Source organism: Pontibacter silvestris, from assembly GCF_020907275.1.
GTDB lineage: Bacteria > Bacteroidota > Bacteroidia > Cytophagales > Hymenobacteraceae > Pontibacter > Pontibacter silvestris.
The window spans coordinates 1-57671 of record NZ_JAJJWI010000020.1 but is presented as its reverse complement, the minus strand read 5'-3'; the positions used below and the strand labels follow the sequence as shown (position 1 = coordinate 57671).

Here is a 57671-nt window from a genome sequence, read left to right as displayed (position 1 = left end):
ACCATAATGCTTATACGCTATATCTGGAGAGGCTAACTTATTGTAAAAGTCATTATCCGTTGTTTGTTTCTGATTGTGTTAAGAATGATTATGCTGATTATGTGGGCCTTAAAAGCCAACACTTTGTTTTAGAGAACTTTGCAGATGATTTGTTCTTTGAAAACAGCATAAAGCCTGAACAGACTCAAAACTCATATTTAAAATTTATATCTGTTGGTAATCTGAAAGAGCAAAAGAATTATAGTTATTTAGTTGAAGCGTTTGCTTACTTGCCTGATTCTATAAAAAGTAAACTGCATTTAGATATATATGGTGAAGGCCCCTGTAGGAGTATGCTTGAGAGGCTTCTTCATGACAAACAAATAAAAAATATCTCTCTTAAAGGGCAAGATGTAAACTTTCATAAAAGGCTGAATGACTATGATGTTTTTATTATGTCCTCTAAATTTGAAGGCTTTAGCTTGGCTGTTGTAGAAGCAATGGCGTCGGGACTTCCCTGTCTTTTGTCTGATGTAGCTGCTTTCCGTAGTCAGGCTAAAAGCAGTGCTCTGTATTTTGACCTAACATCACCTAAAGACTGCGCTTGCAAGATTGAAGAGTTGTTTAGAAATCCTGAAAAAAGAAATGCATTAGCTAAAGCCGGATTAGAGAGGGCAATATTATTTACTAAGCAGATCTATATAGATCAATTGCACCAGATATATCAAACACTCATTAGTGAATGACAATACTTTTTATATGTTTATGGCCTATTAAAGATGTACTTACAGTTTCAACAGTACTGCCAAGTATAAAGGTGCTAAGTACGTTGCCTTATATAAAGAAGGTGATACTAGTTACTCAGGAAAGTAACAAGTATAACAGTAGTAAAAAAACTGAGCCACAGTTGCTGAAGCCTTTAAATAATGTAAGTTGGGTGCCACTAACAAAAATAGAAGGAAGTATAGGAACAACCACACTGTTTCAGATTTTAAACGTCTGGCAGTTGCCTTTTACTCTAAAGCGCATTATAATAAGTAACGAGGTTACTTGTGTCTTAGCCCATGGAGCACCGGCAGGAGCTTTGGCATACAAAGTATGGAAGAAAACGAAGGTGCCTTTTTATGTCAGTTCTTTTGAGCCTCATGCTGATTATATGGCTGAAACCAACACCTGGAGAAAGAGCGGCCTGAAGTATATTTTTCAAAAGTATTGGGAGCAGCAGCAGAAGAAATATGCCGCAGGTCTTATGCCTGTGACACAAAGCTATAAACAGCAATTGTTAACTGAGGGGGTACTTTCAGATAAAATATTTACTGTGCCAGTAGGAGTGGAGGCAGGAGTTTTTGTCTTCAGTAATGCGCAACGAGAGCAATTGCGGGCACAACTAAAAATCAATTCTAACGATATCGTTGGTGTTTATGTAGGCAAGTATGGTGGTTTGTATTTAGAGGATGAGGCGTTTGAAATTTATCGCAAATGCTTTAAAATGTACCCCAACTTCAGACTAATCATACTCTCTCCGCAAGGTAAAGAACATGTTCAGAAAAAGTTGGTGCGGCATAAGATAGATTTGGCAAGAGTTTTTGTTGCTTCAGTCTCTCATCATGAAGTGCCAGCCTACCTTTCTGCTGCTGACTTTGCTTTTGCTACCATCAAATCTTACCCATCTGCACGATATTGCTCCCCCGTAAAAATAGGCGAATATTGGGCCAATGGTCTACCAGTCCTGCTTACAGAAGGAGTAGGCGATGACAATGATATTATCAAAAAGGAAGGCGGCGGAGCTTTATTTAATTTGAGAGAAGAAGGCAGTGTAGAGCGGGCATTGGAGAAGATACAGCAAATTTTAAAAGACCCAGCGCATCGACAGGAAATACCAAAGTTGGCACAGAAGTACCGGTCACCAGACAGCATACGGGAGGCTTATGAGTACTTCTTTGGGAAAGAGGAGGTATAGCCAGTGAGTGTATTGTTTGTAGTTCCATATCCGGTAGGTAAAGCGGCCTCACAACGGTTTAGAGTAGAGCAACTGCTGCCTTTGCTGCAGGAGCAAAGCATAAAGTATAAAGTAGCACCTTTTTGGAGCGAAGAAGCATGGGGCATACTTTATGAACAGGGGCATTGGGCACAGAAGCTAAATAGGTTGCTTATTGGTTGCTTTAAAAGGCTGCTGCTACTCCTGCAACTGCCACGCTACAGCTATATTTTTATACACAGAGAAGCCACTCCTGTAGGCCCTCCCTGGTTCGAATGGATGGCTGCTAAGGTGTTTCGAAAAAAAATCATTTTTGATTTTGATGATGCTATATGGTTACCTAGTACAACAACCAATAACAACAAGGCTGCAAAGTACAAGTGGCACAGCAAAACAGAGAGTATCTGCCGCTGGAGCTATAAAGTTAGCTGCGGGAATAAGTTTCTTCAGTCGTTTGCAAACAGACATAATAAAGCAACTGTATTCTTACCCACTGTAATAGATACCCAGCATCAGCATAATCAACTGAAGCAGCAATATACTGAAGAGGTAAACATCGGCTGGACAGGCTCTCATTCTACCTTGCCTTACTTAAAACTTATTGAGCCGGTGTTGCAGCGCCTGGAGCAGAGATATGATTTCAATTTTATTGTGATTGCTGATAAGGCTCCTGACCTGCAGCTTAAGTCGCTGCGTTATGTGCCCTGGCAACAAAAGACAGAAATAAATGACCTCCTGCAGTTTAACATTGGTATAATGCCTTTGCCAGATACAACATGGGCTAAAGGAAAATGTGCCTTTAAAGCACTGCAGTATATGGCTTTGGGAATTCCGGCAGTAGTATCGGCTGTCGGAGCAAACTTGCAAGCTGTACCTGATGGTGTAGCAGGATACGTGTGCCACACAGAGCAGGAGTGGTACAATCGGCTGGAACAGTTACTTCTGGATGCTGGTTTACGTGCTGAAATAGGAAAAGCGGGTCGGCAGCATGTGCAACAATGTTACTCCTTACAGGTATACAGACAAATCTTTACAGAGCTGTTTTCTTATTAGCCTTAAGGTACTTTTTAGCTTCTTTAAAATTATCAGACTTTTTTTCGCTGTTTTTTTGCACAACAGTGTAATACTGCTTCGCCGCAGGTATGTCTTTTTGCTGATGTGCTATACGAGCCAGGTTAAGGTAAGAGTTTACGTAATAACCTGATTCCTGCTCATCTGTCATCTTTGCATACATAATGGCATCATTGTAATGTTTCTTAGCCTTTTCTAAGTCGCGGTACTTGTGTTGGTTAATATAGGCTAAGATATAAGAAGCATAACGGCCTGAAACAGATTCATAACCTGGCATGTTTTGCTCAATCTTATGTAAAATGTCTTCCGACACGCGCTCTGCCATAGTAAAGTGCCCCTGTACAAATAGCAGCCTGGCATAAGAGCGGTGGAAATAAGCATTATCTGGGTACTTTATAGCCAGTGACTGTGCTATTTTCAGGGCTTCCCCTGTGTTTTTCTCCTCATTGGCATAAATCTTCATTAAAAACAATTTAGATTCGGTGCCTGTGTAAAAGCCCTGGTTAGCAACGTATCTCAGTTGCTTTATACCTAAACGCTTATCGCCATTAGGGAAAAACAGAAGCACAGGGCGAAGCATGGTATAGTTTTCATGAATCCACACGGAGTAGTAATTAAAAAGAGCTTCTCCGAACAGGAACTCAGGGCTAAGGCCATTGCCAGCCTTTGCTTTTTCCATAAAGTCCAATGCTCTTTTGCTGGCTACAGTGGCTTTGCGCCAGTTACTGCGCTCAGAGTGCAGGCGTCCTTCAAAACCGTAAGCTGCGGCTAAAAAGAAAGCAGCCTCAAAGTCCTTTTCATCTTGGTCATACATCTTCTCTGCTTTCTGAATCGTAGTGTCCATATAGGCAAGAAAGATATCGTCATAAGCACGGGTTTGAATGTTGGTAGGCATAATTTTCCACCACTGGCTCAGGCCCATCAGAAAGTAAGGCAAAGGGTGGTGCGGGTAGCGTCTACGCAACGACTTAAACTGTTTCTCTGCTATCTCATATTTAAAGTTGTACATATTGTCTACAGCCCCTTCCAGTTCGTACTTAATGTCAGGGTTCAGCAATAGCATGCCACTAACAACACCCGATGAAGGCAAAACCTCGACTGATTCCAGCGTTACCTCTCGCATAGCTGTGGTATCAGTAGGTGGGTTTTGTTGTGCAATAGCTAAGCCTGGTACAACTAGAGTGAAGATTATAAAAAATAAATTCTTCATGAAAATATAAGAAAATTAAGGACTGTAACGTCTGATACCTTCTCTTTTAGAGAACGAAATAAAAGTACAACAATTATATTAAATTTGAACTTCCCAAACGGAAATTAAAAAATGAGACTTTTAGAGCAGCTTTGTCATATTCAGGCACCATCAGGTAACGAGAAAAGCCTTTCCAACTTCCTGCTAAACTACATAGAAGAGCATAAAGTTCAGTGGAAGAGCCAACCTTTAGTTTTGTATGGTGATAAATTTCAGGATTGTATTTTACTCATATTTGGTAGGCCTAGAGCAGCTATTTTTGCTCATATGGATTCCATAGGATTTACAGTACGTTATGGTAAGCAACTGGTCAGGATTGGCGGACCAGATCTGGAAACAGGATATAAACTGGTAGGTGAAGACTCACAGGGGAAAATAGAATGTACCTTACATTATGATGAAGAGGAACATGAACTGACGTACGATTATGAGCGTGAGATAGAGCGTGGTACAGAGCTGGTTTTTAAATGCGACTTCAGGGAAACAGAAGATACAGTACAGTCTTGCTACATGGATAACCGCCTTGGTGTGTGGAGTGCCTTAAAAGTAGCCGAGACTATGGAGAGTGGCATTATTGCTTTCAGTTGCTGGGAAGAACATGGTGGAGGCTCCGTAGCTTATCTGGCAAAGTATATTTATGAGCAGTATGGAGTAAAACAGGGGCTAATCTCAGACATAACCTGGATAACTGAAGGAGTGCGTGCAGGGGAGGGTGTCGTGATATCTTTGCGTGACAGCCTTATTCCCAGGAGGTCTTATGTGGAGCGCATTATTAGTATAGCTAAAGAGGCAGGTATACCTTATCAGTTAGAAGTAGAGGGCTCTGGTGGTAGCGATGCAAAAGAACTGCAGCATAGTGCCTATCCTTGGGATTGGTGCTTTGTTGGTGCTCCCGAAGATAATGTACATACACCAAATGAGATGGTGCATAAAAAAGATATTGACAGTATGGTGTCATTATATAAAGTATTGGTGGATAAGTTATAAGCTAGTTCAATTTAGGATTATCAAGAACATAAGTAATAGGCATGAAGAGCAGCTTACCTTGTTAGTAATGAAAATACAGCGTAGGCTTTTGTTCTTGTTGTCCAGTAGCTTAGCAAAAAGATGTAAAGAGGCAAAAGTTGTGTTGCCGATGGTACCATGTTTTTTGAAGGCAGAATATAAGGTGATAGCCTATTTTGCTATCATCGCCTCTCTTTTTCTGGTTTACCTAGGGTCTACTGGTGAGAAATCTCATCCACTTATAGTTGTTGCTTTCCTGATAGGAGCAGTTTTGAGGAAGGTGTAGGGATGAACGGAGTGATGAGTACAAAGGCTCAAAACCACACAAGCCTTAGTTACCGGAGATACGGTGGGCGACCCGTTCAAAGATACCTCAGGGCCATCTATGAACATCCTGATTAAGTTAATGTCCATTGTTTCTCTGGTTACGGTGCCTCATATAGCCTTGGATCAGGAACCTGCCATACCAGAGCTTCCGACTCCTATCGACAGAGAAATAAACCTGGATAAACAGCAAAATTCTCCTGCAGTAGCTATAGCAGACATGTCAGCGAAAAGTAATTGAACACATCTATGTCCTATTACTTTGCAAAGTAACAGTTAACAGTAAAATAAGGCTGACAACTGCATTGGGCTTATTTTTAATTTATATGTACCTTTGTGAGGTATCAAAAAGATAACCAATGCATCCGCGTACGATTACACTGCACGATTGCGACTTTAGTACCTATATGCACGAAGAAGAAATTCTGAGTTATATACAGTTGCTGGCAGACCAAATAAACAAAGATTACGCTAACAAAAAACCGCTTTTCCTGGCTGTGCTCAACGGCTCGTTTATGTTTGTTAGTGACCTTGCAAAGCGTATTAACCTGGATTGTGAAGTATCCTTTATCCGGCTTTCGTCTTATAAGGATATGCAGAGCACCGGAAAAGTAAAAGAAATACTAGGCCTTACTGAAGATGTTCACAGCCGGCATGTGGTTGTGTTGGAGGATATTGTTGACACAGGGCATACTATTAATGGTCTGTTGCAACAGCTGAAAGAGAAACAACCAGCCTCCTTAGAAGTGGCTACGCTGCTCCTGAAGCCAGACTGTCTTCAGCATAAACTCGATATAAAATATGTTGCCAAAAGCATTCCTAATGACTTTGTAGTAGGTTATGGGTTAGACTACAATGGCCTGGGGCGTAACCTGCGCGATATTTACAAAATTGTATCGTAACCCGAAAAAATAGGGAACGTTAGCAGGACTAAAGATGAATTTCTTTATCTTTAAATGCTTTTGCGACTGTTTTTTTATATAATTAACATCTATTTTATACTTACTTTTGCTTATTACCAAATAAGAAGATATGCTTAACATTGTTTTGTTTGGCCCTCCTGGTGCCGGAAAAGGTACACAAAGTCAAAAACTGATAGAGAAATATAATCTTGTTCACCTGTCTACAGGTGATTTGCTTCGCTCTGAAATTGCCGCAGGCACCAAGCTTGGGCTGGAAGCAAAGCAGTTAATGGATAAAGGTATACTTGTGCCAGACGAAGTAGTGATTGGTATGATTGATACTAAAGTAAAGCAACATCGTTCTGCCGGTGGGTTTATTTTTGATGGTTTTCCACGCACTGTACCACAGGCACAGGGCCTTGATAAGCTGCTGCAGGATAACGAAACTGAAATATCCTGTATGATTGCGCTGAAAGTAGATGACGAAGAACTGACAAAACGCCTGTTACTTCGTGGTAAAACCTCAGGCCGCCCTGATGACCAGAATGAGTATCTTATTCGCAAACGTGTACAGGAGTACAATACAAAAACAGCACCTGTAGCTGATTATTATGCGGGTCAGGGTAAGTTCTATGCTGTAGATGGTATTGGCGATGTGGAGTATATCTTCAAGCAGCTGTGCCAGCAGATTGATGCACTGAAAGAGAAAAATTAAGATAAGTAACAAGCTCATTTACGCTTACCAGGTTTGGCATCATCCAACTTTATAGATTACGTTAAAATTTGCTCCCGCTCCGGACATGGCGGCGGCGGATCAGCTCACCTGCACCGGGATAAGAAAACCGCAAAAGGTGGCCCTGATGGCGGTGACGGTGGGCGTGGCGGGCACATAATACTTCGCGGCAATTCGCAGCTCTGGACTTTGTTGCACTTGCAGTACCGCAAGCATATTATTGCCGAAAATGGCCAGAATGGTGGTCCTAATCATTCTTTTGGTGCACAGGGAAGCGATGAGGTACTGGAAGTGCCACTGGGAACTATAGCCAGAAACGCTGAGACAGGCGAAATAATGTGCGAAGTAACCGAAGACGGGCAGGAAGTAGTACTTACTCCCGGAGGACGTGGTGGCTTAGGTAACGCACATTTTAAATCACCAACAAACCAGACTCCCCGTTATGCGCAGCCTGGAGAGCCAGGCATAGAGGAGTGGGTAATTCTGGAGCTGAAATTATTGGCTGATGTGGGGCTGGTAGGTTTTCCGAACGCCGGGAAGTCTACATTGTTGTCTGTTGTTTCAGCAGCTAAGCCTAAAATCGCAAACTATCCGTTTACGACCTTGGAGCCTAACCTGGGAGTGGTAGCTTACCGCGACTATAGGTCGTTTGTAATGGCTGACATACCGGGTATTATAGAAGGTGCCTCAGAGGGGAAAGGCATTGGGCTTCGGTTCCTGCGCCACATCGAACGAAACTCTATGCTGTTGTTCATGGTGTCGTGTGAGAGTGCTGATATTGCAGAAGAGTACCACATCTTGCTGAACGAACTGCAGACTTTTAACCCGGAGCTACTGGACAAGAAGCGTATTTTGGCAGTAACTAAAACAGACATGATAGATGATGAACTGGAGGCAGAAATGCGGCAGACATTACCAACTGAGCTGCCAACCGTGTTTATTTCCAGCGTGTCTCAGAAAAACATCAGTAAATTGAAAGACATGATTTGGGAAGCATTGAACAGTTAATGCCAACCTTATGTTATATATACAATCGGTAGAAACTGAAAAGTTATCTACCGTTTTTTTTGCCAGCCCGAAGAGGAATTTTAAATAACTGTGTAGCAGAAAGCAGAGCAGTAGGGTGTCGAACTCAAAGCATTCAGACATTCTGTAATTTAGTCATCTAAAATATTTAGTGTCATTCTGGCATTAGATAGGGTTTGGCAAGTTAATTGACAAGACAAAAGAGACCCATTAACCTAACTTTTTTAAGGCATTATGTCAGATAAAGATATTAAGAAAGAACAGGAGCAAGAAGAGCTACAAGATAATACTGTCAATGCGGAAGCTAACGGGCAGGAGGAGCAGGCCCTGAATAAGGAAGAAGAAACTGAAACTGCCGAAGGTACGCAGCAAGAAGATAAAACAGCTGCTGAATTGGCAGATATGAAAGATAAATATGTCCGCTTGATGGCGGAGTTCGAGAACTTCAGACGCAGAACTGCTAAAGAAAGAATCGAACTTTCTAAAACTGCCACACAGGATTTAATGGGCAGTTTACTGCCTGTGCTGGATGATATGGAGCGTGCACGCCAGTCTATTGAAACGGCAAAAGATACAAACGCTGTGCTAGAGGGGCTGGAACTGGTATTCCATAAGCTACAGCATGTAACACAGCAAAAAGGCCTGAAAGTGGTAGAAATAAATGTAGGAGACAACTTTGATAGTGACTACCATGAAGCTGTTACGCAAGTGCCTGCACCGTCTGAAGAACTGAAAGGCAAGATCATCGATGTTATTGAGAAAGGGTACACTTTAAATGAAAAGGTTATCCGTTTCGCAAAAGTTATAATAGGAGCTTAAGAATGGCTAAGAGAGATTATTATGAGGTTTTGGGGGTAAGTAAAGGTGCTGGTCAGGACGAGATAAAGAAAGCTTACCGCAAAATCGCAATAAAATACCATCCGGATAAGAACCCCGACGACCCTTCTGCTGAAGATAAGTTCAAAGAAGCTGCAGAGGCTTATGAGGTGCTTAGCGATGAGCAGAAGCGTGCACGCTACGACCAGTTTGGCCATCAGGGCATGGGTGGCGGCTTCGGCGGTGGCGGCGGCATGAACATGGATGACATTTTCTCCCAGTTCGGCGACATCTTTGGCGGCGGCGGAGGCAGCCCTTTCGAGAGCTTCTTCGGAGGTGCTCGTTCAGGAGGTGGCCGTCGTACACGTAAAGGCAGTAACCTGCGCATTAAGCTTAAGCTTAATCTGGAAGAAATAGCCAATGGCGTTGAAAAGAAAATCAAAGTAAAACGCTATGTAGCCTGCAGTACCTGTGGTGGTAATGGTGCTAAAAATGGTACAGATATGCAAACCTGTAACACGTGCCAGGGATCTGGTCAGGTGCGCAAGGTGGTTAATACCATGCTGGGCCAAATGGTTTCTACAGCTACATGCCCTACCTGTAACGGAGAGGGTAGAATTGTAACGCACAACTGCGAGGTTTGTAATGGTAGCGGTAGAGAGCTTAAAGAAGAAGTGATCTCTATTAATGTGCCTGCCGGTGTAATGGATAGCATGCAGCTGTCTATGAGTGGTAAGGGTAACGTACCGGAGCGTGGTGGAGTGCCAGGCGACCTGCTTATACAAATAGAGGAAGAGCCACACCCAAGCCTGAAGCGTGATGGCAATAATGTCATATTCGATCAGTATATCAGTTTTGTTGATGCAGCCCTTGGTTCTGATATCGAGGTGCCAACTATTAGCGGCAAAGTAAAAATCAACATTAAGCCAGGTACGCAAAGCGGTGAGATTTTCAGGTTGCGTGGTAAAGGCATCAAAGACATAAATGGTTATGGCAAAGGTGACCAACTGATCCACATTAACGTGTGGACGCCTAAGTCATTAAGCAGTGAAGAACGTGCTGCACTGGAAGGGCTGCGCGAGTCTTCTAACTTTGCCCCGCATCCAGGTAAGAACGACAAAGGTTTCTTTGAGAAAGTAAAAGATTATTTTCAGTAAGGATTACCCACTATAGTTTAAAATTTAGCTCTAAGCCATTCTTTCCACGTGGAAAAGGATGGCTTTTTTTCTGTGCCGGCTTTGCTGGTAAGCAATCTCCGGCCTTTCATCTGGTTTTAAGCTGGCTTGGTCGATTTTGTACATCGTATAATTAATATATACTTGTCCCAAAGTTTATATAAAGTTATTTTTGATAGAATCTAAAGTAATCTGCCTTGAGCATTCTGAAAATTGACAGCGTAACAAAAAGTTATGCGAACCATACCGCCCTTAACAATGTAAGCTTCGAGATACCAACAGGTTGCATCTTTGGATTATTAGGTCCGAATGGCGCTGGTAAAACTTCTCTTATCCGCATTATAACCCAAATTACAGGAGCTGACAGTGGAGCAATCTATTTTAAAGGAGAGCGTCTGAAACCGGAGCATATCAGAGACATGGGCTACCTGCCGGAAGAACGTGGGCTTTATAAGAAGATGAGAGTAGGGGAACAGTTACTGTACCTCGCACAACTAAAGGGGCTAAATAAAGCAGAAGCTACTACTCGCATTAAAAAATGGGTTGATCGGTTTGAAATTCGGGACTGGTTGGGGAAAAACATAGAGGACTTGTCTAAAGGAATGCAGCAGAAGGTTCAGTTTATTGCTTCTGTATTGCACGAACCGTCTCTTATTATTCTGGATGAGCCTTTCTCTGGTTTTGACCCTATCAATGCAAACCTGATAAAAGATGAGATATTAAGCCTTCGCGATAGAGGAGCTTCTATTATCTTCTCTACGCACCGCATGGAGTCCGTGGAGGAACTGTGCGATAATATCGCCCTGATTAACAAATCGCAGAAGGTGTTGGACGGGTCGGTGAAAGAGGTACGTGACACTTACAGAACTGATACTTTTCAGGTTATCGGGAACGGTCAGTTGCTAATATTATCCCCGGATTTCCAGGTACTGGAGCAACATGAGAACCATGGAGTGTTCCGGGCTAATATAAAATTACTTAATGGTGCTAAACCAAATGATTTGCTGCGCTACCTGATCGAACGTGTAGAGTTGCATTCTTTTATAGAGTTGGTACCAAGTATAAATGATATCTTCATCAGAAAAGTAAAAGAAACACACCATGCATAAAATCTGGTTAATCGTACAGCGCGAATACACGACGCGTGTGCGGAAGAAGAGCTTCATTGTAATGACGCTTATTACACCGTTGCTTTTTGCTGCTTTTATGATTGTGCCAGCTTGGCTCGCCACTGTATCAGACGGTGCAGAAACAGTAATGGTGCTGGACGAAAGCGGGCTTTTTGCTGATAAGCTGCAGGACAGGGAAAATCTTAAGTTCGTGCCACTACAGGGAACACTTGACCAGGTAAAAACCGTGTACAAAGAAACTGATAATACGGCCTTACTTCACATACCTGATCTTGATATTAGCGACCCGGAGGGTATTACGATCTATTCCAAGAAGAATACCAGCCTCCAGACTCAGATCAGGCTGGAGAACATCCTGGAAAAAGAAATAGAAAACCAGCGCTTGATTGCTTCGGGTATAGAGCGGGCTACATTAGAAAAGATGAAGCCTGACCTTAACATAGCTGCCGTCAATTTAAGCGCCGAAGGAGAGAAGGATAATAATGCTATTGTAACCTCTGTAGCAGGCATAGCAGGAGCTGTGGTTATTTATTTCTTCATTTTTTTGTATGGTGTGCAGATTATGCGAGGTGTAATCGAGGAGAAAACAAACCGTATTGTAGAGGTAGTTATCTCCTCTGTAAAGCCGTTTCAGCTGATGATGGGCAAGATTGTAGGTATAGCTGCCGTAGGCTTAACACAGTTTTTACTTTGGGTAGTGCTTTCTTTTGTTGTGGTTACAGGCGTGCAGGCTGCGTTTGGTATTAAACCGGCACCAACTCCTATTGAGCAATTGGCTGCTGGCCGTGTCGCCGCTACCGGTGAGGAGGAAGAACAGGTAGAAAAGCAAGCCGCTGATAGTGATGCAGCGAGAATGATGAGCGATGCCATGAATGCAGTAGCAAACCTGAACATACCACTTATACTGGGGTGCTTCCTGTTTTACTTTTTAGGCGGGTACTTACTTTATGGCTCTTTATTCGGAGCCATAGGCGCTGCTGTGGATAACGAGACGGATACCCAGCAGTTCATGTTCCCTATCACCATACCGCTGGTGATCTCATTTATCATGTCCTATACCATTATCCTGAAAAATCCTGATGGACCGGTGGCTTTTTGGATGTCTGTTATTCCGTTTACCTCGCCTATTGTAATGATGGTGCGTGTGCCATTTGGTGTCCCAGCCTGGGAGCTGCTGCTATCTATGGCACTGTTGATCGCCGGATTCGTATTTACTACCTGGTTAGCAGGCCGTATTTATCGTGTAGGCATTCTGATGTACGGAAAGAAAGTAAATTACAAGGAACTTTCTAAGTGGCTCTTTTATAGAGTGTAAGTGCTATAAATATAAAAGTTTAGTTGTTGAATAACCGGTACCACACGTACCGGTTATTTTTTTAGATACTTTTTGTATTGATATTGCCTTATCAGGAATCTTTCTGTTGACAACATGGCTGTACTTCCTTTTCTAAGAGTTGTTAAGAGAGTATCTTCGGGAACAGTTTAATCTTTTTAACAGTCTTTTTACAAAGAATGAGAATTATATTGATAAACATATTGCTGTTATTAATAGTAACTGCTACCACCGTTATGGCCCAGAATAAAGATAAACCAGCGTACCGCCTTTTTAACTCTAAAGGAATAGCTGTAAGTTATGGTAAAATGCTGGAGGAACTGAAGAGAGCAGAGGTCGTGCTTTTTGGGGAGCAGCACAACGACCCTATTGCGCATTGGTTGCAGTTGGAGTTAACTAAGGGCTTACATCAGGCGAAGCAACAAAGCTTTGCCATTGGTGCGGAAATGTTTGAGGCTGACGTGCAGCTGGTACTGGATGAGTTTATCGTAGGGCAGGTGCCGGAGAAGAACTTTGAGCAGGAATCGCGTCCATGGCCTAATTATGCAACCGATTATAGACCTATTATCCGTTACGCCAAAGAGCAGGGTATTCCGGTTATTGCCACTAATGTGCCACGACGTTATGCGGCCATGGTGTCTGGCGGTGGCTTAGTGACTTTAGAAGATGTATCGGAAGAGGCAAAGAAATACATTGCTCCGCTACCAGTAACTGTAGATATGGAGCTGCCAGCTTACAAGAACATGATGGCTATGTTTGGCGGCGGCACGCATGGCAATACCAAAAGTCAGAACATTGTGCAGGCGCAGGCGCTGAAAGATGCTACCATGGCGTATTTCATACTTGGGCAGGTACAGCAAGGCAAGCAGGTACTGCATTTTAACGGAGCCTATCATTCTGATAACTTTGAAGGTATTGGCTGGTATCTGAAACAGGAACAACCGCAACTAAAAATGTTAACCATTACAACTGTGCTGCAGGAAGACTTAGGCAAGTTATCGGACGAGAACATAAATAAAGCTGACTTTATACTGGTGGTGCCAGCTAGCATGACAAGAACATTTTAAAGCAGGTGTGCCTTGTTCAAAAGTACTTGATGAAGTTGATGCCCGTTATGCGAGATTCTTATAAGAACAACAAAGCCCAGTTCGAAGAGCCGGGCTTTGTCTATTCTAAAGAGAAAGAGGGGGGGGTTATGCAGAGAAAGAGCTGCCACAACCACAGGTGCTGGTAGCTTGCGGGTTGTTAAATGTAAAACCACGGGCATTTAAACCATCCTGGAAATCTACTTGCATGCCCATTACGTACATGCCGTGCTTTTTATCCATGATTAGGTTTATGCCATCTACGTTATAAACTTCATCAGCATCTTTTGCTTTATCGAAGCCGAGCAGGTAGGACATGCCAGAGCAGCCACCACCTTGCACACCTACACGCAAGCCGTAATCTTCTGGTACATTCTTCTCTTGCATTATATTTTTAACTTCAGCTAGTGCTCTTTCAGTCAGAGTGATAGGTGCAGTTTTAGTATCTGTTGCTGTTGCCATAGTTTATATGTTTGATAATGGTACCACAAAATTACGTAATTATAATTAATTAATTATGCTTGTGGCAATCCCTATAGTCTTAAACAGTCAACGGGGATAAAAGATTCAACATTTAAATTGATTTTTTACGATATTTAATTTTCTGACATATTACACCTGTAGAATATGATGAATAGCTTGGCCCTTTTATTTACTTTGTTACCAACCCTTCTGATAATAATTGAAGCCGGAGTATTTCTGTACATACTGGCGAAGCACTTTCAGAACATGCACCAGACCCGTTTGTTGAACGTACGCATGAAGAAAGATGCTGTTGTGTTACCTGTACGCTTACATGCTTATGAGCGTGTCGTATTGCTATTGGAGCGCATTACACCAAGTAACCTGTTGTTACGTGTAAGTGGAGTTGGTCAGACAGCAGCAGATTACCACCGGGTATTGTTGACAGAAATCAGGAATGAGTTTAACCACAATATGTCGCAGCAAGTGTACATGTCTGATCAGATATGGCAGCAGGTAAAGCAAACAAGAGAGGAAGTGGTAAACCTGATTAATAAAACTTATCAGGAGATGCCTGAAAATGCACGTGGCAATGACCTGGCTAAACGTATCCTGGAAACAATTCTTGTTGAAGAGAGAGACCCAACAGCACGAGCCATATTGGCTGTAAAAGAAGAGATGCGGGAAATATTCTAAAAAGGAACAGGCAAAGCATCAACAGGAAAGCCGATAGTGAACCTAACGGCTTTCCTGTTGATGAAAGAAAGAATTCCAGAAGCCTATCCTATCAGCTCCTGTAACTTATACACTAAAGCCTGTACCTGTGTAACAGCATGAGCCGGAAAGTTGGCTATCCTGATCTGGCTTTCTTTGTAGCTACCATAGCCGCTGCCTACTGCCATGTCAAACGGGGCAAGGCGTTTGTTAACTTCAGAAGCAGGTAACTTAGTATTAGCGATAATTGTAGTAGGAGAACGATGCTCCGGCTTTTTTACCGCAATGTCAAAGTTTTCGCTGCTGCCTATGTAGTCGTATATCAGCTTTGCTTTTGCTTCTGTTTCTTGACGAATGGCATCAACACTTTTTTTGTTCATCTCATCCAGTACCTGGCTCAGTAGGTATATGTTCAACACGTTAGGCGTTTCAGGTGTTTGATTCGCTTTTGCTTTGCTTAGCAGTGATGGAACACTATGGTAAGAGCCTACAGATATTCCTTTGGCAACCAAAGCCTCTGCTTTTGCTATGCAGCGGTCGTTCAGCAGCCATACGCCTAATCCGGCAGGTAAGCCGAAACATTTCTGTACCGAAAAATAAGCGGAATCTATTTTGCTGTAGTCAAGCGCAGGGTTGGGCATAGATGAAACCACATCAACAAAAATCAGCGCTTCTTCACCTGCTTTGGCTCTAATCTTGTTAATGTCAGCTACAGGCATACAGGCACCTGAACTTGTTTCGTTCTGAACGAGTGCTACCAACTCGGCACTGGCAGGTATTTCTATTTTGTCAACGTTAAAGCCTTCTCCAAACGCTACTTCATACTTGGTCGCTTTCCTGCCAAGCTCACTCGATATTTCATAGAATCGCTTGGAGAAAGATCCATTTACCAAATGAAAGCTTTCATGCTCTACCGTATTCTGAATAGCACGTTCCCATATCTCATTTGCGGAAGAAAGAAACAAAACCTCGTAATTATCCGGCAGTTGCAGCAATTGGCGTAAGCCTGAAACGGCATGTGCATAAATGTCTTTAAACTGCTGGCTGCGGTGCGAAATGCTTCCGATTTTGTTTGCCATAGCCGCCTGCATGTGCTCTGGCACAGAAGGGTAAAGTTCAGAAGGCCCCGGCGTGAAATAGACTTTATTGGTCATGAGAAGGATGTTTTAATACCAGAACGGCAACATGATTTCTCTGCTGCTATTTTGGTTTTATCATTAATAAAGCATTCTGAATTTAATAGTGGCAGGCAGGCTCTTTAGCTCACCGATCACATTTTTATCATAAGCTTTGTTGATATCTGTAATCACATAACCAACCTGCTCATTTGTCTTCAGGTACTGCCCCTCAATGTTCACATGGTTACTGGCTAACACGTTGTTTATGTTAGCCAGCACGCCCGGAACGTTCTTGTGAATGTGTATCAGGCGGTGTGCATTTTTAAGCTCCGGTAACTGAATGTTCGGGAAGTTTACACTCTGATAGGTATTGCCGCTGTTAATGTAGTCCATGATGCGGTTCGGAACAAAATTGGCAATGTTTACCTGTGCTTCACTGGTGCTACCGCCAATGTGTGGCGTCAGGATAACGTTTGGCAAGCCTCGCAATTCACTTATAAACTCCTCTTCATTATTGGCAGGCTCCTGCGGGAACACATCTATGGCCGCTCCTCTGACTTTGCCAGACTTAACAGCCTCTACCAAGCTAGGAATATTAACCACATGGCCACGGCTCAGGTTAAGGAAGATAGCGCCTTTTTTCATGGCAGCGAACTCTTCAGCACCAAACATGTTCTTGTTGTTAGGGCGACCATCCACATGAAGAGTTACAAAGTCTGCTATTTCGAGGAGTTCTTTCAGCGTATTACATTTTCTGGCATTACCTAGCTGTAACTTCTCTACAACATCGTAGTAGTACACTTCCATGCCCATAGATTCAGCCAAAACAGAAAGCTGAGCTCCTATGTTTCCGTAACCTATAATGCCTAATTTTTTATCGCGAACCTCATAGCTGCCTTTTGCTGATTTGTCCCACTCGCCACGGTGCATTTTCTCACTCTTGTCAAAGATGCCACGGCTGAGCATAATAATCTGCCCGATAGCTAGCTCCACTACACTTCGGGTATTGCTGTATGGTGCATTAAAGACAGGTATTCCAGCATCAAGGCAGGCTGTAAGGTCTATCTGGTTGGTGCCAATACAGAATGCCCCCACACTAATAAGCCTGTTAGCATGCTCCAGCACCTTTTTAGTGATATGCGTTTTGGAACGAATACCAATGATAGAAACATCTTTTATTGCCTCACAAAGTTCTTCTTCACTTAAAGCACCAGCTATCGTTTCTATCTGATAGCCTTCTTTCTTGAAGAGTTCTACCGCTTTAGGGTGGATGCTTTCAAGCAACAGTACCCGGATACGGTTTTTAGGGTATGAAATAGCCATTGGCAATTGGTTTTGGTATAGGAATTCGTCAAAACTAGGAGCAATGTATTCAGTTTTAGCAATTACATTGTCTCGTGCTATGTTCTCTGTAAAAGCATAGAACTTATTTGCTAAACCCGCTTCTTTTATCTCATAATCTGTGTAACCATCGCCTACTACATACACATCACCTTTTAAAGCCATTGTTTCCAATAGCTTTATTTTGCCTTTGTCCAGGCACAGTACATTCTCTTTGTCAAAGCCAGTAATATTACCATTTTCATCGTAAAGGAAGGTGTTGGCATAAACGTTCTCCTCTTTAATACCATACTCTGTAACTATTGGCTTTATAAACTCCTTGAAACCGCTGGATACAATAAAAGTATGATTAGCAAACTCTGCAAAGAAGTTCCTGTTACGCTTAATAGAGTCAGAAACTTTATCTTTTAATCTTTCGATGAGTGGTTGCAGGTGCTTTTTATTAGCCTGAAGCAAAGCCAGGCGTTTGGTTAAACCCTCTGTAAATGAGCTTTTCCCCTCCATGGCACTATTGGTCAGGTTTTTTATTTCCTGCAGAATCTGTTCTTTGTTAGGGTCGTCGTGCAAAGAAATTTCTCCTAACTCATCTAAAGCTTCAACCTTGGTAAAGGTACTATCAAAATCAATAATGAAATATTTGTCTTTACTCATGATGTAAGTGAGGTGTCCGATTACTTTTAGAGATTAGATAAGTAGCCTCTAAAGCTTAGAAAGTATGCCGTAAACGTGCATACTTTCTAACTCTGTTAAGCTATGGTAAAGATAGTATAAAAAAATCCGGCTGTTAAAATGATAGCCGGATTTTTCTTAAGTGCTTTCTGATGATTTGCTATTACATGATAGCCAGCTGTTCATCAATTACTTTCTGATAAACTACTTCGTATTTTGGAACAATCTTCTCCACATCAAAGTCATGTGCACGGGCAAGTGCGTTCGCCTTAAAAGTAGGTAGGTTAGCATCATCTAAAATATAGAGCGCATTGCGTACCATGTCGTCTACGTCGCCAACAGGACTTACAAAGCCTGTAACGCCATGCGTATTCAGCTCTGGTATGCCACCTGCATTAGAAGAAATAACCGGTACCTCACAAGCCATAGCCTCTAACGCCGCCAAACCAAAACTTTCCTTTTCTGATGGCATCAGGAACAAATCTGCTATAGAAAGCACTTCCTCCACAGCTTCTAACTTTCCTAAGAAACGCACATCGCTGCAAATCTGAAGTTCCCGGCAAAGCATTTCCATTTTAGGGCGATCTGGCCCATCGCCAACCAAAAGCAGCTTGGAGGGCATTTTCTCCCGCACCTTGGCAAATATCTTTATAACATCTGCTATGCGTTTTACGGCACGGAAGTTAGAGGTATGCACCAATAGTTTTTCGTCATTTGGGCTAATTGCCATGCGGAAGTGCTCTTTCTTCTGGCGCTTAAACTTTTCCAGGTTAATAAAGTTCGGGATCACCTCAATGTCACGCTCAATCTGGAAGTAATCATAGGTTTCTGCACGCAAACTGTCAGAAACAGCTGTTACGCCATCCGATTGATTGATACTAAAAGTAACTACCGGCTCAAAAGAGACATCTTTACCCACTAGCGTTATATCAGTACCATGCAAGGTGGTAATAACAGGAATATTGATGCCTTTTGTGCGAAGAATCTGTTTGGCCATAAAAGCAGCCGAAGCATGCGGAATGGCATAATGCACGTGCAGTACATCCAGCTTCTCAAATCGGACAATATCTACCATTTTACTGGCCAGAGCCAATTCGTAAGGCGGATACTGGAAAAGAGGGTAAGATGGAATATATACTTCGTGATAAAACAGGTTCTCGTTAAAGAAATCGAGTCGGGCAGGTTGGCTGTAGGTGATGAAATGTACCTGATGACCTTTCAGGGCCAAAGCTTTACCAAGTTCAGTAGCTACTACGCCACTGCCTCCGAATGTAGGATAACAGACAATACCAATTTTCATAATGTATGTATGCTGTGAAAATAACAAGTGCAGCATTTAGGTGCTGCACTCGCTAAATTACAGGTTATTTTTAAGTTTTTGGCACAATGGCCTTGTATATCACGTCGTGTATACGTGTACGAATATTATATTTAACCAGCTTACTATTTCCTGCATCCGGGTAAACCCTGTTAGACAAGAAGATGTAAATCAGCTTGCTTTCCGGATCTACCCAGGCGCCGGTGCCCGTAAAACCCGTATGGCCAAAGGTGCTCATAGAGGCCAGGCTGGATGTAGGACCGTTTCCATCGGGCTCAGGCTTATCCCAGCCAAGGCCACGGCGGCTATTTTTAAATTGCTTTTTAGAAAACTCTGTTACCACGTTACTGTTAAAGTACTGCTCACCGCCATATTTGCCATTCTGCAGGTTCATCTGCAGCAGTATAGCTAAGTCATTGGCATTGGAAAACAGACCGGCATGCCCGGCGACACCGCCCATCATAGCAGCTCCCTGGTCATGCACAGTACCCCAGATCAGGTTCTTACGGAAATAATTATCATCCTCGGTAGGGGCAATTACTTCGCGAGGGTGGTTCAGCAAAGGGATGTAGCCCATTGTGCTTAAGCCGAGTGGAGCATAAAAATTCTGTTCCATAAACTCATCCAGCGGCTGGTTCAGGAGTGTTTCTGCCACACGCTGTAAAACGTAAAAGTCGAGGTCACTATACGTGTAGCCGTAACCATTGGCACCCTTAGGTAACAAAGGAGACTTTACCGTCCAAGCCCATAAAGAGTCTGCCATCGATTTGATAGAGTATATACCTGGAGCCACCTCGTTGGTGAAGTTATCGTTGCGGGTGCTGGCGTAGAAGGTATCTTTCAGCTTTACCTTATCCAGTGTCTTCTGCCAGTGTACAATGCCTGCCCGCAAACCTGCTTGGTGCGATAACACGTCCCGCATAACAATGCCTTCCTTATTGGTGCCTTTCAGCTCAGGTAAGTAAGTAGAGACTTTCGCATCCAGGTTTATTTTGCCCTGGTCTTTCAGGAACATAATAGCCTGCAGGGTAGCGGCGACTTTTGTAATAGAGGCAATGTCGTAAATGGTGTTATTGGTTACCGGCTTTACATTGTCATAAGTATAATAACCATAAGATTTATTGAAAACAACAGTACCATCTTTTACTACTAATACCTGGCAGCCTGGTGTGGCAGCATAGGCAATAGCTTCCAGGGCAATGTTATCGACTTGCTGAAGCACTTTAGAATCCATGCCCACACTTTCAGGTACACCATATTTCAGACGCCCAAGCGTTTGTGTTGCTATTCCTGTGCCAGACGTGAGCTTAGCAGAGGCTGTAACGGGTAGCTTGCCTTTTGCTGCCCTGGCCCCGAACAGTACTTGTGGCACAAGTAACTGTGAAACATCATTGTCTTCATAGCCGCACACTAACCAGTTGCTGTTGTCGAAGAATTTTAAGCTATAGGCATTGCCCATTACAGCAACTACCACTTTCTTCTTTGTCCGCTCCTGCAAATACTGTATAAAAGCTCTGGTGCCCACTCCTATGCCAAAGTCTTTAGCTGGCGTTATGTTCATATTATGGATACTGATAACCACAACATCATAATCCTTGAGCTTTGGAATGATTTTCGTAAAGGAAGAATCAGGAGCAAAGCGGTTTTTGATGGTAAAGCTCTTAATAGGTGCATAGTTGCCAAGTGTTTCCTGAAACACGTTGTGTGGTTTTGCACCAATGGCTACAGAAGCTATACGCATTGTGTCGAGGTGCATAAAAGGCAACAGGTTATCTTTGTTTTTTGCTACGGTTACGGAGTGTTCATACAGTTGCTCCTGCACCACAGTGCTAAGTGGTCTGTCTACTTCTTCCTGTAGGTTGGCCAGGTCAATAGGTTTATATTTATTTAATCCAGCCCAGTACTTGGCATGCAGAATTTTTCTGACGTGTTCATCAATTTCTTCCTGCGTTAGTTTACCGGCAGCAACAGCATCTTTTATTTTAGTTATGGCTACAGGAACATCCTCTGAGAACAGAAGCACATCGTTACCGGCCTCCAAAGCTCTTACGTCAACTTCACCAGGAGCAAAGTAGTTGCTGACACCCTTCATGTTTAGAGCATCTGTAAATACTAAGCCTTTGTACTTCATTTTATCCTTTAGAAGACCAGTAACAAGCGGCTTGGATAGTGTTGTTGCTATGTTACGGGTAGAGTCTATGGCTGGCATATACAAATGTGCTACCATCACGCCCATTACTCCTGCATCAAAAGCTTTGTTGAACGGGTAAAGTTCTACCTCAGTCAGGCGTTCAATGTTGTGCTGTACTACAGGCAGAGAAAGGTGAGAGTCTGTATCCGTATCGCCGTGGCCCGGAAAGTGTTTTGCGACAGCTATAACACCATGGTCCTGAAGGCCTTTGATGTAGGCAATGCCCCGGCGTGTAACTTCTTCCTTAGACTCACCAAAAGAGCGGCTACCAATGACAGGGTTAGCAGGGTTTACGTTAACATCCATTACAGGGGAAAAGCTGACGTGTACGCCCATCCGCTTCATCTTAAGAGCAATTTCACGCCCCATCAGGTAAATGTAACGGTCGTTGTCAAGTGCGCCGAGTGTCATCTGGCGTGCAAAGTGCATGCTGCTGTCCAGGCGCATGTCCAGGCCCCACTCTGCATCCATGGCAATGAGCATTGGCAGTTGGGCTCTTGCCTGGAAGCGGTTGGTAAGCACAGCCTGTCGCATAGGGCCACCCTGCATAAACATAATGCCCCCAATGCCATAGCGGCTTACCAATGTGTCTATTTCACGGTAATGTCTTTCATCTTTGTTGGAGTAGGCTGCTACCATAAATAGTTGGCCCAGGCGCTGGTCCGGAGTAAGAGCACTGAAGACGCTATCTACCCAAACTCTTTCTTTTGCATCTACGACAACCTCATCTGATGATTTCAGTGACATCAGAGGTGCCATGGCAAAAAAAACAAGTATGAGTAATCCTAAACTAAAACGCTTCAACATCCTACACGGGTATTATAATAATTGGAACAAGACGAAATTAAGGCTAATTTTGCAGTAGGCGGTTCGGGTAAACAGAAGAAATCTGCCTTGCTGCCTTTCAGCTGATTAAGCGAAGAAGTTGAATAAGCCTGTGTGCCTGCCTTGCTATACGTGGAACAGGAGGAAGCATTTAAGTTGCTAACACCACACATCATTTTTCGTACAAGCAACATTTGCAAATTTTTAGGATAAAAGGCAAACCGAATCTTTACAGGTTTTTCCATCTTCATTCGTAATCGGTCTGTAAATTAATAATAAATTTAATTCTGAATAAGTTCTGTTTTTACTATTTAGTAAACGCAAAAATCCCGCCGGGTTTAGTGTTTTTTCTGTCAAAAAAGGTAAAAACTTTAAATTAAGGAGTATTTAAATCGGATGCCCGACATCATACATTTATTGCCTGACTATCTTGCCAATCAGATAGCTGCCGGAGAGGTGGTACAGCGCCCTGCCTCGGTGGTGAAAGAGTTGCTGGAAAATGCCATTGATGCCCAGGCTACCAGCATTCAACTGATTGTGAAAGAAGCAGGTAAGCAGTTGGTACAGGTGGTAGATAATGGCGTGGGTATGTCGGATACAGATGCGCGCATGTGCTTTGAGCGCCACGCCACTTCTAAAATCAGTACGACCGAAGACCTCTTCCGCATCAAAACAATGGGTTTTAGGGGAGAGGCTATGGCTTCTATTGCTGCCGTAGCACAGGTAGAGCTTAAGACAAAGCCTCAGCATACTGAAATAGGAACGCATCTTATTGTGGAAGGCTCAGCTATTACCTTGCATGAGCCTGTAGTAGTTCCAGAGGGTACTTCTATAGCTGTTAAAAATCTTTTCTTTAACGTGCCTGCCCGTCGTAATTTCCTGAAGACGAATGCAGTGGAGATGCGGCATATACTGGATGAATTTCAACGGGTAGCGCTTGCTTACCCCGAGGTAGCATTTTCGCTATATCACAATGATGTGGAAGTGTTTAACCTACCGGTTGCAAAGCTGAGCCAGCGCGTTGTTAGTATTTTTGGATCAAATTATAAGGGGCAACTTGCCCTTTGCGAAGAAGAAACACCTTTCCTGAATGTGCATGGGTACATCGGAAAGCCTGAGTTTGCCAAGAAGACCCGTGGTGAGCAGTTCTTTTTTGTAAATAACCGTTTCGTAAAAAGCGGTTACCTGAACCATGCCGTGATGACAGCCTTTGAGGGGCTGCTTCCGAAAGACAACTATCCGTTTTATGTGCTCTTTATTGATATAGAGCCGGATCGGATTGATATAAACGTACATCCGACTAAAACCGAAATTAAGTTTGAGGATGAGAAGACGGTGTATGCTATTGTACATGCCGCTGCAAAGAAAGCTTTAGGTGCCCATAGCATTGCGCCATCTCTGGACTTTGAAAGCGACGTGAATTTTGCGCCCTTGCAGCCTATCAGAATACAGGATAATAACTTCTTTAACGAGTTTGATACCGACCGCGACAAAGAAAGTAAAGGAAATAGCTCCTTCCCCGGGTTTACCCCTCCTGCTTCTTCTGGAAATACGGGAAGCAGGCGTGCTACCTCAAAAGGCTGGGAACAGCTGTATGAACCTCTTAAGCAGGAACCACCGGTGCAGGAAGAGCGAATAACCTCGGCCTCGTCTACCATGAGTTTTCTGGATGATGCTTTTTCCGACAACTCTGTTACTTCCAGCAAAACTTTACAGGTGCATCAGAAGTACCTGCTGGTGCAGGTAAAGTCCGGGATTATGATTGTGGACCAGCAGGCAGCACAGGAGCGGATACTCTATGAAAAGTACATGAGCTCCCTACAGAAGAAAAGCGTTACTTCACAGGCATTGCTTTTTCCGCAGACTGTGGAGTTGTCTACGGCCGATGCCACACTTATAAAAGAACTGGCAGCAGAGTTTAAAGATATGGGTTTTCTGTTTGAGGATTTTGGTGGCAATACCATTATTCTGAATGGCATACCAGCTGACATACACGCTGCTAACGAAAAAGAGCTGCTAGAGGAACTGATTGAGCAGTATAAAAACAATGCAGCTAATCTGAAACTGGATAAGAGAGAGAACCTGGCCCGTGCTATGGCAAAGCGACTGGCATCCAGATTACAGTCGCGTATGTCTGACCTTGAGATGAATTCTCTCGTAGATAAGCTGTTTGCCTGCCAGGTACCGAACTATACACCAGGTGGACAAAAAACACTAGTGATAATGGAGCTTGGCCAGCTGCATGAGCTTTTCCTTAAAGGCTGATTTTAAAATACAAGTATTTAACTGTTAGACAAAGCTTTTTATCTCCATACAACTACTGGCATCTTGCTACAACAGCTAAGGGGGAAGATGCTGCTAAATTATGATAAAATGAAAAGTCTGATACTTAAGCTAAAAAATATACACTATGTTCAATATCACCCCTATGGTTAGGAACATCCTGATCATCAATGTGGTCGTATTTATACTTCAGGATAAGCTATTTAATTCGGCAGACTTTGCACTGTATTATTTTGGTTCCGAGTATTTCAGGCCTGTGCAGCTATTTACACACATGTTTATGCACGGTAGCTGGGGACATTTGTTTAGCAACATGTTCAGCTTGTTTATATTTGGCCCAATGCTGGAGCGTTATTGGGGGGCACAGCGGTTTTTGACATTTTACCTTATTACAGGGTTAGGAGCGAGCCTGTTGTACCTGGGGGTGCGTGCGTACGAGCTGAATCAGCTGAAAGAGGACACCGTCCAGTATATTGAAAGCCCTTCGCCTGTGGCCTTCAATAACTATATGGATGAACATGTGGGCACTGGAGCTGGCAGAGAAATAGCTATAGCTTTTCAGCGTGAACCCGACAACCCCGAATATATTGAAGGCACTAAAGAAGTGGTGTCAAATATGTTTACCCGTATCTATAATAGCCCCTTAGTTGGAGCCTCTGGTGCAATATTTGCTATTCTGATGGCTTTTGGGTTGCTGTTTCCGAATCTGGAGCTGTTTTTGCTATTTTTGCCAATACCAATTAAAGCTAAATATTTTGTATTGTTGTACGGAGCCTACGAGTTGTATGCTGGCTTTAACCGTGTGCCGGGCGACAATGTGGCACATTTTGCCCACCTCGGCGGAATGCTGTTTGCGTATATATTAGTGAGAATGTGGCAACGAAGTGACTACCAAGACTATTAATCGTCCATGAGCATTATAGAAGACATAAAAGATACTTTTCGACAGCCGAATAACACCCTAAAGCAGCTCATTCTTATAAACGTTGTCGTTTTTGTGGTGCTTATTGTAGCCCGGCTTGTTCTTACCCTTACTGTAGGTCCGCATCTGTATAACCTGCTGATGTCCTACATTGCGTTACCTTCGTATCCGGCATCTCTGTTAGTAAGGCCGTGGACACTGATAACGTATTTCTTCACACATGAAGGCTTCCTCCATATTCTCTTCAATATGCTTAACCTGTACTGGTTTGGGCAGTTAATAAGGGAATACTTAGGAGATAAGCGTTTATTGAGCCTGTACATACTCGGAGGTTTGGCTGGTGGAGTACTGTTTGTTCTATTTTTTAACTTCATTCCTTACTTTGCCGACAGAGCTTTAGGAGCATCTATGATCGGGGCTTCGGCCTGTGTGCTGGCTATAGTAGTGGCAGCAGCTACATTGTTGCCAAACTTTACCTTTAGCCTAATCCTGATCGGGCCTGTAAAAATTAAATATATCGCTCTGTTCCTTGTCATACTTTCTATGTCTGGGGCTGTAGGAGATAATGCCGGTGGTAACATTGCTCACCTAGGAGGTGCACTGATAGGCTGGGTGTTTATAAAACAGCTACAACGTGGAAGCGATATGGGCCGTCCGATACATGCTACTTTCGGCTTCTTTGGTAACCTGTTAAAAAGAAAGCCTAAGCTAAAAGTGACACACCGTGGTGGTGGAGGCTTCAGCCGTCGTAGTACAAATGGCACCTCCAGTGCAGCAGCAGCTAGTTATCCTGGTAAACCAAGCCAGCATGAGATAGATCGTATTCTGGATAAGATATCAAGCTCAGGTTATGAGAGTTTGTCTAAAGAAGAGAAGCAGAAGCTATTTCAGGCAAGCCAGAAAGATTAGCTCTAAGTATTACTTTAAAAACAGCAAAGGCGCTACTTAGAAGTAGCGCCTTTGCTGTTTTTAAAGTAAAGAAGCTTTGCAGGTTATGCAGTGGCATTTATTTTATCCAGTACCTCCATCACATCTTTAACATGACCGCGGGAAACTTCCAGAAGCTGCTTTTCTTCTTCGTTCAGTTGTAGCTCTAACACTTTCTCAATGCCATTTTTGCCAAGAATAACAGGAACGCCAAGGTAAACACCATCAATACCATATTCGCCCTCCAGTTTAACACAAACCGGGAACACACGGCGCTGATCTTTCACTATAGCCTCTACCATTTGCGCAGCTGCTGAACCCGGAGCATACCATGCAGAAGTGCCCATTAGTTTCACAAGCTCCCCCCCGCCGTTCTTTGTACGCTCAATAATGGCATTTAATTTATCTTCAGCAATAAGCTCAGTTACAGGAATACCACCAACTGTGGTATAGCGCGGAAGCGGCACCATGGTGTCACCGTGTCCGCCCATTAGTACCGCCTGTATATCTTTAGGAGAAACATTTAGTTCTTCTGCTAAGAAAGCTCTGTAGCGGGCAGTGTCTAAAATGCCTGCCATACCCATTACACGTGCACGAGGTAATTTAGAGGTGATATGTGCAGCATATGTCATCACATCCAGTGGATTGGAAACCACAATAATGATGGCATCAGGAGAATGTTTTACAACATTTTCAGTAACTGACTTTACAATACCTGCATTGGTAGAAATAAGATCATCGCGGGACATGCCAGGCTTTCTCGGAAGGCCTGATGTAATTACTACCACATCAGAACCGGCAGTTCGGCTATAATCGTTCGTTACACCAACAGTGCGTGAATCGTAAAGGTTGATAGGCGATTTCTGCCAGATATCAAGTGCTTTGCCTTCAGCAAAACCCTCTTTAATATCCACTAGTACTATTTCGTTCGCGATTTCGCGGTAAGCAAGCACATCGGCACACGTTGCGCCAACATTACCTGCTCCAACTACAGTTACTTTCATTGTCGGATATAATTATATATATGGTTCTAAACTCTGTTAACTACGGTAAAAACGGCATAAGCTGTTCCTTATTACCGCAAGCACTTATTTCCTGTTTGGCAGGCATAATTATTATGGCTGTGTCTGTTCGGCACTTTTAAGCGAAAGCACATCATTGGTCCAGGCTCTTACCTGGTCGCACAACTGCTGGTTCTCGGCTAATGATTGACCAAAAGATGGAATCATCTTCTTTATTTTGGTCTGCCATTCTTCTGTTTTTATTTTATCCTTAAAGCAGCGCTCCAAGAGGCTTAGCATGATAGAAACAGCGGTAGAGGCTCCTGGCGAGGCACCGAGTAAGGCTGCAATAGAGCCATCGGCTGAGCTGACAACTTCTGTTCCAAACTCAAGCACTCCGCCACGTACAGGGTCATTCTTTATCACCTGCACACGCTGGCCTGCTACCTCCAGTTCCCAGTCTTCCATTCTGGCATTGGGATAATAATCTTTAAGCGCCTCCAGACGGTCTTTAGGAGACTGGCGCACCTGGTCGATAAGGTAACGGGTAAGAGGGATATTCTTGATGCCTGCTGCCATCATCGGGCGAAGGTTAGTCAGCTTTATAGAGCGCGGCAGGTCCAGGAAAGAACCTTGTTTCAGGAACTTGGTTGAAAAGCCTGCATAGGGCCCAAACAGAAGTTCTCTCTTGCCATTGATCATTCTAGTATCAAGGTGCGGTACAGACATGGGAGGCGATCCTACTGCTGCCTTACCATATACTTTCGCCTGGTGCTGCTTAATAACCTCCTCATTGGTGCATTTTAGCCACTGCCCACTTACCGGAAAGCCTCCAAAGCCCTTCCCTTCCGGTATGCCGGATTTAATCAGTAAAGGCAATGAACCTCCGCCAGCACCAATAAAAACGAACTTCGCCTTTACTTTTTTCTTCTGGCCGCTTTTAAGGTCTTTTATTTTTACATGCCAATAGCCAGCAGCATCCTGGCGAAGCTTATATACCTCATGCCCGAAATGCAGATTTACATCGCTCATGGCCTGTAGGTGATGAAAAGAGTCACGGGTCAGGGCTCCAAAGTTTACATCTGTGCCAATTTCCATGCGTGTAGCAGCTAGCTTTTCTGATTTATCGCGCCCCTGCATAATAAGTGGCATCCATTTCGTCAGCTGCTGTGGATCTTCAGAATACTGCATCCCTTTAAAGAGATTGTATTTTGTGAGCGCTGCATGTCGTTTTTTCAGATATGTTACATTGTCGGCTCCCCATACAAAGCTCATGTGCGGGATGCTATTGATAAAGTGAGGCGATCTAAGTAAGTTGTGCTGTACAAGGAAAGCCCAGAACTGCCTCGAAATTTCAAAAGACTCCGCAATCTTAACAGCTTTGGATACATCAATAGAGCCATCAGGTAGCTCTGGAGTGTAGTTCAGCTCGCAGAATGCGGAGTGTCCTGTTCCTGCGTTATTCCATGCATCGGAACTTTCAGCTGCTGCCTCATCAAGCCTTTCAAAAATTTCTATTGTTAACTCAGGCTGCAGCTCTTTAAGCAACACCCCAAGCGTAGCACTCATTATACCAGCACCAATCAAAACTACATCAGGATCTGTTTTTAAAGAATTATCGCTTGTAATCATCTATTTTCTAAAGAATTTTCCCTGCAATTTATAATATTTACTATACTTACAAAGGTACGTTGAAAATCTAAAAATATCTTGTAACACGACCTGTTATTCTTTATGCATACTATTTTAAGTAAGCACTGCTGTTAAAAGCTGCATGTATGTTACAGGTGTTCTTGCTAACGAGGTGAAACTGCAAAATATGCCTGTTATAATCAAAATTATTTTAACCAGTAAGATTTAATTTTGTTTAACGCTTAATTTGCGTTATCTCTACTACCCGTTGCGTTTTATCTGTTACCTTAAACCTGTTATCAAGGCGCTGACCAACTATCCAGGCAATAGACTGGTCAGAAACTAATACCATAGTTTGCTGCTTAAGGTTAGTGGGTATCTTCTTGTCAATCAGGAAATCACTTAATTTTTTCTTGCCGTTCATGCCTAACGGCACAAACCAGTCACCTTCCTGCCATGCCCGGAGCTTTAAAGGGAATTTTAACTGATCAGCGTCAAGGGCAGCTACACTAGGCTTGGTGTTTAATTTATACTTATCAGCATCAATCCAGCGGAGGGTAAAATGCAGGTTGTCAGCCTCTGCCTCCGCCTGTCCTTCGTTTATTAAGATGCTGCCAAAGCTATTCAGGTTTTTAGAAGTAACTACCAGTTGCTCCCTGTCCTTTACAAGGGTGTGGGTAGGTGAGTCGAACTGCTTTCCGGAAAGGCCACCAAGCGCCTCTGTCAGCTCCAGCACTACTGCATAACTGAAATTGTAAGGGCGCAGCAGCTCATATAGTACTACAGGCAGTCCAGTGGCTTTATGTAAAGGCTGTAGGTCTACATAAATAGTACTGTCTTTTTCCCGCACAGCCTGCTGCCCTAGCTGAGAGATGTAAGCCGCCACTATGGACTCGGCTTGGCTTACCCGCTCTGCCGTCTGCTGTATTGTTTCTTCCAGGTTTGGGTTTATCTCTTTCAAAACTGGAATTACATTGTGTCTTATTTTGTTACGCTGATATTTGGTGGTTTCGTTAGAGCTGTCTTCGCGCCACGCCAGGCGGTTGCTTGTTACAAAGTCGTAGATGTCGTCTTTGCTAACAGACAGCATAGGACGGATGATATGGCCGTTCTTCGGCGGAATACCATGTAAGCCGGCAATGCCTGTACCTTTGGTCAGGTTGAGCAATATGGTTTCGGAGGTGTCGTTGCTATGGTGGGCTGTAGCTATGTAATCGTAGCCTTCCTGCCGGCGCACTTGTTCAAACCAATGGTAACGCAACGTGCGGGCTGCCATCTGTATCGATAGTTTCTCCTGTTCAGCAAATGTGCGGGTATTGAAATTTTCGGTAAAGAAGGGCACATCGTATTGTTTGGCTAGCTTTTTGACAAATAACTGATCGGCCTCGGCATCTTCGGCGCGCAAGCCGAAGTTGCAGTGAGCAATGGCAAAGTTGTACTTGAGCTGGTGCAACACTTCGCATAGAACCACAGAGTCTATGCCGCCGCTCACAGCCGCTAAAATTTTGGTGTCTGGCAAGCAAAGCTGGTGCAGTTGAATAAAACTTGAAACTTTCTGAAGCATAAAATAGCAGCTGGTATTTTTTTTCTAATTTTGACTACGATTTATCTATATAAATGAAGATTACAAAGCTACTGTATTCTCTTGTCTTTACCCTGCTTTCGCTTTCGGTTTTCGGGCAGCAGCAGCCAAAGCAGGGGCAGGCGCAATCAGGCAGAGTAGAACTGCTTGGTGCCGATGAACTGATTGGAGGTACCACTTTTAACGGCCAGAAAGCTGATAAGCTGATCGGGAATGTGTCTTTTAAGCAGAAAGATGGTTTTCTGTATGCCGATTCGGTTTACCAGTACCGTGACAGCGAACTGCTGGAAGCCTTTGGTAAAGTACGCATAGTACAAGCTGACACGGTAACAATGACCGGCGACCATGCGCTTTATGATGGTGCCACACGCACAGCTACCATGACTGGTAATGTAGTAATGAAAGACCCACGAATGACACTTACTACGCCGTCTTTAGATTATGATCTCAATACCAAAACGGCTTATTACACTGAGGGAGGTACTATTGTAGACCCTGAGAATCGCCTGCAGAGCCGTAAGGGAGTTTATGAAACACAAACCAAAATGTTTACTTTCGAGCAAGACGTAAAAGTTACTACGAAAGACTATAATATTACAGCGCAGAACATGAAGTACAATACTCTTACGAAAGTAGTGTACTTCCAGGGGCCAACTGTTATCAAAGGGCAGCAAGGCGATCTTTATGCAGAAGAGGGGACTTACAACTCGCTGGAGAAGATATCCCGATTTGGGCGCAATGCCTATATTCTTACACCCGAGTATCGTTTGGGAGGAGATAAACTGTACTATGACGAACAGAAAGGCTATGGCTATGCTGAAGTAAATGTATCGTTACGTTCTCTTAAAGATGATGTAACCATATATGGGCAAACGGGCCGTTACTGGCGCGACAGTGGTATATCCAAAGTATATGGTAAACCGATGATGGAAACAATCATGGACAACGATACCCTGTACATGGCGGCAGATACACTTGTTTCACGTGAGTCAAAAGCGCCTGGCATGCCTAGTATGCTGTTCGCTTATAATAATGTAAAGATTTTTAAGTCTGACTTGCAAGGCAAATGCGACTCGCTGAGTTATAACCGTACAGACTCAGTTATGCACATGAACATAAAGCCGGTACTTTGGAATGAACAGACACAGATGGTTTCTGATACTGTGCGCATGCACATGCGCAATAAGACTATTGAAAAAATGTACATGTTCGGCAGCGCTTTTATTGCTTCTGAAGATTCTCTGAAGAATTATAACCAGGTAAAAGGCCGGGATATGACAGCTTTTTTTAAGGAAGGGAAAATAAGCAGGGTAAATGTAAACGGAAATGGAGAGAGCCTGTACTTTGCATTAGAGGGAGATTCTGTGCTAACAGGAGCCAACAAAGCCATCTGCAGCGATATGGTATTACGGTTTGCAGATAATAAACTGCACAGAATCTCGTTCCTGATGAACCCGGATGCTACCTTTGTGCCGCCGCATGAGCTAAAAGTAGAAGATAAACAATTAGAGGACTTTAAGTGGCTGCCAGAGTTAAGGCCAGAGAAACAGGATATTGTATCGCTTAAGTCACTTCCTAAAGTACAGCCGATAGCTCCACGAGTAGTTAAAAAGCAGAGTACAGCTGTAAAACCTAAGGTGGAAGCCAAAGCGAAACCATCAGCAAAAAATAAAAATAGTTCACGATAAGGTGTTTTATGCCAGATGTAAATCTGTTTTGTAAATCACGCAGTTATTATATAATTTTGCCTGTTAATGAATAGAGGCTTTCTCCATACCGTTGCTTTTGTTGCCTTGTTACTGCTGGGTGCCAGCTGTAGCAACTTTCAAAAGATTTTAAAGAGCACTGATGTTGATCAAAAATATCAGGCAGCTGTCCAGTACTACGAAAAAGGTGATTATTACCGAGCTAGCCAGTTACTGGAGCAGGTGTTACCTTTATTGAGTGGTAGGCAGGAAGCTGAACAAGCTAAATTTTACTTTGCCAATACTTATTATCAGCAAGGCGATTACTTGTTAAGTGCTTTCCACTTTAAAAGCTTTTATGAGTTGTATCCCAGAAGCCCGCTGTCTGAAGAGGCAATGTTCTTATATGCCAAGTCGAATTACAACAGTTCGCCAAGCTATGAACAGGACCAAACCAGCACATTAACTGCTATTGAGGCTCTTCAGGAGTTTACGATACGCTACCCGAACAGCAAGTTTGTGGATGAAGCTAACCAGATGATTGAGGATCTTAACGTTAAGCTTGATAGAAAGGCATTCGTAAACGCAGAGCTGTACTACAAAATACGCTATTATAATGCGGCTGTAACTACACTCACGAACTTCTTACAAGAGCATCCGGCATCACCATACAGCGACCAAGCCTCTTATTTAAGGCTTGATGCACAGTTTCAGTATGCGAAGCAAAGCGTGCTGAATAAGCAGGAGGAGCGGTACTATCAGGTGATAGATTACTATCAGAGCTTTGTAGACCTGTACCCGGATAGTAAAAACAAGCGTAATGCAGAGCAGATTTATGATCAGGCTTTAGCTGCGCTCGATGAAATAAAGAAAAATAAAAACGAAAACTCATAAGTTAATATATATGGCAACTGTTCCATCATCTATTGTTACCCGCAACATGGCCGATTTTGCTAAGCAAACTGGCAATGTGTACATGTCTGTGGCTGTAATCTCTAAAAGAGCAAATCAGGTTTCTGTTAAGCTGAAAGAAGAGTTAAACTCTAAACTTGCAGAGTTTGCGACTACTGTAGATAACCTGGAGGAAGTGTTTGAGAACCGCGAGCAAATCGAAATCTCTAAATACTATGAGCGTCTGCCTAAGCCAACTAACCTTGCTATCGAAGAGTTCTTAGAAGGAAAGGTATACGTGCGTACTCCAGACGAAGAGTCAGACGAATTAAGCCTGTAAGTAAGGCCTATGCTCCGGCATAAAAGAATAATACTGGGAGTTTGCGGAAGTATCGCTGCGTATAAGTCAGCGCTTCTTGTTCGCCAGCTCATTAAAGCAGAAGCAGAAGTACAGGTCATTATGACGGCTTCTGCTTCTGAATTTATAACCCCTCTTACCTTGGCTACTCTTTCTAAGCGGCCAGTACTTAGCCAGTTTGTGAAAGATGATACTGGTGTGTGGCATAATCATGTGGAACTGGGCCTTTGGGGCGATGCCATGGTATTGGCTCCTGCCAGTGCCAATACAGTTGCCAAACTAGCCAACGGCCTTTGCGATAATTTGCTTAGTGCTACTTATCTTTCTGCCCGCTGCCCTGTTTTTGTTGCCCCCGCCATGGACCTGGATATGTATCAGCATCCGGCTGTGCAGAATAACTTCAGAAAGTTACAGGCGTACGGCAACCATATAATTGAGGCAGGACATGGCGAGTTAGCCAGTGGTCTTGTGGGCCAGGGCCGTATGGCTGAGCCAGAGGAGATTGTACAAGTGCTATTGAATTTCTTTTCGGGTGTTGGAAAAATCGTTTAAGGGTAAAAAAGTGCTGCTTACAGCAGGCCCAACTTATGAAGCTATAGATCCTGTTCGTTTCATAGGGAACCACTCTACAGGTAAAATGGGTTTTGCAATAGCAGAGCGCTTTGCGCAGTGTGGAGCTACTGTACAATTAGTATCCGGCCCTACTTGTTTAGACATAGACAACCCGGCTGTTATCGTTACAGCAGTTACTTCTGCCGACCAAATGTATGAGGCTGTAAAAGAACGAGCTCCTGCAGCCGATATTATAGTATATGCCGCTGCTGTAGCTGATTATAAGCCTAAAGTAGTTGCCGATAAAAAAATAAAGAAAGAAGGAAACGACCTTACCATTGAACTTGTTAAGAACGTTGATATAGCAGCTGAACTGGGGAAAGTAAAGCTGCCGGGGCAGTTCTCGGTAGGGTTTGCACTTGAAACGCATAACGAGAGCACAAATGCCCGGGAAAAGCTCAGTAAGAAAAACCTGAATATGATTGTGCTGAACTCGCTGAATGATAAAGGCGCAGGTTTTAAGCATGACACAAATAAAGTAACCATAATTGAGCCTGACGCTGTTACTGCTTTTGAACTGAAGCAAAAAAATGAGGTGGCACAGGATATTGTAAATTTAATCTGGGAGCGATTACATGCTTAAGAAAGTACTGGTTTTGCTGTTGTGTTGTGTAGCAGCCTGGAGTGCAAAAGCGCAGGAGCTGCAGTGTGATGTAGTGGTTAACAGCGAGCAGGTGCAATATACAGACAGGCAGTTGTTCAAGGATATGCAAACACGCATTTTCGAGTTTATGAACAACCGCCGCTGGACAAACCAGCCTTACCGCACAAGCGAACGTATTAAGTGCCGCCTGCTTATTAACCTGACAGAAATGCCGGAAATAGGTGTTTTCAAGGCTAATGTGCAGGTTTTATCTGTGCGCCCGGCTTATGGTACCGCGTACGAGTCTACGCTTTTCTCTTTCATAGACAAAGACTGGACCTTCCAGTTCAGTAATGCACAACAGTTAGAATATGCCGATAACGGTTATACCTCTAACCTGACCTCCATGCTTGCTTTTTATGCCTATATGATGATAGGGATGGATAACGACAGCTTCGGAAAGTTAGGTGGAGCCGCTGCTTTTGACCAGGCACGCAGTATACTGAATGTGGCTTCTTCGCAGGGAAGCTACCCAGGCTGGAAACCATTTGAAGATAACCGTAACCGTTATTGGATGATTGACAACCTGCAGGACCCGCAGTTCCAGTCTTTTCGCGAGGGTATTTACATAATGCACCGCCAGGGAATAGACATCATGGCTGAAGACCCGGAAAAAGCACGTAAATCTGTGTTAGATGTATTGGCCAATGTTCAGCGTTTGCAACAACAGAAGCCTGGTGCTGCCATTTTGCGTTCATTTTTCGATGCGAAAGCTGATGAGCTAACCAATATGTTTAAAACAGCTGCTCCAGCCGAAAAGCAGCAGGCATACTCTATTCTATCGCAGGTAGACCCAACCAATAACTCTAAATACGAAGTGCTGCTACAGCGTTAATCCTTTTCCAAATCTCACAGAAAGAGTGTAACTTCACGGTGGCAGATAGTGCTGCCAGACCATCTGATACACTACATGGGAAAGCGCCAAACCCGAATTCTAAGAAAAGATATTGTACAACATGCCCAGGAGCTATTACAACGCCCTGTGGTGCAGGTAGTGCTGCGTAACAGAGTAGTCTTACATGGCTCACTTAAACAAGTGACAGCAGAGCAGTTAGTAATGCAAGACCAGCGGGAAGGCAGGCATGTGATGCCTTTGCCGCAGATAGAGGAAATTATTTACGACAGAGAAACAGCTTACTGAAAGCACAAGAGCAGTTACTGAGCCTGTGCATTAACGTAAAGTTTCTGATTTTTAACCAAGCTTTTACAAAGAACAAAATAGCGAACTAAGCATAGGCAAAAAGTCTTTATCTTATGTCTATTGTCTTGTGTCTTATTTCTTATGCTGATAGATCTTAAAATTAAAAACTACGCCTTAATAGAGAAGCTGGAGATGAACCCATCGCCGGTGCTGAATATTATTACAGGTGAAACTGGTGCCGGTAAATCTATTATGCTGGGTGCCATAGGCTTACTGCTTGGTAACCGGGCGGATAGTAAGTTGCTGTTTAATCAGGAACAGAAATGTGTAATTGAGGGCGTATTTGATATTTCTTCTTACAACCTAAAGGAAATTTTCGTAGCGGAAGACCTTGACTTTGATAATCAGTGTATTCTGCGCCGGGAAATAAGCCCAAGCGGTAAGTCGCGTGCTTTTGTTAATGATACGCCTGTTACGCTTGATGTAATCCGGAAGATAGGGGAGAACCTGATGGATGTCCATTCGCAGCACGACACGCTACAGCTTGGCGATACAAGTTATCAGCTAAACATACTCGACGTGTATGCCGGTAATACTTCACTTGATATTTATGCGGGTAATTTATCTTACTTAAAGGTTTACCATGATACTTACCGCAAGTATAAAAAGCTTGAGTCTGACCACAAAAAGCTGGTAGACCAACTTGCCCAGGCACAGAAAGAGCACGATTACCATGCTTTCCTGCTGAATGAGCTGGAAGAGGCAAACCTGCAGGAAGGAGAGCAGGAAACCCTGGAGTCTGAGCTGAAACAACTGGAGAATGCTGAAGATATTAAGTTAAAGCTGACACAGGCAGTACAATACCTGACAGAATCAGAGTTTAATATTACCTCGGCTTTAAAAGATACAATATACCTGATCGGTCAGCTATCGTCCTTTTCACCCGTATACGATGAGTTACGTACCCGTACGGAAAGCTGTATGATAGAGCTGAACGATATTGCCGGTGAACTGGAAGATGCCGAACGCAATATGGAAGCAGATCCAATACGTGCTACTGAAGTGCAGGAGCGCCTGGATATGATTTATACTCTGCAGCGCAAGCACCAGGTATCAACTTTAGCCGAGTTGCAGGATATTCAGCGCGACCTGGAGAATAGGGTTGGCAGTGTGGTGAATCTGGATGCCGCTATAGCGAAAACTCAGAAAGCAATGGAGAAGGCAGAGAAAGACGTGCTGGAGAAAGCGAAGGTGCTTTCTGAGCGTCGTAAAGCCTCGTTTGGTAAATTTGAACAGGAGCTTTATAGTTTGCTGGCAGAGTTAGGTATGCCAAATGCCCGCATCGTTATTCAGCATAACGCTATATTACCTTCTGCCACTGGTACCGACGAAATCAGTATTCTATTTAGTGCAAACAAAGGAGCACAGCCACAGTCTCTTAGTAAGGCAGCTTCTGGTGGTGAGTTTTCCCGCTTAATGTTGAGCGTGAAATATATGCTGGCAGACAAAACAGCGCTGCCTACCATTGTGTTTGATGAAATTGATACAGGTATTTCAGGAGAAGTAGCCGTAAAAGTTGGAAAGATGATGCAACAAATGGCGCAGAAGCATCAGATAATAGCTATCTCACACTTGCCTCAGATTGCGGCACAGGGCGACTCTCATTACTTTGTGTTTAAGGAAGACAGAGAAGACCGTACTATCAGCCGGGTAAGAAAACTGGATGAGCAGGAGCGTGTGGATGAGATTGCACACATGATTGCAGGAGCAAATCCGAGTGCAAATGCGTATCAAAGTGCTAAAGAGTTGCTTTCACTATAAATAGTTATGCTTATATTGCTGCCTTAATTTTGGCAATGCTGAAAGTAGCCGGATTTAGAGAGAAACAATAAAACTATAAAGACATGTCCTATAACTTACTTAAAGGAAAGAAAGGAATCATTTTTGGCGCATTGGACGAAAAGTCTATAGCCTGGAAAGTGGCTTTACGTGCCAAAGAAGAGGGTGCTGAATTTGTGCTGTCCAATGCCCCTATTGCCATGCGTATGGGAGAAATAAATAAGCTGGCCGAAACCTGTAATGCAGAGATCATACCTGCCGATGCTACTTCTGTAGAGGATCTGGAAAACCTGTTTACAAAGGCTCAGGAAATATTAGGTGGTAAAATTGATTTTATACTGCACTCAATCGGCTCAAGCCCGAACGTCCGTAAAGGCAAATCCTATGGCGACCTGAACTACGACTGGTTCCTGAAAACGCTGGATATCTCTGCATTATCTTTCCATAAAGTAATGCATGTGGCCGAAAAGCAGGACGCTATGAGTGAGTGGGGTTCTATTGTGGCACTTTCTTACATTGCGGCACAACGTGTATTCCCTGACTATACCGATATGTCACAGGCCAAAGCTGTACTGGAGTCTATTGCCCGTAACTATGGCTATCGATTAGGTAAAGCTAAAAAGGTACGTGTAAACACTATCTCTCAGTCTCCTACTAAGACAACAGCCGGTACAGGTGTAGGTGGTTTCGATGCCTTCTATGACTATGCTGATAAAATGTCTCCGCTTGGCAATGCCTCCGCCGATGCATGTGCTGACTATTGTGTTACCTTGTTCTCTGATCTTACTAAAATGGTAACTATGCAGAACCTGATGCACGATGGAGGTTTCTCAACCATGGGTATTTCAGAAGATATAGTAGACGCCATGAGCAAATAAGCTTATTGCTTTTTGATCAAAACAAAAGTGGCTGCCTCTAAACAGAGGCAGCCACTTTTGTTTATCGGTAATAGATTCAAACTCTTACCGTTCCAGCTTTGCTCCCGGGTCAACGTCAGGACGCTCAGCTGTTTCAGAAACGGCCCAGCCAGTAGCATACATCCATTGCGTCATACGGGCCAGTTTAGAAATATCAATCCCTTTTGGCTCATCGCGGGGAGTATGGTAATCAGGGTGTAGTAATGTGGTAAAGAAGATTGCTGGAATACCGGCCCGGGCATAAGGAAGATGATCGCTTCTGAAGTACCAGCCTTCCGGGTGAGATGCTTCATCCCAGGAGGTATCTACGGTAAACTTAGTAAGTTGCTCATTTGCCTGCATTGCCATGTTAACTAAATTAGTTGAATTACGGTGAGGAGGGATAGCCCCCAGTAAGGCAGCAGAATCAGGAGCATTTCGCCCTATCATGTCACCATTTAATACAGCCACTATCGATTCTTTTTCTACTGTAGGATGCTCTGCGTACCAGCGTGAACCAAACAATCCTCGCTCTTCAGCTCCATGCCACACAAACAAGGCGGAACGTTTACCCAGGCTCTGGGTCCAGGCGCGGCCTATAGCTAGCAAAGCTACACTTACAGAAGCATTATCGTCAGCACCATTCCAGATAGAGTCTCCGTCTATCGGTACGCCAACACCATCGTGGTCGTGATGGCCACTGAATAGTACATACTCGTCACGAAGCTCCGGGTCAGTACCTGGTGCTACAGCTACTACATTTATAGATGGATAAACATAGCTATTTACGTTTATAGCAGCTGTTATTTTGGCTTGTGCCTGCTGCAGATTGGAGGCAAACTTTTGTTTAACTAGGATGAGAGGTGTACTACTGCCGTACTGATTGTTGGCAGCATCTTCTAATTGGTAAGTTCCTTCCTCAAAACCGTGTCCGGCAAAAGCAAGGTTTGCTTCTGCCATAGAATCTGACACTAATACAATGGCACTGGCTCCCTGCGATCTTAATGTGGTGGCTTGCTGCCGTAAAGCAGACAAAATGTAGCGGTAACCCCACAAACTCATACCCTTAGCAGGAAGTGTGGCCGGAGGCTGTAACGACATGGCTACAACTTTTCCTGTGAAGTCTTGCCCGGTGGTATCGGCTAAAGACTTCAGCCACACGACAGGGGCATTGTTTATGTTGCCTGCCACTGGTGATGTGACCCAGGCATCTTCCCAAAGAGTTAGTGGCTGACCATTAACCTGTAGCTTACTTTCTTCAGCTACTTGCTTTCTTCGGAGAGGAAAGAACTGAAAATAAGTACCATCGTCACCAGCAGGCTTCAAGCCTGCCTGGCGGGCCTGCTCTGCTACCCAGGCAGCAGCCCGCAGTTCGTCTACGGTTCCAGCTCTTTTTCCTCGCATATCATCCCCTGCCAAAGTGAAAATGTCCTCCCGAAGCTCATCTTCCCGAATAGATGAAAGAGCAGGTGGTTTGTTTGGGCTTTCAGATGAGGAAGCAGCAGGTGGTTGTGTACATGCCGAAGCAACCACTGCCACAAATAAAGATGAAAAGAATAAGTTTTTCATTAAGTTAGGTTAGTAGGTATGATGAAGTGTATAAATAACTGATTTTTTTGCCAAACACCAAATCAACTTCTGGAACTACAAAAGGAGAGATAGTGACAAAGCGTAAGGCTTATATAAAATAGGGAATCTCATACCCTGAAAATGAGAGCATGAGATTTTCTAAGGTGATAATGTAAATATCTCTGTTATCCAAGGAGGTCAGGCTTACCAGAGTAGGAACTTACCCTTCTTCCCGGTGTACAGCGTTGATATCGAATGCCGGAATGCAGATGGACCAGTATTCTGTTTCTTCGTCATAAGGGTTTGCGTAGCGAATGCGGGTGCCTGCTTTAACTAATATAGATTCTCCTGCACTTACTTCTACCGCTTCACCATCTATCTCAATCAGCTTTTTACCGCGTAGCACAATGGTTATTTCGTCAAAGTCCGGTGTCTGATGGGGTTCGTTCCAATGGGGTGGGGCAACCATGTGGGCAACACTGAAAGCTGAAGTTTCTGTAGACGCTTTCCCAAAATGTTCTTCAATCAGCTTGCCATCGGTAGTCGGTACTACAAAGGGCTTCGTTTGTTTAAAATATTTCTTATCGCTCATGTGTAGCTGTTTTTACATGTTTAATTGCTGGAACTGCACTCACCTTTGGTGTAAGACGTAACACCTGCCTTTTCGGCTTCACAGGCATTACTGTAGGTTTTGCCATCGCAGCCACATACAGGGGCATACTGCATTGTACAGATGGTATCGGGGTTTACTTTATCAGGGTCAATGCAAACGGTACTTTCTGAGGTTTTGCAGGAAGATGAAATGCCAAACAACAAGGTAGAGAAAATAACCAACGTCTTTTTCATAAGTCTATAGTATAAAGGGTTTGGGCTTTTATACATGCTAAATAGCAGATAAACTAAGTAAGTAGTGTAGCCGTATGTAGTTTGAAGCGTAAAAATAGAAATATTAACGTGCAGTGTATACTTTTATTATTTACTATATAAACGCCCACTGCATTTAAAAACTTAATACAACTGTTGACTATGAATAAAGATAATGGGAAAATTTTACTGGCTACTTTAGCTGGTATAGGAGCAGGTGTTGCTGCCGGTATGTTATTGGCCCCAGACAGTGGCAAAGGTACACTAGATACAGTGAAGCGTACGCTCACAAAAACAGGTGACGACCTTAATAATATAGTAAAACGCTGGACAGAGAGCCTGAAGTCTGGAGAAGGCAACAGCGAGGAAGACGACCAACTGGTAATGCATGGCTCATGGGAGGATGTAAAAGGACAGCTAAGACAGAACTATGATGAACTGACTGAAGAGGACCTGGAATATCAGGAAGGAGGAGAGCAGGAACTGCTGGGGCGCCTGCAACGCAGACTCGGCAAAACCAAGGATGAAATTATGCATCTTATTTCCGGTAAATAAACAGAGCTGTATATCCGCTAAGCCAACTTGTACTATATAGTCTTAATGCAAGCCAGTAAGCTAATTTTTAAGCTTTAAACGCTGTATAATAGAATTCTTTAGTATAGGTATAACTTAATGCTATAGTTCACGTTAGAAAATTACTATATTACATAATAGTAGTATATTAACTGAAGAATTTAATCTTAACCATTTATAACTAAATACTATGAAAGACAATAGCGGAAAGATATTGCTAGCTCTTTTGGCTGGTGCCAGTGCCGGCGTTGTTGCAGGACTTTTAATGGCGCCTGATACAGGTGAAGTTACTCGTACAAGCGTTAAAAGCTGGGCAAATAAGGTTAGCAAAGACCTGGAGAAAAACTTACAGGTTGGTCTGGATGAAATCAAAACCAGAAGCAACGAAGCCATGAGCAAAATGAGCAGTGCAGCGAAAGAAGCAACAGATGCTGTTAAAGAAAAAACAGGAAAATCATCGGATACTTCGGCTTCAGGCGATAACGCTTAAGTTTATGAACTTTAATATTTAAGTGAGACTTAGGTAAACTATCTTCTTTATGACTCACTGATGTTGCGTAATAAGAAGGCTTGTTATGTAAGATATTTTATTCAAATTGATTAGGGCGCTTGTTTCATATATTGGAACAGGCGCTTTTACTTTACATAAGCTTAACCTTCAGCGGATACTTTCGTTTATATTGTTAGTACCCAATAAAAGGGCCCTACAATAATAAATAAAATAAAACTATGAAAACACGTTTGGAATGCAGATCGCTTGGCGAAGATAAAGGAAACTACACAACTTCATCTGTTAAACAAATCAGACAGAAAGATACAAGTGCTGCCAAAGCAGAAAGAAACGATAGCAGTAATGGATCTGGAGCTGGTAAACTAGCTGCCGGTTTAATAGCAGGTGCTGGTGTAGGTATATTAGCTGGTATATTACTGGCTCCTGAAAAAGGCAAAGACGTACGTAAAAGAGTTACTGAGTCAGCCTCTAAAATTACTGATCAGCTAACGAAGGGATATAATGCCGGCATGGAAAAAGCAAATTCCTTAATGGGCAAAAAGGACGGCAATAAAAGTGAAGAAACAAGAGGTAAAGTTCAGAAGAGCCCTTACACAGATACAAACAAGCATGACGATGCAAGAGTTGATGCCATGATTGAAGATGCAGGCAAACAACCTGGCGTTGCAGGTGGTCCAGTTAGTACAACTGGTACTGTAGGCGGAAGCCGTGCTGGAAATACTGGTACATCAACACCTCCACCAACAGGAGGAAATAAGCCTGCCACTGGTGGCCCTGGCGTATCAGGCAAGCAACCTGGTATGATAGAATAGTAATTAACTTTTGTTCTATAAACAAGAAGCGCCTGTTATACTATAGCAGGCGCTTCTTGTTTATAGAATCAGAATTGAATGAATCTTATTCTTCTTTCTTTTCAGGTTTCATTTGAGGGAAGAACAACACATCTTGTATAGAATGCGAGTTCGTCATGATCATGCTCAGGCGGTCTATACCTATACCCAAACCAGCTGTTGGTGGCATACCATATTCCAGGGCACGCAGAAAGTCTTCATCCAGCACCATGGCCTCTGTGTCTCCACGCTTGCCTAACTCCAACTGCTCCTCAAAACGTGCACGCTGATCTATTGGGTCATTCAGCTCAGAGAATGCATTACAGATTTCTTTACCATTACAGATCGCTTCAAAACGCTCTACCAGTCCGGGCTTGCTGCGGTGCTTTTTGGCCAGCGGGCTCATTTCTACAGGATAATCTGTAATAAAAGTAGGCTGAATAAGATATGGCTCACAGGTTTCACCGAAGATCTCATCGATAATTTTTCCTTTACCTAACTTAGGATCAATATTAATACCTAGCTTGGTCGCTGTCTGGCGTAGTTCCGGCTCATCCATTTCAGAGATATCAATCTTAGTGAAATGCTCAATGGCCTCGAACATAGTGAAACGCTTCCAGGGGCGCTGGAAGTTTATAACGTTCTCACCAACCTGTACCTCTGTAGTGCCATGTAAGTCTAAAGCAACTTTCTCTACCATTGCTTCTACTAGGTCCATCATCCAGTTATAATCTTTGTAGGCTACATATAGTTCTACCTGCGTAAACTCAGGGTTATGGAAGCGGCTCATGCCTTCGTTACGGAAGTCTTTCGCAAACTCGAATACACCGTCGAAACCACCTACTATCAAACGCTTCAGGTACAGCTCATTGGCAATACGCAGGTACAGCGTCATGTCTAAGGTGTTGTGGTGTGTTTTAAAAGGACGTGCAGCAGCGCCGCCATATAATGGCTGTAGAATCGGTGTCTCTACCTCCAGATAACCTTTGTTGCTCAAGAAGCTGCGCATGGAGTTAACCAGTTGCGTACGCTTCTTGAATGTTTCGCGCACATTAGGGTTTACCACCAGGTCTACGTAGCGCTGGCGGTAACGCAGTTCAGGATCGTTGAAAGCATCGTATACATGCTCTACGCCGTTTTCATCTACCTCACGCTTTACGATAGGCAATGGCTTCAGCGACTTTGTTAACAACTTCAGTTCTGTTACGTGCACCGAAATTTCGCCTACTTGTGTTACGAAAGCATATCCTTTTATACCAATAAAGTCACCGATGTCCAGCATTTTCTTGAACACGGTGTTGTACATGGTTTTATCTTCGTCAGGAGCTATGTCGTCGCGCGACACGTAGATCTGGATACGTCCTGTGCTGTCCATTAACTCAGCAAAAGAGGCTTTACCCATTACACGGCGGCTCATCAGGCGGCCAGCAAGGCTTACTTCCTGATAGTTGTTCTTTTCCTTATCGAAATTTTCCTTTATCTCCTTGGCAGTGGCAGTAACTTCAAATAGCTCTGATGGATATGGGTTGATGCCCATTTTTTCGAGCTCTTCGCGCTCGTGGCGTCTGCGTAGTTCCTGTTCGCTCAGTTGCATGCGTTCTGTACTATAAGTGATAGTTTAAATCAAACTACAAAATTGCTAAATAGTTAGCAGCTTTGAAAGCTATTTTTAAGACGCTAGCAATAAGGAGGCTCTCTTCTGACTTTGGGGCGAGAGTTGTGCTGAATGATCAACCTTGTATTATTCACTTATTAAAACAAAAAGCCCTTGCAGGTAAATTATGCAAGGGCTAAATCAAAGGAAAAAAAGAATACTTATGCTGCTGCTCCCATGCTGTAGTTGTTGTCCTGCAGTAAAGGCCTGGTCTGCTCTTCTAACCTTGTTTTTACAAAAGAACCTTGTAAATGCGGCGGTAAAGCGTTAACAAATCCCTCATACTGTTGTAAACCCATCGCCTGTGCTACATAACTTTCGTGTGTGTTGTTCAGGTAGCTTACAATTTCCAGCAGTGATTCATGGAACAGCTTAAAATCAATTTCAGCTTGCACAAAGCGTTCTATCTCTCTGTGTGATGAGGAGATACGCAATCGTGCCATCAAATCAAATATAGTAGTATAGCCTAAGCGCCAGGTTATCTGTTGCCAGTGCTGGGGTCCGAATTTTTGCAACACTTCATTATTGCGACTGCTTCGGATAGCCGTGACAGGGTTTGCCTGTACCTGTTGCCTAATTACTTTAGCCTTTTGGCGGCGTGTTGTGCGTAAAAACTGGCCTATCTGTGCCTGTGCTTCCAGTTCTTTGCCAGCTATCTGCAAACTTGGTTTGTAATGTGCTAAAGGCAGGCGGCGGATGTTAAAATCGTCGTAATGGCCGGCAGCATAAAAACCTACGGCTTGTGGGTAAGCATTCTTTACCACCAAGCGACCTGCTTCACGCAGTATGAGTGCTTCGTTATTAGAATTTACTCCTCTGGTATATAAAAAAGCTTGTAGACTAGCAAATACAGTATAAAATGCTTGCGGAAATGTCCAGTGCAGAGCATTGCGCATATAAGCTTCATCACCTAATTCAGCTGTAGCTCTTAAAGCATATTCAGTGCTCCAGCAATTGAGCAGTAGTCTCTTTACAGCCTCTACATCCTGTTCGCTCAGTGCTGGCTTTACCTCTCCGAAAAATGCCAGCTGATCTAAGCTATTGTTATCGTTCTGCTTTATGTGGTAATTGATTGCAAAAAAGTAGTTAAGAAACACCTGTGCCGGAATAGACTTTTGCCACTCTTTGCCCAGTTGTTTTTGCTCTTCTGGATAGATGGAATACACGTTTTCTTCTGCTTGCTCTTTCATGTAAATACAACATTCAGAGGACATTATCAGTTGCAAAAAAGGCTTTAAAAATGATCTTTTTATTGAATTAAAATTATTGATTATCAACAAGTTGTAAATTTCCTTTTAAGAAGAGGAAGCCTAGGTTAAGTACTAGTAAGGCAACGTGTATTCGGTTCTGATTCTTAAGAAGTTAAGGCGGGTAAAGCTCAACTTTAGGAGCAGTTTGGTAGTTAAACAGATAGTCTCAACTATATATAACAACATTATACTCTCGATATCATCTATGGAGCTTTCTTACATTATAAACAAACTGGGAGAGGAGCGGAACACTATTATAATGCTGTAGCACCACCTGTTGTACAAACCAGCAACTTTGCCTGCAAAGCGGTAGCTGACATGCGCTATAATATGCAGCATGTTGGCTTGAAAGATCCTGAATTCCTGATAAAGGACCTGGAAAAGGCGTTAGAGAAAATTTAAATATTTTTTCTGAAAGCTTCTGAGTGTTTCGTTAAACCTTTAGAGCATTTGAAGGTACAATTATTACAAATGAAATAACAACTTATACTATGGCCATAACAGACAGACCAGATATCTTCAATAATGTTCATGCAGCCACGCTTATAGCAGCAGGCTTAACAAGTTATTTTTTGAATGAAAGCAGGCCTAAAACAGCGCTTATACCTCCGGCTGTAGGAGGTTCCCTTTTATTTCTAACTCTTGGTATAAAATCAGGAAACCGAACTAGTGCTCATGTAGCAGTGGGTGTAACTACCTTATTAACCGGCATGACAGCACGTATGTTAACACAGGCAGTGTCACCAAGTTCGGAGGCAAAGCAGAAGTTTACCAAAGAGGTACTCAACCGAAGAGCCACCGTATTTGGCCTGATGACAGTAACCGGCGTTACAGCACTTGGTGTTTACGTAGCTGGCTTCATAGCTAAACAAAAGTAAAAGGACCGTTTATTTCACTTTGGCTTAACGTCCCGTGTACACCATGTGCGAGGCCATCAGCCGGAGCATAAGATATACACAGGACGTTATTCTTCTTTTTCTTCGGAGTTATTGGAAGCATAAGTATTAATTAGTTCTCTACACTTCCTAAGAATATCAGCTTTAAATTTCCTGTTGGTTTCGTCAAACTCTTTCTCAAATTCAATGAGTTTTTCAATATTCCATTGGAGCCTTTCTGTTCCAACAGGTAAATCATCAACATTTAAATCATAGTCTCGAAAGATGCTCACATCTACATCATCAGTCTTTTTATAAGGTTCTAACCAGCTAATGATTTGATTCATTTTATAAACTCCTAAAGGTATAGCCACTTGATTGGAAATAACGGCTCTTGCATTAGATACCATTTTGTTAATGAACCTTTGCCTTTCCTTTTCTTCTAGAGTCATTCGAAATTTCTATGATTGTAATGCAGCCCAACTATTCGGAAACGTGAACATACAGTTATTGGCACTATGTGCGAAGGTGGGTTTGACCATTTTCCTTCTGGTTTTGGGGCAGCAACAATCATTTTATGCGTTCTCATTATAATATCTTGCTAAAGAAATATAGTAATTATATAGAATCTCCATCATCCTTTACTTTTAATTAGGCTCTATAGTCATAAAAGTTGCAAATGATATTTTTGTAGTGGCTTAACAGGAATTGCACTACAGCGAATGTGCCTTTCATTCATTTAGGAGCTGACTCATTCATTCTAATAGTAGTGATAGAGTTCCTTGAAAGGCAACCTGTAAAAGGGAACTGACAAATCGAAAGATAATTAAAAGCCAGCAGCAGCATCATCGCCACGCGGGTCTGCTCCGCCTTCCAACTTACCATCCGGTAAAACCAGAATGGCATCTACACGGCCAAAAGGTCCTCGTTCCTGTAACTTGTATCCTTTCTGCTGTAGCTCATTTTTTACTTCGGCAGATGATATGGCATTAGGGTCGTATTGAATTTCATCCGGTAACCACTGGTGATGGAATCGTGGAGCTGCTACGGCTTCCTGCATGCTCATATCATGCTCTGTTACGTTTAGTATTACCTGGAACACAGAGGTGATAATAGTAGAGCCGCCAGGGGTGCCAACTACCATATACAGTTTACCATCTTTCTCTAAAATGGTAGGCGTCATAGAGCTAAGCATGCGTTTGCCTGGCTCAACAGCGTTGGCTTTGCCTCCTATCAGGCCAAACATATTCGGAACGCCCGGCTTTATACTAAAGTCATCCATCTCGTTGTTAAGCAGAAACCCTGCACCCTCTACCATTACCTTTGAGCCATAACTGCCATTAAGGGTGGTGGTAATAGATACAGCATTGCCAAATTGGTCTATTATGCTAAAGTGCGTTGTCTGGTCTGATTCATAGACGAGCAAATCGCCTGCTTTAATTGTTGCAGATGGTGTTGCTTTATCAAAAGTAAAAGAAGTCATTCTCTCTTTCAGATAAGTTGGGTCTAGCAACTGTTCTACAGGCACCTTCACAAAGTCAGGATCGCCTAAATATGTGGCACGGTCTGCGTACACGCGGCGCTCAGCCTCGGTTAATACTTGAACAGTTTTCGTGCTTTGCCAGCCATACTCTTTCAGGTCATAAGGTTCTACCATGTTTAAGAGTTGTAGCAAGGCCACTCCACCACTGGAAGGAGGCGACATAGAGATAATTGTGTAGTCTTTGTACTTGCCCTTTACTGGCTGTCGCCAAACAGAATTGTAATTTCTTAAGTCTTTATGAGTGATAATACCGCCACCTTTCTGCATTTCCTTTACGAACAGATCAGCTGTTTCCCCGGCATAAAATCCTTCACGGCCTTTGTCTCGGATGCGTTCCAGGGTGCGGGCAAGGTCTGGGTGGCGCAGCGTATCGCCTGTCTGCCAGGGCTCTTGTCGAACTAAGTAAGGCAGGTGCTTATTATTCTCTATAAACCTCTCTCTGGCGCTGTTTAAACCATTTGCTTCTTTTTCGGTAAGCACTACCCCACGTTTGGCCAAGTCAATAGCAGGTTGCACTAACTCTGCGAAAGGCAGGGAGCCTAATTTCTGATGTATCTTTACCATGCCATCTACAGAGCCTGGTACGCCAACAGCTAAATGCCCTGCGGTACTTAATCCTTCGATTACATTGCCTGCCGAATCCTGATACATAGTTTCTGTGGCAGATGCAGGAGCCATTTCACGGTAGTCGAGTGCCCCGGTTTCTCCGGAATGATGGCGATAAACCATAAAGCCGCCGCCGCCAATATTACCAGCCGCAGGATGTGTTACAGCTAAGGCAAACTGTGTGGCAATGGCGGCATCATAAGCGTTTCCTCCTTTTTTAAGGACTTCCATGCTTATGCGGGAAGCATCCGGATGTGCTGATACGACCATTGCTTTTTCGGCGGTAAGGCCTCTGGCAGATGGTGCTGAGGTTTTGCTACCTGAGGTACTACAGTTGCTTAACAGTAGCGGCAATAAGGCCAGCAATAAAAGCCATATTCTTGTATTATGTGCAAGAGAATGCTTTCCTGAATGAGAGAAGTTTATCATAAGCAGAAACTTTATGGAAGATTTATAAAAGGTAATATACAAAAAAAGCGTCGGTTATATATAACCGACGCTTTCTAATACATTTTAAAGTAACTTCTATTGCTTTATATCTTTGCTGATGATAGCTACTGCTTCTTCAACATAAATATCTTTTTTAAGGCTTTTTAAGAACTCTTTACTGCGGGCAACTGAAGCAGTGTCCTGGCCCATTGCCTGTAGGTCCTGAGGCAGTCTGGAAACCTGCAGTGCATGAACTTCTTTCTGTGCTTCCTCAAAGCGTCTATTTGTTTCTTCCGCTTTCTGCTCTTCTTCCATGTACTTGGCTAATTTTAGTGAACGGGTTGTATTATCCGCCTGCTTTTTTAGTCTCTCTCCACTTTCTTTTACAAGCTGAAAGCTCTTGTTCTGGGCTATGCGGCTACGGCTGCTCGTCTGTATCTGAGATATATTCAGCTTATTCCATGGCTTGTAATTAGCTGGAGCAATTTCGTCGAATGGAAGCGGGTAATCCTGCTCTTTCTCCCCAAAGTCTAAGAAACTGTATGCATCCGGAAGAATAACATCTGGTGTAACACCACGAAGCTGGGTTGTGCCTCCATTTATGCGATAGAACTTCTGGGTAGTCAGTTTTAGTGCTCCAAAAGGCTTATAAGCATTAAATTGTGATGGTAGGGCATCATCCAGTTCGAAGAACTGCTGCACAGTACCTTTACCAAATGTTGGTGTTCCTACAATTACAGCACGCTTATAATCCTGCATTGCAGCTGCCAGAATTTCTGAGGCAGAAGCACTATTGGAGTTAACCAGAATTACCAGTGGGCCGGCATACTGCACCTGCGGATCGCGGTCGTCTAGCACTACTGCTTTTCCTGCTGCTGTTTTAACCTGCACGATAGGGCCTTTGTCAATAAACAGGCCTGCCATTTCAATAGCATCTGACAAGGAGCCGCCACCATTGTTACGTAAGTCAAGTACAATGCCTTCTACGCCGTCAGCCTTCAGTTTCTCTACTTCTTTCTTTACATCGGCACCACTAAAGCGCCCGTTCTTATTTTCGAAGTCAGCATAGAAACCAGGTAACTTAATGTAACCGATTTTTTTATCGCCATTAATCAAAGCAGACTGAGCGTATGTTTCGTCAATGATAACTACATCGCGCGTGATGGCAACTTCTCTGATAGAACCATCGGCCTTTTTAACTGTAAGGCGTGCTATTGTGCCTTTTTTACCTCTGATCAGTTGTACAGCATCATCAATGCGCATTCCTTCGATCAACACAGGCTCTTCATCGCCTTGTGCTACCTTCTGGATAACATCGCCGGGCTTCAGGTCACCTTGCAAATAAGAAGGGCCTCCAGGTACAATCTCCATTACTTTAATCTGGCCATCTTTCTCCTGTAGTGTGGCACCTATACCTTCTAATTTACCTGTAAAGGCAATATCGAAGTTAGATTTAGCTTTTGGTGGAAAATACTCTGTATGCGGATCATATACATTCGTGATAGAGTTGATATAAACCGCACGGCGGTCTTCACGATTGATCTGGCTTAAGCGCTTATAAAGGTCATCGTAAGATGACTTTACTTTCTCTCGGGCCTCTTTCTCCATCTGCTCAGGAGTTTTTTGCTCTACTTCTTCACCTTTAGTACTTGCAGAATCCTGTGTTTCTTTCATATCAGCTAAGCGTACCAATGTCTGGTATTTTAACTGCTTACGCCAAGCCTCTTTTAGCTCTGCTTTGTCTTTGGCAAAGGTTAACTTCTCACCGTCTAACTCTACACTTTCATCTTTGCTGAAGTCGAAGGGCTTATCAAGAATCTCTTTATAATATGCCGCAGATTCCTTAATGCGCTGGTCTATCAAATCTGTAGCAACATCAAAGTACTCATAAGAGCCTTGCTTAAGCTGATCGTCTACAGTTGTTTCGTATTTGCGCAACTGGTTAACGTCTGAAGCCAGTAAGTACTTTTTGTTATAATCCAGGCGGTCCAGATACAGGTTAAACACTTTCTTTGAGAAAGAGTCATCAAGCTTTTCAGGTTGGTAGTGGCCGGAGCTCAAGCCTTGCATTAAGGCTTTGATCAGGATTTCATTCTTACCTTCAGGTTCACTAGATACGTTGTTGTTGTAAAGTATGAACGAGCCTGTCAGCAGTATAACTGCGACTACCGACATTAGGATTTTTATTCGGGTTGTCAATGATAGCATCTATTTAATTATGTTAACTATAAAGGTATACGCAAAAGTAATGCCGTAGATTAAGGAAGCTTCTGCATACTTGTGAATAACATGTAATGTAGCGGAAAAAGTTGTCAAATCAATATATATGTTTTAAATCAAAATCAGTGATTGTGTATCTTTTTTTAAGGTTTATCGGTGTTTATATTATAGCTATAGCCTCCTTTTTTTGTTTTAATGAGGTGTAAGCGGTATAAAAGATGCTAAACAGCTGTAGAACTGCAGGTGCTTTACGGTACCTTACCTTGTTCGTAAACCCGAGAGTGGAAGGAGATTAGTAGGAGATAACCCTTTCTTGTTTATACCTGTATGTTTCAGAACGATATTAGTTTACGCGGAGCAGTTGATATTTAAGTACTATGAAAACAATCTTATTTTTTGGAAATAGCTTAACGGCTGGGTATGGGTTAATGGCCTCACAGGCCTATCCTTCTCTGATTCAGAAACAACTGGAGCAGGAGGGATATACCTATAAAGTAATAAATGCAGGTCTTAGCGGTGATACTACAGCCGGAGGAGTATACAGGATAGAAAGATGGCTGGAGCAGCCTATTGACATAATGGTATTGGCACTAGGTGCTAATGATGGCCTGAGAGGCATCCCCACACGCGAGACAACATATAACCTGCAGGAAATAATAGATAAGGTAAAACATAAATACCCGGATGTGAAGGTTATACTGGCAGGAATGGAGATACCAGACATTGTGCCAGGTCGTTATGCTGCAGAATTCAGAAAGCTGTTTCGGGAATTGGCTACCCAGAACAACGTGGTCTTTCTTCCTTTTTTATTGGAAGGGGTAGTAGGCATGCGGCATTTGAACCTCCCAGACGGTGTTCACCCAAATGCAGAGGGGCAAAAGGTGCTGGCCAAACACATATGGGGTGTGTTGAAAGACTTGCTATAAGAGCTTAAATATAAGGGCGAAGCAAAGCTTCGCCCTTATATTTAACAGTTAATCTTAATCCTGCTAATGGACTGTCGTTTAGTTGGAGTTATCATTTCGAATATTTCTTGATATGCCTCCATCACGGTTGTTAAGTTCAAAAGCCATCGACTCCGCAGCTTCCCTTTGTGCCTGTAGTTCCTTTAATGTGTTACGAGCCCATAAACTAAAAGCCGTAGCATTAGCCTCTTCTATATCGTTTAAGTTATCCTCGTAATGGCTTATAGCTTCTTTCTGTGCGTCTGTCACACTTTCCCAATATTCTGAATCAAACTCATTGGCATCAGCTTCCTGAATTTCCTTTATATGCTCCGTTTGTTCATCGTTCATAGATGTTGGTAATGATACATTGTACTGCTGTGCCAGCTCTTGTAGCTCGTTTTGTTTATTGGAGTACCAGTCAACTAGTTGCTGACCATACTCCTGTACATTGTCTGTACTGCCTTTAGAAACTGCTAACCTACCTAATTCTACCTGCAGCATGTTATTGCGTGCAGCAAACATCAGAAGTTCTTGCTTGTCCTCTGTAAGAGCAGAGTCCGGGGCTACCTGTGGTGTTCCATTTACAGCTTGTTGCTCATTGTTCTGTGTCTGAGTGTCTGAGTTGCAGGATGCAAACATAAGAGCACTAACAAAGCAAAAAGCACTTATCATGTATTTTTTCATAGTTTTAAGTATTGGTTTTCTATACCTATAAGCATACGAAACTACCGGAAATTGTTTGTCGGTGCCTGAAACTTGGCGGCGAGCTGTTGCTTTATAGAGGATAGACTTTAACAAAGGCTTTTAACTGGTTCAGCTATGCCTGATAAAAAAAGATAAGCCAGGCTTTCCGCAGAAAGCCTGGCTTATTAATAGAATAGTTGGTGGGAGCGAAAATTAATAGTAAACGTGCTCACCGCGGTTATTCTGGAAATGCTCTTCAAAATAGCGAGCATCCTCAGCACTTCGAGGCTTAAAGCCTAACACTATATTACCTTCTTTAACTCCGGATTCATATACCTTAGCACGTTCTTCTGGAATACCAGCACCTATCAGGGCACCTATTAAGCCACCAGTTAAACCACCGGCGCCAGCACCAGCTAGACCAGCTGCTAACGGACCAGCTACAATTAAGCCAAGGCCTGGAATTGCTACTGAAGTACCAATAGCGGCAATAGCGCCCACAATAGCACCTAGTGTACCACCAATAGCTGAACCAGCTCCGGTACCTTCTAAAGATTTATTTCCGAGTTCTGTTGTATCATCTGCGTCATCATCTGCGAAGTGGCGCTTACGAGCCTCATCAGACATTATGACATTTACATCGTCTTTATCATATCCGCGTGCTCTGATTTCATTGTAGGCGCGCTCAGCGCTATCTCTGTCACGGAACATTGCGGTTAGCATACCTGAATTATCTGTGTTATTCATCATAGTTTTTTTGTTTTGTTCAAAAGTAATCGGTCAAAAAAATGTGCTGCCTAAGCTGCTTAGACATTTTATTTATATTCTTTATTAACGATGATCAGATCGTAGAGTTACAGACTCGTTAATGTACTTTGTTTATTATCAGAGTATAGCTATATTTAGTTTGATCGAGCCTTGTACATTCCTTTCTTGTTGCGCTTGAATAAAAGTCAATACGTGTGCAAGTGCAGTAAGCCATTCTACTTTAAGTACATGAGTGTTCTACTAATCATTTACTGAGCTATGCTTATGCTATCATAAAAGCTTATTTCACATGCATTGATTTGATTCAGGAGCAACAAAAAAGCCTTTCAATACGAAAGGCTTTTTTGTTCTATACTAGCTTAGTTTGACTAAGCTGCGTACTTGCTTAGTAACGTATTGTGGTGTCATCAAAATTATCCGGATCGATAACTGAATCTACTATATGAATAATACCGTTAGACGTTTCCACATCTGACTTTACAATGGTAGCACCACCTACTGAAACGGAAGTACCATTCATATTTACATCAACAGGAATATACTTATCACCGCTTTCTATACGCTGTGTACTGTTAAATTCCATTGATGACACTTTAGATGGTAAGAAGTGAGCCTGAAGAACTTTCATAAGCTCAGCTTTATTATTAGGGTCCATCAAAAACGCATAACGTTCTTTAGATAAGTTCTGAAATGCTTCGTTTGTTGGGATGAACAACGTAAACTGTTGGTCGTTCTGTCTTAAGGCAGCATCCATACCTGTTTTTTCAACCAGGTCAACGAAAGTAGACAAGTTCGGGTTAGTTCTTGCTAAAGTAAGCACATCGTATTGTTCTGTATTCTCAATGTCATCAAACATGGCACCATAATCCACAGTTGAAGAGGAAGTGCTGCTATTCATATTCGCACTGGTATTAGAACTCATGCCAGTAGAAGTATTGGTGCTTGTGCCCATGTCTGTATCACCAGCCATAGCTTGGGTTTCGCTCATGGTTGTTCTGTCCATAGCGGTAGAGTTATCCATGTTTTCGTTAGAGCTTGCACAGCTAAACATGGTAAAGGCTACCACTGTCATAGCTGCAATTGGTTTTAGCATTATCTTTTTCATAAGTTTTCAATCTTAATTAAACAATCAGTAAGATGTTTTGTATCTTCACTTAGTATATTAAACTGATTATAACCAAAATTGTTAAGGTAATGTAACTATAAAGGTATTTAATGCTCTGTTATAATAGCTTCTTAGCTAAAACGTAAGTATGATTAACTAATTAATTATAAACCTTTACTACAAAAACGTAGTCTTTTAACTTTTTAAGTTGTTGTGGCCTGGTGTTGCCTGATAAATTGTTCTTTTTGGGGAGCGGGATAGGCCCGTCTGTAGCAGTTGAAGGCAGTTCACTGATCATCTGCAGCAGGTAAGCAGACTTAACTGCAAAGGCTGCGCCTTCCTGTCCTGCTTGTTTTCCGCTAATCACACCAATAAGATTACCTTTTTCGTCTAATAAAGGACCTCCGCTATTGCCAGGGTTAAGTGGTATAGAGATCTGATAAGAGGTTGTGTCACCCTCAAAGCCTGATGAAGAACTAAGAGAACCTTCTCCAAAAACAATGTCTTCGCGAGGGTACCCTAAGGTAAATACGCTTTCACCCAAATCAGATTCAGTGGTTTTAAAAGTAAAAGGAAGCCTGTCAAAGCCTGTAAAGGAGGTATCTATTATTTTCAGGATAGACAAATCGTGAATCTGATCACGGTACACTTCATCTACTTTAAACTTTAAACCGGCTTTATTTTCAATCATGATAGAATCGGCCCCTTCCACCACGTGAGAACTCGTTACAAGATAACCTTCAGAGCTAATGGCAAAACCGGTACCGCTAAATGCTGCAGGACGTGGAGCAGGTTTAGAAGCATCGTTGATACCATTGATGATAGCCGTCTGGTTTTTCTTCAGGCGCTCTACCTCGCGTCTGAGCTCTACATAATGGGCTGCCTGTTGCTTAACGGGGGCTTTTAGCTGTTGCACACTCCACAAAGTCCCAAAAACTGACAACAGCGATACACTGGCCGCTACAGTAATTGTCTGGACATGGCGGTTCCAGAAAACTTTCCAGACAGGAGTCGTTTCGGTAGCAGCCATTTCAATTTCCATGTCTTTATGAAAGACATTAAGTTTTTGTTTGAGTACCTCGCGTTGCCCCATCTTCTGCATTAACTGCATCATCTGCTTGTGTTCACGCACTTTTTCGGCAAGCCGCAAGTCGGTATGTAAAAGAGCTTCAAAAGCAGCATGTTCCGCTGCTTCCATATTTCCGTTCAGGTAGCGTTCAATCTGTTCGTAAACGCGATAGTCAATCATTTTCGTCTTCTCCTTGGCCAAAGGCCTTTCATACTGTGTAACCCTGTTATACCTCGGGCTTGTAGGTTGCGAAAAATATCTTCTTAAGACGTTGCAGGCACTTGTACTTTTGGTTTTTGGCAGTATCGGTATTGGTATAGCCAAATTTCTCTACAATATCCTGCATGTTTTGTAGTCGTATGTAGTAATCTTCCAGCAGTGTGCGGCAAGGCTCTCCGATTTCCTCTAATGCCGATGCCATTACGCCAAACTGCTTTTCCTGCTCTTCATGCCTTGATACATCATCTTCCAGCGGAAGGTAAGGTTCAGAGTCATCTATTTTATTAGCATAGCGCCCCTTTTCTGCTAGCCGTTTTAACCACAACCTTCTGCATACCGAGTACAGGTAAGTCTTTATCTGGCAACTGAGTTCCAGAGTATTATCTTTTATCTTTTCGTAGAAAACAATAACTCCCTCCTGATAAATGTCCTTTGCCTCATCATCAGTTCCACTGTTATTCAAGATAAAGTGCGATATCATAGGGTAATGGAGCTTGTACAGGTAAGCCAAGGCTCTTTCGTCATTATTCCGGATGCCTTCCATTATCGCCACATCCGTCTCATACAAGCTCTTCTTCATTCCGTTCATTTTTTAATACAAATAGTCGCACTTTGTAACCCACAAAACCTCTGGAAAAAATATTTTAATTTTTTTTTTAAAAGCCGGGTTACCTATGGCCGGTTTCGGTATGAACATCAAAATCGAAACCAATAACACTTACTTACAAACACAAAAATGAAAAATTTATTCAAATTCGCTATCGTTGCTTTTGCTTTCACTGCTTTCACTGCTTGCTCTAGCGAAAATACTACTGAAACTGAGGCTGTTGAAACTGAAGCTACTGAAGTAACAACTGAAGAAGAAGTTGCTCCTTTAGAAGAAACTGTAGTAGAAGATACTGCTGCTACTGATGCTACTGTTACTGACACTACTGCTGTAGTTCAGTAATCTTTTTTGGAACTACAGGCATCAACTTATAGTTCTACAGAATATTAAAAGGGCCTCAGGCATAATGCCTGAGGCCCTTTTGCGTTTTTCCGGTAGCTATTTAGATGGTACTAAATTTTGATAGCTAATTCAAGTTGCGATGTATAAACG

Annotated in this window: 54 protein-coding genes and 1 pseudogene (1 of these 55 running past the window's edge); 32 read left to right on the top strand and 23 right to left on the bottom strand. The window is 43.0% G+C overall.

Annotated elements, in window-relative coordinates; translation table 11 throughout:
* The 3 genes from LN995_RS16850 to LN995_RS16840 all read left to right on the top strand — a co-directional run.
* Positions 1 to 725: the 3' portion of a glycosyltransferase gene (locus LN995_RS16850; RefSeq protein WP_229962255.1), read on the top strand. It extends 355 nt beyond the left edge of the window; only the last 725 of its 1080 coding nucleotides appear in the window; the start codon falls outside the window, past its left edge; the stop codon is at positions 723 to 725.
* Positions 726 to 826: 101 nt separating this feature from the next.
* Positions 827 to 1939 carry a glycosyltransferase gene (locus tag LN995_RS22080; RefSeq protein WP_229962254.1) on the top strand — a complete coding sequence of 371 codons (1113 nt, stop codon included), beginning with the start codon at positions 827 to 829 and terminating at the stop codon, positions 1937 to 1939.
* Between the two features lie 3 nt (positions 1940 to 1942).
* Positions 1943 to 3010 carry a glycosyltransferase family 4 protein gene (locus LN995_RS16840; RefSeq protein ID WP_229962253.1) on the top strand — a complete coding sequence of 356 codons (1068 nt, stop codon included), beginning with the start codon at positions 1943 to 1945 and terminating at the stop codon, positions 3008 to 3010.
* Here LN995_RS16840 and LN995_RS16835 read toward each other — a convergent pair.
* Complete coding sequence (locus LN995_RS16835) at positions 2988 to 4238, bottom strand: tetratricopeptide repeat protein (protein ID WP_229962252.1); 1251 nt, start codon at positions 4236 to 4238, stop codon at positions 2988 to 2990. The genes LN995_RS16840 and LN995_RS16835 overlap by 23 nt on opposite strands.
* A 111-nt stretch (positions 4239 to 4349) precedes the next feature.
* Between LN995_RS16835 and LN995_RS16830 the strand changes: the two genes are divergently transcribed.
* The 7 genes and pseudogenes from LN995_RS16830 (at position 4350) to dnaJ (ending at position 10240) form a co-directional block, all read left to right on the top strand.
* Complete coding sequence (locus tag LN995_RS16830; RefSeq protein WP_229962251.1) at positions 4350 to 5264, top strand: M20/M25/M40 family metallo-hydrolase; 915 nt, start codon at positions 4350 to 4352, stop codon at positions 5262 to 5264.
* A gap of 279 nt (positions 5265 to 5543) precedes the next feature.
* Positions 5544 to 5847: pseudogene (locus LN995_RS16825) on the top strand (sodium/proton-translocating pyrophosphatase); the annotation flags it as partial.
* 118 nt (positions 5848 to 5965) lie between these two features.
* A complete protein-coding gene (gene hpt, locus LN995_RS16820; RefSeq protein ID WP_229962250.1) occupies positions 5966 to 6508 on the top strand; it encodes a hypoxanthine phosphoribosyltransferase in 543 nt (180 codons plus the stop codon).
* A 130-nt stretch (positions 6509 to 6638) separates the two neighbouring features.
* Positions 6639 to 7223 carry an adenylate kinase gene (locus LN995_RS16815; protein WP_229962249.1) on the top strand — a complete coding sequence of 195 codons (585 nt, stop codon included), beginning with the start codon at positions 6639 to 6641 and terminating at the stop codon, positions 7221 to 7223.
* 33 nt (positions 7224 to 7256) lie between these two features.
* Positions 7257 to 8249, top strand: a complete 993-nt coding sequence (obgE, locus tag LN995_RS16810) for a GTPase ObgE (RefSeq protein WP_229962248.1) — start codon at positions 7257 to 7259, stop codon at positions 8247 to 8249.
* A 252-nt stretch (positions 8250 to 8501) separates the two neighbouring features.
* Positions 8502 to 9086 carry a nucleotide exchange factor GrpE gene (locus LN995_RS16805; RefSeq protein ID WP_229962247.1) on the top strand — a complete coding sequence of 195 codons (585 nt, stop codon included), beginning with the start codon at positions 8502 to 8504 and terminating at the stop codon, positions 9084 to 9086.
* 2 nt (positions 9087 to 9088) lie between these two features.
* Positions 9089 to 10240 (top strand): molecular chaperone DnaJ, encoded by a 1152-nt coding sequence (dnaJ, locus tag LN995_RS16800; protein ID WP_229962246.1) that lies wholly within the window; start codon positions 9089 to 9091, stop codon positions 10238 to 10240.
* A 30-nt stretch (positions 10241 to 10270) separates the two neighbouring features.
* Here dnaJ and LN995_RS16795 read toward each other — a convergent pair whose 3' ends face one another.
* The gene (locus LN995_RS16795) at positions 10271 to 10411 is read right to left on the bottom strand and encodes a hypothetical protein (protein WP_229962245.1); all 141 of its coding nucleotides are present in this window, start codon (positions 10409 to 10411) and stop codon (positions 10271 to 10273) included.
* Positions 10412 to 10455: 44 nt separating this feature from the next.
* Between LN995_RS16795 and LN995_RS16790 the strand changes: the two genes are divergently transcribed.
* The 3 genes from LN995_RS16790 (at position 10456) to LN995_RS16780 (ending at position 13788) form a co-directional block, all read left to right on the top strand.
* Positions 10456 to 11367: an ABC transporter ATP-binding protein gene (locus tag LN995_RS16790; protein WP_229962244.1), complete on the top strand. Its 912-nt coding sequence runs from the start codon at positions 10456 to 10458 to the stop codon at positions 11365 to 11367.
* Entirely contained in the window at positions 11360 to 12703 is a 1344-nt protein-coding gene (locus tag LN995_RS16785) for an ABC transporter permease (protein ID WP_229962243.1), read from the top strand. Before LN995_RS16790 ends, LN995_RS16785 begins: the two co-directional genes overlap by 8 nt.
* 197 nt (positions 12704 to 12900) lie before the next feature.
* Positions 12901 to 13788 (top strand): ChaN family lipoprotein, encoded by an 888-nt coding sequence (locus tag LN995_RS16780; RefSeq protein WP_229962242.1) that lies wholly within the window; start codon positions 12901 to 12903, stop codon positions 13786 to 13788.
* A 126-nt stretch (positions 13789 to 13914) separates the two neighbouring features.
* Here the strand turns inward: LN995_RS16780 and LN995_RS16775 are convergent, their stop codons facing one another.
* A complete protein-coding gene (locus LN995_RS16775; RefSeq protein WP_229962241.1) occupies positions 13915 to 14268 on the bottom strand; it encodes a HesB/IscA family protein in 354 nt (117 codons plus the stop codon).
* A gap of 165 nt (positions 14269 to 14433) precedes the next feature.
* Between LN995_RS16775 and LN995_RS16770 the strand changes: the two genes are divergently transcribed.
* The gene (locus tag LN995_RS16770; protein ID WP_229962240.1) at positions 14434 to 14964 is read left to right on the top strand and encodes a DUF7935 family protein; all 531 of its coding nucleotides are present in this window, start codon (positions 14434 to 14436) and stop codon (positions 14962 to 14964) included.
* 83 nt (positions 14965 to 15047) lie between these two features.
* Here the strand turns inward: LN995_RS16770 and LN995_RS16765 are convergent, their stop codons facing one another.
* The 4 genes from LN995_RS16765 to LN995_RS16750 all read right to left on the bottom strand — a co-directional run bounded on the left by LN995_RS16765 (position 15048) and on the right by LN995_RS16750 (position 22378).
* The gene (locus LN995_RS16765; RefSeq protein WP_229962239.1) at positions 15048 to 16136 is read right to left on the bottom strand and encodes an aminotransferase class V-fold PLP-dependent enzyme; all 1089 of its coding nucleotides are present in this window, start codon (positions 16134 to 16136) and stop codon (positions 15048 to 15050) included.
* A 63-nt stretch (positions 16137 to 16199) separates the two neighbouring features.
* Complete coding sequence (serA, locus tag LN995_RS16760) at positions 16200 to 18092, bottom strand: phosphoglycerate dehydrogenase (RefSeq protein WP_229962238.1); 1893 nt, start codon at positions 18090 to 18092, stop codon at positions 16200 to 16202.
* A gap of 181 nt (positions 18093 to 18273) precedes the next feature.
* Positions 18274 to 19410 carry an N-acetyl-alpha-D-glucosaminyl L-malate synthase BshA gene (bshA, locus tag LN995_RS16755; RefSeq protein ID WP_229962237.1) on the bottom strand — a complete coding sequence of 379 codons (1137 nt, stop codon included), beginning with the start codon at positions 19408 to 19410 and terminating at the stop codon, positions 18274 to 18276.
* 70 nt (positions 19411 to 19480) lie between these two features.
* Positions 19481 to 22378, bottom strand: a complete 2898-nt coding sequence (locus LN995_RS16750; RefSeq protein WP_229962236.1) for a glycoside hydrolase family 3 N-terminal domain-containing protein — start codon at positions 22376 to 22378, stop codon at positions 19481 to 19483.
* 462 nt (positions 22379 to 22840) lie between these two features.
* Here LN995_RS16750 and mutL point away from each other — a divergent pair, with 462 nt between their 5' ends.
* The 3 genes from mutL (at position 22841) to LN995_RS16735 (ending at position 26558) form a co-directional block, all read left to right on the top strand.
* A complete protein-coding gene (gene mutL, locus LN995_RS16745; RefSeq protein WP_229962235.1) occupies positions 22841 to 24709 on the top strand; it encodes a DNA mismatch repair endonuclease MutL in 1869 nt (622 codons plus the stop codon).
* Between the two features lie 145 nt (positions 24710 to 24854).
* Positions 24855 to 25631 carry a rhomboid family intramembrane serine protease gene (locus LN995_RS16740; protein ID WP_229962234.1) on the top strand — a complete coding sequence of 259 codons (777 nt, stop codon included), beginning with the start codon at positions 24855 to 24857 and terminating at the stop codon, positions 25629 to 25631.
* A gap of 6 nt (positions 25632 to 25637) precedes the next feature.
* Complete coding sequence (locus LN995_RS16735; RefSeq protein WP_229962233.1) at positions 25638 to 26558, top strand: rhomboid family protein; 921 nt, start codon at positions 25638 to 25640, stop codon at positions 26556 to 26558.
* Positions 26559 to 26641: 83 nt separating this feature from the next.
* Here LN995_RS16735 and mdh read toward each other — a convergent pair whose 3' ends face one another.
* From mdh to tilS, 3 genes are all read right to left on the bottom strand, one after another.
* Complete coding sequence (mdh, locus tag LN995_RS16730; protein ID WP_229962232.1) at positions 26642 to 27580, bottom strand: malate dehydrogenase; 939 nt, start codon at positions 27578 to 27580, stop codon at positions 26642 to 26644.
* Between the two features lie 111 nt (positions 27581 to 27691).
* On the bottom strand, positions 27692 to 29209 hold the full coding sequence (locus LN995_RS16725) for a malate:quinone oxidoreductase (RefSeq protein WP_229962231.1): 1518 nt from the start codon (positions 29207 to 29209) through the stop codon (positions 27692 to 27694).
* A 235-nt stretch (positions 29210 to 29444) separates the two neighbouring features.
* Positions 29445 to 30773: a tRNA lysidine(34) synthetase TilS gene (gene tilS, locus LN995_RS16720; RefSeq protein WP_229962230.1), complete on the bottom strand. Its 1329-nt coding sequence runs from the start codon at positions 30771 to 30773 to the stop codon at positions 29445 to 29447.
* 53 nt (positions 30774 to 30826) lie between these two features.
* On the opposite strand from tilS, the gene LN995_RS16715 reads away from it, so the two are divergent.
* The 9 genes from LN995_RS16715 to LN995_RS16680 all read left to right on the top strand — a co-directional run bounded on the left by LN995_RS16715 (position 30827) and on the right by LN995_RS16680 (position 38838).
* Positions 30827 to 32479: an OstA-like protein gene (locus LN995_RS16715; RefSeq protein ID WP_229962229.1), complete on the top strand. Its 1653-nt coding sequence runs from the start codon at positions 30827 to 30829 to the stop codon at positions 32477 to 32479.
* A gap of 66 nt (positions 32480 to 32545) precedes the next feature.
* A complete protein-coding gene (locus LN995_RS16710; RefSeq protein WP_229962228.1) occupies positions 32546 to 33370 on the top strand; it encodes an outer membrane protein assembly factor BamD in 825 nt (274 codons plus the stop codon).
* A 10-nt stretch (positions 33371 to 33380) separates the two neighbouring features.
* Positions 33381 to 33707 carry a DNA-directed RNA polymerase subunit omega gene (locus tag LN995_RS16705; RefSeq protein ID WP_229962227.1) on the top strand — a complete coding sequence of 109 codons (327 nt, stop codon included), beginning with the start codon at positions 33381 to 33383 and terminating at the stop codon, positions 33705 to 33707.
* Positions 33708 to 33716: 9 nt separating this feature from the next.
* Entirely contained in the window at positions 33717 to 34277 is a 561-nt protein-coding gene (locus LN995_RS22075) for a flavoprotein (RefSeq protein ID WP_317206966.1), read from the top strand.
* Positions 34261 to 34920, top strand: coding sequence for a bifunctional phosphopantothenoylcysteine decarboxylase/phosphopantothenate--cysteine ligase CoaBC (gene coaBC / locus LN995_RS22070; RefSeq protein ID WP_317206965.1), 660 nt, complete (start codon positions 34261 to 34263; stop codon positions 34918 to 34920). The genes LN995_RS22075 and coaBC overlap by 17 nt, the downstream gene beginning before the upstream one ends.
* Positions 34913 to 35815 carry a type IX secretion system protein PorD gene (gene porD, locus LN995_RS16695; protein WP_229962226.1) on the top strand — a complete coding sequence of 301 codons (903 nt, stop codon included), beginning with the start codon at positions 34913 to 34915 and terminating at the stop codon, positions 35813 to 35815. The genes coaBC and porD overlap by 8 nt, the downstream gene beginning before the upstream one ends.
* Positions 35816 to 35890: 75 nt before the next feature.
* Positions 35891 to 36121: a hypothetical protein gene (locus LN995_RS16690; protein WP_229962225.1), complete on the top strand. Its 231-nt coding sequence runs from the start codon at positions 35891 to 35893 to the stop codon at positions 36119 to 36121.
* Positions 36122 to 36262: 141 nt separating this feature from the next.
* Positions 36263 to 37942, top strand: coding sequence for a DNA repair protein RecN (gene recN, locus LN995_RS16685; protein ID WP_229962224.1), 1680 nt, complete (start codon positions 36263 to 36265; stop codon positions 37940 to 37942).
* An 83-nt stretch (positions 37943 to 38025) separates the two neighbouring features.
* Positions 38026 to 38838 (top strand): enoyl-ACP reductase FabI, encoded by an 813-nt coding sequence (locus LN995_RS16680; RefSeq protein WP_229962223.1) that lies wholly within the window; start codon positions 38026 to 38028, stop codon positions 38836 to 38838.
* An 84-nt stretch (positions 38839 to 38922) separates the two neighbouring features.
* Here LN995_RS16680 and LN995_RS16675 read toward each other — a convergent pair whose 3' ends face one another.
* The 3 genes from LN995_RS16675 to LN995_RS16665 form a co-directional block, all read right to left on the bottom strand.
* Positions 38923 to 40425 carry a M28 family metallopeptidase gene (locus LN995_RS16675; RefSeq protein ID WP_229962222.1) on the bottom strand — a complete coding sequence of 501 codons (1503 nt, stop codon included), beginning with the start codon at positions 40423 to 40425 and terminating at the stop codon, positions 38923 to 38925.
* Positions 40426 to 40645: 220 nt separating this feature from the next.
* The gene (locus tag LN995_RS16670; RefSeq protein WP_229962221.1) at positions 40646 to 41017 is read right to left on the bottom strand and encodes a cupin domain-containing protein; all 372 of its coding nucleotides are present in this window, start codon (positions 41015 to 41017) and stop codon (positions 40646 to 40648) included.
* Positions 41018 to 41037: 20 nt separating this feature from the next.
* Positions 41038 to 41271 carry a Kazal-type serine protease inhibitor family protein gene (locus LN995_RS16665; protein ID WP_229962220.1) on the bottom strand — a complete coding sequence of 78 codons (234 nt, stop codon included), beginning with the start codon at positions 41269 to 41271 and terminating at the stop codon, positions 41038 to 41040.
* A 180-nt stretch (positions 41272 to 41451) separates the two neighbouring features.
* Between LN995_RS16665 and LN995_RS16660 the strand changes: the two genes are divergently transcribed.
* From LN995_RS16660 to LN995_RS16650, 3 genes are all read left to right on the top strand, one after another.
* Positions 41452 to 41844, top strand: coding sequence for a CsbD family protein (locus tag LN995_RS16660; protein ID WP_229962219.1), 393 nt, complete (start codon positions 41452 to 41454; stop codon positions 41842 to 41844).
* Between the two features lie 208 nt (positions 41845 to 42052).
* Positions 42053 to 42352: a YtxH domain-containing protein gene (locus LN995_RS16655; RefSeq protein ID WP_229962218.1), complete on the top strand. Its 300-nt coding sequence runs from the start codon at positions 42053 to 42055 to the stop codon at positions 42350 to 42352.
* A 239-nt stretch (positions 42353 to 42591) separates the two neighbouring features.
* A complete protein-coding gene (locus tag LN995_RS16650; RefSeq protein WP_229962217.1) occupies positions 42592 to 43185 on the top strand; it encodes a YtxH domain-containing protein in 594 nt (197 codons plus the stop codon).
* A gap of 85 nt (positions 43186 to 43270) precedes the next feature.
* On the opposite strand, the gene lysS is transcribed toward LN995_RS16650, so the two are convergent.
* Positions 43271 to 44797, bottom strand: coding sequence for a lysine--tRNA ligase (lysS, locus tag LN995_RS16645; RefSeq protein WP_229962216.1), 1527 nt, complete (start codon positions 44795 to 44797; stop codon positions 43271 to 43273).
* A 221-nt stretch (positions 44798 to 45018) separates the two neighbouring features.
* Entirely contained in the window at positions 45019 to 46047 is a 1029-nt protein-coding gene (locus tag LN995_RS16640) for a helix-turn-helix domain-containing protein (RefSeq protein ID WP_229962215.1), read from the bottom strand.
* Positions 46048 to 46598: 551 nt separating this feature from the next.
* Between LN995_RS16640 and LN995_RS16635 the strand changes: the two genes are divergently transcribed.
* On the top strand, positions 46599 to 46985 hold the full coding sequence (locus LN995_RS16635; RefSeq protein WP_229962214.1) for a hypothetical protein: 387 nt from the start codon (positions 46599 to 46601) through the stop codon (positions 46983 to 46985).
* 86 nt (positions 46986 to 47071) lie between these two features.
* Here LN995_RS16635 and LN995_RS16630 read toward each other — a convergent pair whose 3' ends face one another.
* The 3 genes from LN995_RS16630 to LN995_RS16620 form a co-directional block, all read right to left on the bottom strand.
* The gene (locus tag LN995_RS16630) at positions 47072 to 47434 is read right to left on the bottom strand and encodes a DUF2489 domain-containing protein (RefSeq protein ID WP_229962213.1); all 363 of its coding nucleotides are present in this window, start codon (positions 47432 to 47434) and stop codon (positions 47072 to 47074) included.
* A 374-nt stretch (positions 47435 to 47808) separates the two neighbouring features.
* The gene (ggt, locus tag LN995_RS16625; protein WP_377469084.1) at positions 47809 to 49560 is read right to left on the bottom strand and encodes a gamma-glutamyltransferase; all 1752 of its coding nucleotides are present in this window, start codon (positions 49558 to 49560) and stop codon (positions 47809 to 47811) included.
* A 96-nt stretch (positions 49561 to 49656) separates the two neighbouring features.
* On the bottom strand, positions 49657 to 51735 hold the full coding sequence (locus LN995_RS16620) for a carboxy terminal-processing peptidase (protein WP_229962212.1): 2079 nt from the start codon (positions 51733 to 51735) through the stop codon (positions 49657 to 49659).
* Positions 51736 to 52157: 422 nt separating this feature from the next.
* Here LN995_RS16620 and LN995_RS16615 point away from each other — a divergent pair, with 422 nt between their 5' ends.
* Positions 52158 to 52706: an arylesterase gene (locus LN995_RS16615; RefSeq protein ID WP_229962211.1), complete on the top strand. Its 549-nt coding sequence runs from the start codon at positions 52158 to 52160 to the stop codon at positions 52704 to 52706.
* Between the two features lie 78 nt (positions 52707 to 52784).
* Here the strand turns inward: LN995_RS16615 and LN995_RS16610 are convergent, their stop codons facing one another.
* The 5 genes from LN995_RS16610 to LN995_RS16590 form a co-directional block, all read right to left on the bottom strand.
* Positions 52785 to 53411, bottom strand: coding sequence for a DUF4142 domain-containing protein (locus LN995_RS16610; RefSeq protein WP_229962210.1), 627 nt, complete (start codon positions 53409 to 53411; stop codon positions 52785 to 52787).
* 213 nt (positions 53412 to 53624) lie between these two features.
* Entirely contained in the window at positions 53625 to 54158 is a 534-nt protein-coding gene (locus LN995_RS16605; protein ID WP_229962279.1) for a hypothetical protein, read from the bottom strand.
* Between the two features lie 406 nt (positions 54159 to 54564).
* Positions 54565 to 55284, bottom strand: a complete 720-nt coding sequence (locus LN995_RS16600; RefSeq protein ID WP_229962209.1) for a fasciclin domain-containing protein — start codon at positions 55282 to 55284, stop codon at positions 54565 to 54567.
* Positions 55285 to 55444: 160 nt separating this feature from the next.
* Entirely contained in the window at positions 55445 to 56554 is a 1110-nt protein-coding gene (locus LN995_RS16595; RefSeq protein WP_229962208.1) for a S1C family serine protease, read from the bottom strand.
* A gap of 25 nt (positions 56555 to 56579) precedes the next feature.
* Positions 56580 to 57152 carry an RNA polymerase sigma factor gene (locus tag LN995_RS16590; protein ID WP_229962207.1) on the bottom strand — a complete coding sequence of 191 codons (573 nt, stop codon included), beginning with the start codon at positions 57150 to 57152 and terminating at the stop codon, positions 56580 to 56582.
* A gap of 156 nt (positions 57153 to 57308) precedes the next feature.
* On the opposite strand from LN995_RS16590, the gene LN995_RS16585 reads away from it, so the two are divergent.
* Complete coding sequence (locus LN995_RS16585; protein WP_229962206.1) at positions 57309 to 57521, top strand: hypothetical protein; 213 nt, start codon at positions 57309 to 57311, stop codon at positions 57519 to 57521.
* Positions 57522 to 57671: the final 150 nt, after the last annotated feature.

Bases quoted from the DNA above. Each gene is read 5' to 3' on its own strand.
- hpt (WP_229962250.1), top strand. From the start codon at position 5,966: ATGCATCCGCGTACGATTACACTGCACGATTGCGACTTTAGTACCTAT.
- LN995_RS16600 (WP_229962209.1), bottom strand. From the start codon at position 55,284: ATGAAAAAGATAATGCTAAAACCAATTGCAGCTATGACAGTGGTAGCC.
- LN995_RS16615 (WP_229962211.1), top strand. From the start codon at position 52,158: ATGAAAACAATCTTATTTTTTGGAAATAGCTTAACGGCTGGGTATGGG.
- mutL (WP_229962235.1), top strand. From the start codon at position 22,841: ATGCCCGACATCATACATTTATTGCCTGACTATCTTGCCAATCAGATA.
- serA (WP_229962238.1), bottom strand. From the start codon at position 18,092: ATGAGTAAAGACAAATATTTCATTATTGATTTTGATAGTACCTTTACC.
- LN995_RS16610 (WP_229962210.1), bottom strand. From the start codon at position 53,411: ATGAAAAAATACATGATAAGTGCTTTTTGCTTTGTTAGTGCTCTTATG.
- bshA (WP_229962237.1), bottom strand. From the start codon at position 19,410: ATGAAAATTGGTATTGTCTGTTATCCTACATTCGGAGGCAGTGGCGTA.
- ggt (WP_377469084.1), bottom strand. From the start codon at position 49,560: ATGATAAACTTCTCTCATTCAGGAAAGCATTCTCTTGCACATAATACA.
- LN995_RS16750 (WP_229962236.1), bottom strand. From the start codon at position 22,378: ATGGCACCTCTGATGTCACTGAAATCATCAGATGAGGTTGTCGTAGAT.
- LN995_RS16775 (WP_229962241.1), bottom strand. From the start codon at position 14,268: ATGGCAACAGCAACAGATACTAAAACTGCACCTATCACTCTGACTGAA.
- LN995_RS16830 (WP_229962251.1), top strand. From the start codon at position 4,350: ATGAGACTTTTAGAGCAGCTTTGTCATATTCAGGCACCATCAGGTAAC.
- LN995_RS16680 (WP_229962223.1), top strand. From the start codon at position 38,026: ATGTCCTATAACTTACTTAAAGGAAAGAAAGGAATCATTTTTGGCGCA.
- LN995_RS16770 (WP_229962240.1), top strand. From the start codon at position 14,434: ATGATGAATAGCTTGGCCCTTTTATTTACTTTGTTACCAACCCTTCTG.
- LN995_RS16620 (WP_229962212.1), bottom strand. From the start codon at position 51,735: ATGTCGGTAGTCGCAGTTATACTGCTGACAGGCTCGTTCATACTTTAC.
- LN995_RS16640 (WP_229962215.1), bottom strand. From the start codon at position 46,047: ATGAAAGAGCAAGCAGAAGAAAACGTGTATTCCATCTATCCAGAAGAG.
- LN995_RS16765 (WP_229962239.1), bottom strand. From the start codon at position 16,136: ATGACCAATAAAGTCTATTTCACGCCGGGGCCTTCTGAACTTTACCCT.
- LN995_RS16740 (WP_229962234.1), top strand. From the start codon at position 24,855: ATGTTCAATATCACCCCTATGGTTAGGAACATCCTGATCATCAATGTG.
- LN995_RS16785 (WP_229962243.1), top strand. From the start codon at position 11,360: ATGCATAAAATCTGGTTAATCGTACAGCGCGAATACACGACGCGTGTG.
- dnaJ (WP_229962246.1), top strand. From the start codon at position 9,089: ATGGCTAAGAGAGATTATTATGAGGTTTTGGGGGTAAGTAAAGGTGCT.
- LN995_RS16705 (WP_229962227.1), top strand. From the start codon at position 33,381: ATGGCAACTGTTCCATCATCTATTGTTACCCGCAACATGGCCGATTTT.
- LN995_RS16590 (WP_229962207.1), bottom strand. From the start codon at position 57,152: ATGAAGAAGAGCTTGTATGAGACGGATGTGGCGATAATGGAAGGCATC.
- mdh (WP_229962232.1), bottom strand. From the start codon at position 27,580: ATGAAAGTAACTGTAGTTGGAGCAGGTAATGTTGGCGCAACGTGTGCC.
- LN995_RS16675 (WP_229962222.1), bottom strand. From the start codon at position 40,425: ATGAAAAACTTATTCTTTTCATCTTTATTTGTGGCAGTGGTTGCTTCG.
- LN995_RS16650 (WP_229962217.1), top strand. From the start codon at position 42,592: ATGAAAACACGTTTGGAATGCAGATCGCTTGGCGAAGATAAAGGAAAC.
- lysS (WP_229962216.1), bottom strand. From the start codon at position 44,797: ATGCAACTGAGCGAACAGGAACTACGCAGACGCCACGAGCGCGAAGAG.
- tilS (WP_229962230.1), bottom strand. From the start codon at position 30,773: ATGCTTCAGAAAGTTTCAAGTTTTATTCAACTGCACCAGCTTTGCTTG.
- LN995_RS22075 (WP_317206966.1), top strand. From the start codon at position 33,717: ATGCTCCGGCATAAAAGAATAATACTGGGAGTTTGCGGAAGTATCGCT.
- LN995_RS16710 (WP_229962228.1), top strand. From the start codon at position 32,546: ATGAATAGAGGCTTTCTCCATACCGTTGCTTTTGTTGCCTTGTTACTG.
- LN995_RS16715 (WP_229962229.1), top strand. From the start codon at position 30,827: ATGAAGATTACAAAGCTACTGTATTCTCTTGTCTTTACCCTGCTTTCG.
- LN995_RS16690 (WP_229962225.1), top strand. From the start codon at position 35,891: ATGGGAAAGCGCCAAACCCGAATTCTAAGAAAAGATATTGTACAACAT.
- LN995_RS16670 (WP_229962221.1), bottom strand. From the start codon at position 41,017: ATGAGCGATAAGAAATATTTTAAACAAACGAAGCCCTTTGTAGTACCG.
- LN995_RS16630 (WP_229962213.1), bottom strand. From the start codon at position 47,434: ATGACTCTAGAAGAAAAGGAAAGGCAAAGGTTCATTAACAAAATGGTA.
- LN995_RS16665 (WP_229962220.1), bottom strand. From the start codon at position 41,271: ATGAAAAAGACGTTGGTTATTTTCTCTACCTTGTTGTTTGGCATTTCA.
- LN995_RS16660 (WP_229962219.1), top strand. From the start codon at position 41,452: ATGAATAAAGATAATGGGAAAATTTTACTGGCTACTTTAGCTGGTATA.
- LN995_RS16655 (WP_229962218.1), top strand. From the start codon at position 42,053: ATGAAAGACAATAGCGGAAAGATATTGCTAGCTCTTTTGGCTGGTGCC.
- LN995_RS16725 (WP_229962231.1), bottom strand. From the start codon at position 29,209: ATGATTACAAGCGATAATTCTTTAAAAACAGATCCTGATGTAGTTTTG.
- LN995_RS16735 (WP_229962233.1), top strand. From the start codon at position 25,638: ATGAGCATTATAGAAGACATAAAAGATACTTTTCGACAGCCGAATAAC.
- porD (WP_229962226.1), top strand. From the start codon at position 34,913: ATGCTTAAGAAAGTACTGGTTTTGCTGTTGTGTTGTGTAGCAGCCTGG.
- LN995_RS16815 (WP_229962249.1), top strand. From the start codon at position 6,639: ATGCTTAACATTGTTTTGTTTGGCCCTCCTGGTGCCGGAAAAGGTACA.
- LN995_RS16605 (WP_229962279.1), bottom strand. From the start codon at position 54,158: ATGAATAACACAGATAATTCAGGTATGCTAACCGCAATGTTCCGTGAC.
- LN995_RS16635 (WP_229962214.1), top strand. From the start codon at position 46,599: ATGGCCATAACAGACAGACCAGATATCTTCAATAATGTTCATGCAGCC.
- recN (WP_229962224.1), top strand. From the start codon at position 36,263: ATGCTGATAGATCTTAAAATTAAAAACTACGCCTTAATAGAGAAGCTG.
- LN995_RS16585 (WP_229962206.1), top strand. From the start codon at position 57,309: ATGAAAAATTTATTCAAATTCGCTATCGTTGCTTTTGCTTTCACTGCT.
- LN995_RS16805 (WP_229962247.1), top strand. From the start codon at position 8,502: ATGTCAGATAAAGATATTAAGAAAGAACAGGAGCAAGAAGAGCTACAA.
- LN995_RS16835 (WP_229962252.1), bottom strand. From the start codon at position 4,238: ATGAAGAATTTATTTTTTATAATCTTCACTCTAGTTGTACCAGGCTTA.
- LN995_RS16780 (WP_229962242.1), top strand. From the start codon at position 12,901: ATGAGAATTATATTGATAAACATATTGCTGTTATTAATAGTAACTGCT.